Source organism: Parapedobacter flavus, assembly GCF_035818675.1.
Classification (GTDB): Bacteria; Bacteroidota; Bacteroidia; order Sphingobacteriales; family Sphingobacteriaceae; genus Parapedobacter; species Parapedobacter flavus.
The window spans coordinates 57,672-115,342 of record NZ_JAYKZZ010000016.1 but is presented as its reverse complement, the minus strand read 5'-3'; the positions used below and the strand labels follow the sequence as shown (position 1 = coordinate 115,342).

41 protein-coding genes, 1 tRNA gene and 1 riboswitch (2 of these 43 cut by a window edge) are annotated in these 57,671 nt (G+C 52.1%); of the genes, 28 read left to right on the top strand and 14 right to left on the bottom strand.

Features of this window, described 5'->3' with window-relative positions; translation table 11 throughout:
* A protein-coding gene (locus U9S71_RS13750) for a sensor histidine kinase (RefSeq protein ID WP_326328085.1) crosses the window boundary here: on the bottom strand, positions 1-729 show its 5' portion. Its footprint begins 672 nt before the window's first position; only the first 729 of its 1,401 coding nucleotides appear in the window; the start codon lies at positions 727-729; the stop codon falls past the left edge of the window.
* A gap of 133 nt (positions 730-862) precedes the next feature.
* On the opposite strand from U9S71_RS13750, the gene U9S71_RS13745 reads away from it, so the two are divergent.
* Complete coding sequence (locus tag U9S71_RS13745; RefSeq protein WP_326328084.1) at positions 863-1,105, top strand: DUF8507 family protein; 243 nt, start codon at positions 863-865, stop codon at positions 1,103-1,105.
* Positions 1,102-1,491 carry a putative toxin-antitoxin system toxin component, PIN family gene (locus U9S71_RS13740; RefSeq protein WP_326328083.1) on the top strand — a complete coding sequence of 130 codons (390 nt, stop codon included), beginning with the start codon at positions 1,102-1,104 and terminating at the stop codon, positions 1,489-1,491. The genes U9S71_RS13745 and U9S71_RS13740 overlap by 4 nt, the downstream gene beginning before the upstream one ends.
* 28 nt (positions 1,492-1,519) lie before the next feature.
* Here the strand turns inward: U9S71_RS13740 and U9S71_RS13735 are convergent, their stop codons facing one another.
* The gene (locus tag U9S71_RS13735; RefSeq protein ID WP_326328082.1) at positions 1,520-2,602 is read right to left on the bottom strand and encodes a DUF4407 domain-containing protein; all 1,083 of its coding nucleotides are present in this window, start codon (positions 2,600-2,602) and stop codon (positions 1,520-1,522) included.
* 182 nt (positions 2,603-2,784) lie between these two features.
* On the opposite strand from U9S71_RS13735, the gene U9S71_RS13730 reads away from it, so the two are divergent.
* The 6 genes from U9S71_RS13730 to U9S71_RS13705 all read left to right on the top strand — a co-directional run bounded on the left by U9S71_RS13730 (position 2,785) and on the right by U9S71_RS13705 (position 7,722).
* Positions 2,785-3,420: an O-methyltransferase gene (locus U9S71_RS13730; RefSeq protein WP_436410331.1), complete on the top strand. Its 636-nt coding sequence runs from the start codon at positions 2,785-2,787 to the stop codon at positions 3,418-3,420.
* Between the two features lie 19 nt (positions 3,421-3,439).
* Positions 3,440-4,126, top strand: a complete 687-nt coding sequence (locus U9S71_RS13725) for a glucosaminidase domain and LysM peptidoglycan-binding domain-containing protein (protein ID WP_326328080.1) — start codon at positions 3,440-3,442, stop codon at positions 4,124-4,126.
* Positions 4,126-4,983, top strand: coding sequence for a glucosaminidase domain-containing protein (locus tag U9S71_RS13720; protein WP_326328079.1), 858 nt, complete (start codon positions 4,126-4,128; stop codon positions 4,981-4,983). Before U9S71_RS13725 ends, U9S71_RS13720 begins: the two co-directional genes overlap by 1 nt.
* A 100-nt stretch (positions 4,984-5,083) precedes the next feature.
* Positions 5,084-5,797 (top strand): hypothetical protein, encoded by a 714-nt coding sequence (locus tag U9S71_RS13715; protein WP_326328078.1) that lies wholly within the window; start codon positions 5,084-5,086, stop codon positions 5,795-5,797.
* A 48-nt stretch (positions 5,798-5,845) separates the two neighbouring features.
* Positions 5,846-6,838, top strand: a complete 993-nt coding sequence (locus tag U9S71_RS13710; RefSeq protein ID WP_326328077.1) for a DUF3078 domain-containing protein — start codon at positions 5,846-5,848, stop codon at positions 6,836-6,838.
* Positions 6,838-7,722, top strand: a complete 885-nt coding sequence (locus tag U9S71_RS13705; protein WP_326328076.1) for an N-acetylmuramoyl-L-alanine amidase — start codon at positions 6,838-6,840, stop codon at positions 7,720-7,722. The genes U9S71_RS13710 and U9S71_RS13705 overlap by 1 nt, the downstream gene beginning before the upstream one ends.
* Here U9S71_RS13705 and U9S71_RS13700 read toward each other — a convergent pair.
* The 4 genes from U9S71_RS13700 to U9S71_RS13685 all read right to left on the bottom strand — a co-directional run bounded on the left by U9S71_RS13700 (position 7,716) and on the right by U9S71_RS13685 (position 13,506).
* Positions 7,716-8,792, bottom strand: coding sequence for a hypothetical protein (locus tag U9S71_RS13700; RefSeq protein ID WP_326328075.1), 1,077 nt, complete (start codon positions 8,790-8,792; stop codon positions 7,716-7,718). The two genes, U9S71_RS13705 and U9S71_RS13700, sit on opposite strands and share 7 nt — an antisense overlap.
* Before the next feature lie 52 nt (positions 8,793-8,844).
* The gene (locus U9S71_RS13695) at positions 8,845-11,025 is read right to left on the bottom strand and encodes a DUF4954 family protein (protein ID WP_326328074.1); all 2,181 of its coding nucleotides are present in this window, start codon (positions 11,023-11,025) and stop codon (positions 8,845-8,847) included.
* Positions 11,026-11,126: 101 nt separating this feature from the next.
* Complete coding sequence (locus U9S71_RS13690; RefSeq protein ID WP_326328073.1) at positions 11,127-13,013, bottom strand: ATP-binding protein; 1,887 nt, start codon at positions 13,011-13,013, stop codon at positions 11,127-11,129.
* Between the two features lie 418 nt (positions 13,014-13,431).
* Positions 13,432-13,506, bottom strand: a tRNA-Val gene (locus tag U9S71_RS13685).
* 113 nt (positions 13,507-13,619) lie between these two features.
* Here U9S71_RS13685 and U9S71_RS13680 point away from each other — a divergent pair.
* The 5 genes from U9S71_RS13680 (at position 13,620) to U9S71_RS13660 (ending at position 18,223) form a co-directional block, all read left to right on the top strand.
* Positions 13,620-14,972 carry a sigma-54-dependent transcriptional regulator gene (locus U9S71_RS13680; protein ID WP_326328072.1) on the top strand — a complete coding sequence of 451 codons (1,353 nt, stop codon included), beginning with the start codon at positions 13,620-13,622 and terminating at the stop codon, positions 14,970-14,972.
* A gap of 6 nt (positions 14,973-14,978) precedes the next feature.
* Positions 14,979-16,298, top strand: coding sequence for a sensor histidine kinase (locus U9S71_RS13675; protein WP_326328071.1), 1,320 nt, complete (start codon positions 14,979-14,981; stop codon positions 16,296-16,298).
* 9 nt (positions 16,299-16,307) lie between these two features.
* Positions 16,308-16,754 carry a low molecular weight protein-tyrosine-phosphatase gene (locus tag U9S71_RS13670; protein WP_326328070.1) on the top strand — a complete coding sequence of 149 codons (447 nt, stop codon included), beginning with the start codon at positions 16,308-16,310 and terminating at the stop codon, positions 16,752-16,754.
* A gap of 387 nt (positions 16,755-17,141) precedes the next feature.
* Positions 17,142-17,480: a hypothetical protein gene (locus U9S71_RS13665; protein WP_326328069.1), complete on the top strand. Its 339-nt coding sequence runs from the start codon at positions 17,142-17,144 to the stop codon at positions 17,478-17,480.
* A complete protein-coding gene (locus U9S71_RS13660) occupies positions 17,477-18,223 on the top strand; it encodes a peptidylprolyl isomerase (RefSeq protein WP_326328068.1) in 747 nt (248 codons plus the stop codon). Before U9S71_RS13665 ends, U9S71_RS13660 begins: the two co-directional genes overlap by 4 nt.
* Positions 18,224-18,228: 5 nt before the next feature.
* Here U9S71_RS13660 and U9S71_RS13655 read toward each other — a convergent pair whose 3' ends face one another.
* Positions 18,229-19,992, bottom strand: a complete 1,764-nt coding sequence (locus U9S71_RS13655; protein ID WP_326328067.1) for a hypothetical protein — start codon at positions 19,990-19,992, stop codon at positions 18,229-18,231.
* A 774-nt stretch (positions 19,993-20,766) separates the two neighbouring features.
* Between U9S71_RS13655 and U9S71_RS13650 the strand changes: the two genes are divergently transcribed.
* Entirely contained in the window at positions 20,767-22,095 is a 1,329-nt protein-coding gene (locus U9S71_RS13650; RefSeq protein WP_326328066.1) for a PhoH family protein, read from the top strand.
* Between the two features lie 6 nt (positions 22,096-22,101).
* Here U9S71_RS13650 and U9S71_RS13645 read toward each other — a convergent pair whose 3' ends face one another.
* A complete protein-coding gene (locus U9S71_RS13645; RefSeq protein ID WP_326328065.1) occupies positions 22,102-23,463 on the bottom strand; it encodes a methyltransferase RsmF C-terminal domain-like protein in 1,362 nt (453 codons plus the stop codon).
* 104 nt (positions 23,464-23,567) lie between these two features.
* Here U9S71_RS13645 and U9S71_RS13640 point away from each other — a divergent pair, with 104 nt between their 5' ends.
* From U9S71_RS13640 to U9S71_RS13585, 12 genes are all read left to right on the top strand, one after another.
* Positions 23,568-24,155 carry an RNA polymerase sigma factor gene (locus tag U9S71_RS13640; RefSeq protein WP_326328064.1) on the top strand — a complete coding sequence of 196 codons (588 nt, stop codon included), beginning with the start codon at positions 23,568-23,570 and terminating at the stop codon, positions 24,153-24,155.
* 118 nt (positions 24,156-24,273) lie between these two features.
* The gene (locus U9S71_RS13635) at positions 24,274-25,470 is read left to right on the top strand and encodes a FecR family protein (RefSeq protein ID WP_326328063.1); all 1,197 of its coding nucleotides are present in this window, start codon (positions 24,274-24,276) and stop codon (positions 25,468-25,470) included.
* 196 nt (positions 25,471-25,666) lie between these two features.
* Positions 25,667-28,984: a TonB-dependent receptor gene (locus tag U9S71_RS13630; protein WP_326328062.1), complete on the top strand. Its 3,318-nt coding sequence runs from the start codon at positions 25,667-25,669 to the stop codon at positions 28,982-28,984.
* 14 nt (positions 28,985-28,998) lie between these two features.
* On the top strand, positions 28,999-30,795 hold the full coding sequence (locus U9S71_RS13625; protein ID WP_326328061.1) for a RagB/SusD family nutrient uptake outer membrane protein: 1,797 nt from the start codon (positions 28,999-29,001) through the stop codon (positions 30,793-30,795).
* Between the two features lie 76 nt (positions 30,796-30,871).
* Positions 30,872-32,038 carry a purple acid phosphatase family protein gene (locus U9S71_RS13620; protein WP_326328060.1) on the top strand — a complete coding sequence of 389 codons (1,167 nt, stop codon included), beginning with the start codon at positions 30,872-30,874 and terminating at the stop codon, positions 32,036-32,038.
* Between the two features lie 348 nt (positions 32,039-32,386).
* Positions 32,387-32,929, top strand: a complete 543-nt coding sequence (locus tag U9S71_RS13615) for a phage tail protein (protein WP_326328059.1) — start codon at positions 32,387-32,389, stop codon at positions 32,927-32,929.
* A gap of 78 nt (positions 32,930-33,007) precedes the next feature.
* On the top strand, positions 33,008-39,475 hold the full coding sequence (locus U9S71_RS13610) for a beta strand repeat-containing protein (protein WP_326328058.1): 6,468 nt from the start codon (positions 33,008-33,010) through the stop codon (positions 39,473-39,475).
* Positions 39,476-39,559: 84 nt separating this feature from the next.
* Positions 39,560-39,688, top strand: coding sequence for a hypothetical protein (locus U9S71_RS13605; RefSeq protein ID WP_326328057.1), 129 nt, complete (start codon positions 39,560-39,562; stop codon positions 39,686-39,688).
* A 36-nt stretch (positions 39,689-39,724) separates the two neighbouring features.
* Positions 39,725-42,571 carry an MBG domain-containing protein gene (locus U9S71_RS13600; RefSeq protein WP_326328056.1) on the top strand — a complete coding sequence of 949 codons (2,847 nt, stop codon included), beginning with the start codon at positions 39,725-39,727 and terminating at the stop codon, positions 42,569-42,571.
* Positions 42,572-42,674: 103 nt separating this feature from the next.
* Complete coding sequence (locus tag U9S71_RS13595; protein WP_326328055.1) at positions 42,675-43,571, top strand: PorP/SprF family type IX secretion system membrane protein; 897 nt, start codon at positions 42,675-42,677, stop codon at positions 43,569-43,571.
* Between the two features lie 83 nt (positions 43,572-43,654).
* Positions 43,655-43,957 (top strand): acylphosphatase, encoded by a 303-nt coding sequence (locus U9S71_RS13590; RefSeq protein ID WP_326328054.1) that lies wholly within the window; start codon positions 43,655-43,657, stop codon positions 43,955-43,957.
* Between the two features lie 16 nt (positions 43,958-43,973).
* Positions 43,974-45,470 (top strand): oligosaccharide flippase family protein, encoded by a 1,497-nt coding sequence (locus U9S71_RS13585; RefSeq protein ID WP_326328053.1) that lies wholly within the window; start codon positions 43,974-43,976, stop codon positions 45,468-45,470.
* An 11-nt stretch (positions 45,471-45,481) separates the two neighbouring features.
* Here U9S71_RS13585 and dusB read toward each other — a convergent pair whose 3' ends face one another.
* The 6 genes from dusB to U9S71_RS13555 form a co-directional block, all read right to left on the bottom strand.
* Positions 45,482-46,474 (bottom strand): tRNA dihydrouridine synthase DusB, encoded by a 993-nt coding sequence (dusB, locus tag U9S71_RS13580; protein WP_326328052.1) that lies wholly within the window; start codon positions 46,472-46,474, stop codon positions 45,482-45,484.
* A 61-nt stretch (positions 46,475-46,535) separates the two neighbouring features.
* Positions 46,536-47,963, bottom strand: a complete 1,428-nt coding sequence (gene dnaA / locus U9S71_RS13575) for a chromosomal replication initiator protein DnaA (RefSeq protein ID WP_326328051.1) — start codon at positions 47,961-47,963, stop codon at positions 46,536-46,538.
* 286 nt (positions 47,964-48,249) lie between these two features.
* Positions 48,250-48,636, bottom strand: a complete 387-nt coding sequence (locus U9S71_RS13570) for a transmembrane 220 family protein (RefSeq protein ID WP_326328050.1) — start codon at positions 48,634-48,636, stop codon at positions 48,250-48,252.
* A gap of 84 nt (positions 48,637-48,720) precedes the next feature.
* Positions 48,721-48,817: riboswitch (TPP riboswitch) on the top strand.
* Between the two features lie 58 nt (positions 48,818-48,875).
* Positions 48,876-51,755: an aminomethyl-transferring glycine dehydrogenase gene (gene gcvP / locus U9S71_RS13565; protein ID WP_326328049.1), complete on the bottom strand. Its 2,880-nt coding sequence runs from the start codon at positions 51,753-51,755 to the stop codon at positions 48,876-48,878.
* 200 nt (positions 51,756-51,955) lie between these two features.
* A complete protein-coding gene (locus U9S71_RS13560; protein ID WP_326328048.1) occupies positions 51,956-52,297 on the bottom strand; it encodes a hypothetical protein in 342 nt (113 codons plus the stop codon).
* Positions 52,298-52,350: 53 nt separating this feature from the next.
* On the bottom strand, positions 52,351-55,533 hold the full coding sequence (locus U9S71_RS13555; protein ID WP_326328047.1) for a S41 family peptidase: 3,183 nt from the start codon (positions 55,531-55,533) through the stop codon (positions 52,351-52,353).
* Between the two features lie 124 nt (positions 55,534-55,657).
* Between U9S71_RS13555 and U9S71_RS13550 the strand changes: the two genes are divergently transcribed.
* Both U9S71_RS13550 and U9S71_RS13545 read left to right on the top strand, forming a co-directional pair.
* Positions 55,658-56,302, top strand: a complete 645-nt coding sequence (locus U9S71_RS13550) for a hypothetical protein (protein ID WP_326328046.1) — start codon at positions 55,658-55,660, stop codon at positions 56,300-56,302.
* Between the two features lie 82 nt (positions 56,303-56,384).
* Positions 56,385-57,671, top strand: the 5' portion of a protein-coding gene (locus U9S71_RS13545) for a DUF5686 and carboxypeptidase regulatory-like domain-containing protein (protein ID WP_326328045.1). It continues 1,179 nt past the right edge of the window; only the first 1,287 of its 2,466 coding nucleotides appear in the window; it begins with the start codon at positions 56,385-56,387; its stop codon lies off the right edge, out of view.

Sequence of the window (57,671 nt, the reverse complement as noted above, 5' to 3'; positions counted from 1 at the left end):
GGTGAGGTTGGCACAAATCCAAAACACGAAATACATAGGTCCCGCCGAACCCGTGGCAAACACAAAGAACGACCCAAATGGTACAAAAACAACAAACGACAACCCTAAGGTGAAAAGCAGGTATAATGCGAAGGAATATCCCTTTTTATCTTTCAACGGCAATAACCAGTATATATTCAACACAAAAATAAGATAGTTATAAGGCACTGCGCTTAGCCAAATCACCGCGAGTTTCTCATCATTCGCCAATAAAACGAAAAAGATCACCGCACCGACACCCAGTACAAATAAGCTCTGCTTGGCAATATTCAATACAAGCATATTGCGGGTCTGCTGTAAGTAACGGACCAGCCGTTTAATGCCTTCATAAGCAAAAAGAAGCAACAGGACAAGCAATGCGCCGCCCAACGACTCGCCGCGTTTGAGATGAACAACAAACTGTCCGTTGTTCCAGTGATAGTCGCGCATCCAGATGCACACCGTAAGCCCCAGCCAAACCAGAAAAAAGAGCAACAACGTAGATGCAATACCCGGCTCAATTTTACGAGGCCTGAAAAATACGGGCGAAATCCATTGTGTAAACGCTAAAAATGCCCCGTAAACAACAGTCGTGTAGCCCACGGGCGATGCGGTGTTACGTGTGCCCCAATCCTGGTTACTAAAAATAAGCACGAGTATAAACAAGTAAATCCCCGTGGCTAAGATGGTTTCAATACGATTCAGCTTCATACTTTACTGCTTTGCCAACAAAGAACGGCAAAAGGCCGAAAACAGGCCAATAACTGGGATGAAAGTGGGGAATACCGGGATGAACAGGGTTTTGAAACTTGCATATAAACAACATCTTGCGTAAGTTTGTGTTATGGCAGAAGAAATCGTTGATGAAAAATCACCGGCTTTAAATGAGCAACAACTCCAAATGCTCAAACTATTTAGGAAGCCCATGGCTAATGAAGACTATCATCAAATTAGGCGCTTCATTGTAGGGATTCTTGCTAAAAATATCGATGACGAAATGGCTGATTTGGAAGCTAAGAATAATTGGACTTCCGAGACCTACGAAAGCTGGGGCCAAGAGCGCCTACGCACTACAGGCCGTAAATGAAAGTAGTCATTGATGTCAATATTCTTTTGCAGTCGCTCGGCAAATCAAGTCGATTCCGACCTATTTGGGCAGCTTATATCGCGGAAAGATTCAATCTCCTCGTTTCTAATTCTATTTTAATGGAATACGAGGAAATGCTTGCGCAAAAAACCTCTGAAACGGTGGCGTTAAATGTTATATCATTAATAGGGGAGGCCGTTAACACAAGGAAGACCAATATATTTTATGAGTGGAATGTGATTCAGAAAGACCCTGACGACAATAAATACTTCGATACCGCCGTCTCTGGCGATGCGGATTACCTCGTTACAAACGATAAGCACTTCAATGAAGTGAAAGCATTGGAATTCCCAGTATCAAAATCATCAGCGGAGAAGACTTTTTAGAAGTCCTGTCAAAGCTGTCGTAATTTTACTACTCCCAAAGCTGCGCCTTCTGCCGTTCGATACCCTCCTGCACCTTGGTATCGTATACACCATCCACGATGGCTATTTCCGCGTCGCGGTCTTTCCCCGAACGGTGGGTATCCACGGCCTGTTGGTCTTTCAAAGCAATATCATAAGCATCGCGGGCGCTCATCAACTTCACAAATACGGGTAAGCATTCGAAGAAAATGAAAAGCAGCATAATGAAGGTGATGGACCAATAGTTGGAACTGTTCACACTGCCATCGAGGTGGTATTTCAGGTCGCCCAATGCCGCGTTGCGGTCGGCAAACCCTGCCCTGTTCACGGCACTATCCATCTGTGCGCCGATCAATAACCGCGCATCCATCAACCCGTCGAATCGCTTACGTTGCTGGATGAATGCTTCCTGCGCCGCAATAGCAGAACGCAATGTATCGAGGTACTGTTCCTGCTTTTCCAAGTCGGCCTGCCGCTGCTTGGCGTAAGGCCCATACCCCAGGATACCCGACGTTTCGACGCTCTTTTCGCCGAAGGTCTCCATCTTAAGCTTAACCTGATCGGCTTTGAGGTTTGCCTCTACCGAATCGCGTTCCACTTTCAGTTCGGCGATTTTTGCCAGCTCGATGCCGTACTTGCTTTCGAACGCGCGGTTTAGGGTATCGATGCTTGCCCGCTGCCGGTCGAGGTAGGTGACCCGTAACTGGTCACGGATTTCCTTGTCGAACACCTTAATCTCCAACGGCCGGGCAATGACAATGCCGATGAGCACCGCCAATAGGATACGCGGGATGGCCTGGAGGAATTGCTTGAGACCCGATGCGTTCTTATTGATGCTGGATACGATATAGCGATCCATATTGAAGATCGCCAGCCCCCATAGCAGTCCGAAAAGCAGCGCATATCCGATGGCACCACCATCGCCGCTGAAAACAAAATACAAGGCATACCCACCCGATAGGGCGGCGAAAAGACCCGTGAAAAAAATCGTTGCCCCGATGCCTACATATTTGTTTTGTTCGGCAGGGTATTTGGTCAATTCCGACTGGTGAGCGCCGCTGCACCACCAGAAAAATCGTGTCAGTTTATCCATTTGTCCCCAAATTACGTATGCGTAAGACGGCCTGAAATCCAAATTGTTACGCCTCCCTATGCTACTATCGCAAAAATAAAGGTTGTGGGATGAAGCCACGACGACTAGGGACGAAAGCCACGCATCGTGGGACGAAACGAGAGGTTTTGCACTTTGGTGCATGTTCCGTACTTTTGTCGGCGATGGATATGTTCGATGACATATTAACGGACTACCTGGAGAAGACATGCGACACGGAGCCAGCCCTCCTACAACGCATCAACAGGGAAACCTATTTAAAGGAAACCTCCCCACATATGCTCTCGGGCCGCTATCAGGGCCGGTTGCTGGCTTTCCTAAGCAAGCTCGTATCGCCAATGAAGGTCCTCGAAGTGGGCACCTTCACCGGGTACGCCACGTTGTGCTTGGCAGAAGGCCTTGCCCGTGGGGGCGAAATCCATACCATCGACCACAACGCGGAACTGGAAGACCGCGTGCGCGAGTACTTTGGCCAGTCCGGCTTCAACGATAGCATCCATTACCACATTGGCGACGCGGCCGCAATCATTCCCACAATTGCGGGTCCGCTTGATCTGGTTTTTATCGATGCTGACAAGAAAAACAACGGCACCTACTACGAGCTTGCCCTGGAGAAAAGCCGGAGCGGGGGATTAATTCTGATCGACAATGTGCTCTGGAAGGGGAAAGTAGTTAACGGAGCCAACGACAACCAAACCCAACAGATTACCGCACTAAACGATCAACTTGCCAACGATGAACGCATAGACAAACTCATTCTCCCGGTTCGCGATGGGCTTTTCCTGTTGCGGAAACGATGAGAGACAAAAAACATGAGGAATGAGCACACCGAACAACACCACCGTAATCGCCTTATGCCTAGCCTCTTTGATAATCGCCCTTTCGACAGCGAAAGCCGTTGCCCAACGCATTACGCCCCAAGCGTATATCGAACAACATCAGGCTGCAGCCATCCAGTATATGGAAGAATATGGATGCCCCGCCAGCATCATACTTGCTGTCGCCATGCACGAAAGCGCCCATGGAAACAGTAAAATAGCTCGGTATCTTAATAATCATTTCGGCATCAAGGGCTCCAACAACAGCACGGAAATCCGCTCGGCATACAAAGGATACGAGTCGGTCGAAGAGTCATACCAGGATTTTATCGGTCTCCTCCAGCGCCGAAAGAGCACCAAAAAACTATTCGATCTATATGAGCCGCATGAGTATCGGAAGTGGGCACAAGGCATCGCGCGGTCGGGTTACGCCCAAAGCGCTACGTGGTCGTCCAAGGTCATCGGTATGATCCGTAGGTACCACTTAGACGAACTGGATAAAAAGCCTGAAGGAGGCGTGTTGGTAGCTGCCGCCGAGTCAGCGGATATCGTTACCTGGTACACGGTAAAAAAAGGGGACACCTTGTACGATCTTGCACGTAAGCATGGCACCACTGTGCGTACTATCCAACGGGAAAACGGACTTGCCGGATCGCAGCTAAGCATCGGCCAACAATTGATGCTGTAATGAGGAGATACGTATACGCGTTAATGGCCATATTATCACTTGCATCATGTTTGTCTAAGCAGGATGTACTCCAAAACCCGCGGGTAGCCAAACGGGGACAGCCGGTTCACCGTCCGCATAAACCGCAACAGGACGCGAAACCGTCCTCCCGGGATAGTAAACCGGCCACCAGCTTATCGGGCCTGTCTTATATCGAGCAGTACAAAGATATCGCCATTGCCGAGATGGAAGAATATGGTATTCCAGCCAGTATCAAACTTGCCCAAGCCCTGCTCGAATCGGGCAATGGTAACAGTACACTTGCCCGCGAAGCCAACAACCACTTCGGCATTAAATGCACGCCCGAGTGGAAAGGCGGGACAACCTATCACGACGATGACCGACGCAACGATTGCTTCCGTGTGTACCAACGGGTGGAAGATTCCTTCCATGACCATTCACAGTTCCTCCTTCGAAAACGATACGCTGCGTTGTTTGAGCTTGATAAGGATGACTACAGAGGGTGGGCCCGTGGACTAAAAAAGGCTGGCTATGCCACCAACCCCAAATATGCCGACCTGTTGATTAGCCTCATCGAGCGGTACGAGCTGTATCAGTATGACCGCCCCGAAACACGGCACCAAAAAACCCACAGGGAGGCCATCGTACAAACGGAAATCGTAGAAAACAAGGCTGAGGAGACAGCGGTCGCGGAAACCAAGGCCCCGGTACGCATCGATATCCATGAGGTTAAAAATGGGGATACCCTCGCGGCAATTGCCCGCAAATACGGGATGGAAACTGCCGAGTTGATGGACCTCAATGGACTCAAGACCGAATCAGTCTTCATCGGCCAGCTTATCTTGGTGTCACAATAACATTTCGGGTTTGCTAAATGATGTTAATTTTTTCGTCGAGTGCAAACTTAGCCGTAGTTTTACGACAGTGAAACGTATAGGTGTTTATTTTAGCGGACTAATGCTATGTACTTTGGCCCATTTTGCAACCGCGCAAACAACCATTGAAGGAATTGTATTTGACACCCGTACCCAGCAGCGCATTTCGCAGGTATACATTTACAATACGGCAAACGACCACGGTGGCTATAACAATACGCGGGGCGAATTCCGGATTGACGCATCGCCCGGCGATATCCTGATAGCCGCAGCCAAAGGGTATTATCCAGACACGCTGGTCGTAGCCGACAAACGGGTTGTGCTCTTCCATATGGCGCGTTCAACGATATGGCTTGATGAGGTGTCGGTGATTGCCCGGCGTAGCCCTGAGGAGCGCCTCGAAGCGAATAAGCGCGATTACAGTACCGCGTACTCCAAAGGCAACGCGGGCTCCATCTTCTCTACGGGGCCTACAGGCGCAGGTTTGAGCATCGACGCGTTGTATAAATTAATCAGCCGGGAGGGAAAAAACTCACGCAGGCTACAGGAAATCATCGAGCGCGACTACCGGGAGTCTGTGATCGACTATCGGTTTACCCCCGAATTTGTGAGTAGCGTAACCGGCCTGCGCGGAGAAACGCTCGTCGATTTCATGCGGCAGTACCGCCCCTCATATTTCTTTATACTTAGCGCAAACGATTATAACTTGGCTTTTTACATCCGCTCTTCGTTGGTACGCTACCGGCAAAATCCGGCCGCCCATAGGCTTCCGCCGTTGCCAACTGTCGAGAAATAAGCACACTTAAGTAAAAACAGCACGATATTTGTTAATTTAGCGCCAGATATGAGACCACAGTTTTACTTTTTAGTGTTTACCCTATTGGGGTGGGCATCGTGGGCCGATGCGCAGACCTACGATATCGATGAATTGCGGTATAAACCCGACTCGAACAGCTTGACAGTGGAAATACCCGAGCTTGAGATCCAACCAGTCACGTTACCCATGTCTGCGCTGGATCTACGCGTCATCTATTGGCGGCACTGGTCGTCATTCGGCATCAACGCCAACCAGGCGTCCTTCAGTGAAAACTGGAACGGCGGTGGTGTAAACTCTATTTCCGTTGGTCTTCTGCTCAACCACAAATCCGACTATACGCGCAATAACACCAACTTCGTCACCGAGGTAATTCTGCAATACGGGAAGCAAAAAAACAGGGACCAGCTCCCGCGTAAAAACAATGACCGGATATATTGGGACAACAAACTGTCCCTGAAAATGTCGAAAAGTTGGTCCATATTTACGTCGCTTACGTTCGACAGCCAGTTTGATGTGGGTAATAGCTTTGGAAAAGACGTCAATGGGCGGGATAGTATCACAGGAGTCATCTCCAACTTCCTGGCACCGGGTCGCCTCACCGAGTCGTTAGGTATCGAGTATAGGCCGGATAAGACGTTTTCGTTGCGCTTCGGTACGGGAACTGCCCGGCAGACCTTTGTCTTTGATAAGCGAATCGATCCCACGCGCTATGGGGTTGAAGAAGGAAAACGGGTGAAGAATGACCTCGCATTCCAGTTGACGGCAGACTTGAATAAAAATCTCACACCCACGCTCAACCTCACGAGCAAATATAATATGTTTGCCGACTATGAGAAGTTAAACGACCCATCCCACCGTTTGGATGCGCGGCTCACTACGCGGGTCACGCGATTGGTGAATGTATCTTTGAGCGGAACCATATTGTACGATAGCGACTATATAGAAGAGGGGAAAACCAAGTCGGAAGTCCAATATAGCCAAGCATTAAGCCTGGGGCTTACGTTTAAACTCCCAAGATAATGCGCGCGAGGTACACGCATATACGAAGGGTGGCTATGCTGCTTGCCGGAGCAGCACTCATGCTATCCGCATGCGGCACCAACCGGTACGCGAAGACCAACCGCACGTATAAAAAGCAACTGAAAGCACTCACCGACCAGATGCGGCAACCCCTGCCTTATGCTACACCGCGCCTGGTCACCACATACGATAGCTTGGGGATGCCCGTGGTATCGGAAGACCCGCGGGCACCGGAACGTGCGCACTGGGTAGGGGCCATCCATTTCAATCTGCGAAAGCCCAATTATGTAATTATCCACCACACCGCCCAAGATAGTTTACACCAAACCTTACGCACATTTACGGTGCCGCACGCCCCGGTAAGCTCCCATTATGTCATCGGCGATGACGGCGAAGTGTACCAGATGCTCAACGATTACGTAAGAGGTTGGCATGCAGGGAGGGGTAAATGGGGCAGTGTGACCGACTTGAATTCGGTGTCGCTGGGCATCGAGCTCGACAACAACGGAAGTGAGCCCTTTTCCGAAGCACAGATCCACAGCCTGCTCAACGTGCTCGATACGCTAAAAAAGAAATACAATATCCCCACCGCCAACTTCATCGGCCACTCGGATATTGCACCAACGCGGAAGGTCGACCCCAGCGCACTTTTCCCCTGGAAGCGGTTGGCAGACAACGGTTTCGGATACTGGCCAGGAGATTCATTGGCCGTGCCGCCCGAACACTTCAACACCGTGGATGCGTTGCGGATTATCGGCTATGACACCAGCAACCTCGAAGCGGCAATACGGGCGTTTAAGTTACACTTCATCCAACACGACGTGGATGCCGTGCTGACCGAAGACGATATCTGTGTGCTGTATAACCTTTACCTCAATTATTGATATTGGATATATATCGGCTTTGGCGTGAGCGCTAACACCTCCGCCAATGTCATCATGCGGTGGGGCGCAGGCTTCAGGTCGTTTTTGTAGAAAAACTTAAACCCGGTAAATTGGACCGGTTCGTTGGCTACATAGCGGCGGTATGTGTCCTTTTTCAGTGCTGGTGCTCCCCACCCATCCATATGGATCAGTAGCTGTACCTCGGGGCGCAGTTTAATCTGGTCGTAGTCTTTTACCATTCCCTGTGTGAACCGGTGTACCACTAGCACCTTGGGCGGCAGGTTATCGGTGCGTACCAATTCGGCCAAGTGTGTTGCCGCAAAATTGATATCTGCTGCCGTGAAGTGGCCAATGCGTTTGCCGGGTGGCAGGTCATCTTTCATGGAAAACTCGGGGTCGATACCCAGGTGCACATGCGGCATACGCAGGAAGGTATCTAGGCGCGGAAGCTCGGCCTCCAAGGTGCTGAATCCCACTTGGATATCGAGGAACACGAGCGCGTCGCGCCTTTCCGCAATCCGGAGGACGGAGTCGATCTGGCTGAACGGCATGCGTGAGCGGTACTTGCCATCGCGACCTGCGCTTCCCTGCGCAGTAACCGCAATGTAATGTAAGGCAGGGATAGCCGCTGTGGTTGTATCGGCCGCATTCCAGTTGGCCACCTCCTCGTCGAGCTTGGCCAGCATATCGCCCGGTGCCAACTCGCCCAAGATACCCATCCTCCTCGAATAAAGGTTACCATAGAAAGCGATGATCCGTTTGTACGGTAAAATGGCGCCCGGCAATGGCAGTGGTTGGTTGGCCACGGGCCAGTTTCCCGTTGTATCCCCATTAGCCAATGCGAGAAGCTTCGCTTCATAGGCTGCTTCGTCATCAACCGCTGGCTGGCGTTCGGACGGGGAGCCCTCGTCGTCTGCCGCTACCGAGTCATCCGCCATTTCTACGGACGGTGGCTGGGCCGACCCTCCGGTGATAGTGCCGCCGCCCGTAAATTGGCAGGCAGTGAAAAACAACGATAGGCTTAACGCAATAGGAAGTAAAACCAAGTAACGTAGGATTGCAGTATTCATCTCAACAAATAAACACAAAAAAAACAACACTCCGCCGTTGGAATGATCGCGTTTACCTTATTTTGGGGACGGATGCGGCATATTGCTCGTATTCAGCCTGCTGTTGACGGATGAAGTTGTTCGCTGGTAACGAACCCACCACCGCGTCGCGCTCCGCTTCATTTTCATAGACCATTTGGCGGAACCGATTCTGGTAGTCTTTTGCCCGCGTTTTATGGATTTCCTCACAAATCCAGCGTTTGGTCACGACACTTTCGTCGATCACCTGTTGGATAAATGCGGGCGTCAGCTCGCTTCGTTGGGTGCCGGTTATCTCAAGCAATGATGCCAGCGCATGCCCGAGCTTACGTGACGGGTAATCGCTGCTTAGCCGATGGTAGCATTGGTGCACCGCATCCCAATCGTTCAGCGTACCGCTGCGGATGTCGTCGAGCAGCGCACGCAGGTCGTGCGTTCGGAAAAGCTGCCCCCCCACATCTTCAAACAGCTCTCGCTGGCCGCGGGCTTGGTTTCCGAGGTATTCCTCCTTGAATTGTGCGAATGTGTGTGTGTCGAAATAGCTTTTCAGTTGCGTAGCTCCGTAGTAGGCAATCATCCGTCGGTAGACATGATAACCTTCGCGCACCTTGATGAGTACCACCCGGCGTTTAGAATTTTCCACTGCCGCCAGGGTGATTTCGCGGGTGTGCAGATCGACGCCCTCATCGGCGAGGATTTCACGGCCGCGCTGGGCACACGCATTCGTATCTGCAATCTCCGGACAGAACACGTTGCCAACGGCAATCTCTATTTCACGCAGTGCAACAAACATCTCATTAACGGTGTCGGGCGCCAATACCGCATATTCGAAATATTGGTTTTTCAGCGATCGACGGTCGCGGTTGAGGAACTTCGTGTTATTGCGCATCAGCGCATACATATTGTATAAAAACCAGTAGGCGGGCAAAACGACTAACCGATCGTTCGTTACATCGTTACTTACCATGGCGAAGGGCAGCCGGATATCCAGTTCGTGCATGAAATCGCCCTTGGCAATGAGCGTGTAAGAAGCGAAGCGCGAATTATGCTTGAGGCTTACACAGAGACCGGGCCAAAAGCCCCGGCCGGCTACGATCTCACCATCTGCGGCCCGCGAGTTATGGTTCGACCCCACGGTAGCCCCCGCCGCCATGTTACTCTGCCCCATTACCAATGCCGCACATAGAAAAGAGTTGTTGTGATGCTGCTCATGCGCCGGGAAAATGAGCGAATTGAGCACCTCACAACACGAGATGGTACTGTTGTCGCCCAAGAAAGAATTGATAAGACGCGCCCCGTACTTCAACTGCGAAAAGGCAGAGAGAATAAACCGCACCGCTTTCACCCCATAGAAGATTCGGCATCCATGGCCCACGATACCGTTCACCAACTCACAGCCCTCGCCGATCTGGGTATATGCACCCGCGATAGAGTTGACCGTTACATTCTTCAGCTTATTGACCCCCTTGATGTAAGCATCGGTACCGATCCTGACATCCTTAAGGGTATCCGAATTTTTGACCACCGTACGATGCCCAATGGTACTATAATAACCCCTGCGGGTATCAAACCGGGCGAGCGTCATTTCACGGAACCGCTTTTGAAGTTGTCCATCATGTCGGTTTCGCGTCCATAGGTACACATCCGATGCCTGCATCCCATCAAATGGAAGCACAGCGCGGCCGCCATTTTCGTTGCAGAGTTCCAACGCAATGAGGCTGCTTTCGGGGTCACCTTCCTTGAGGATACCGTTACCGAATTTCGCGTTGCTGCTGGTCTCCATCTCATTGATATTGAACAACACCACCTCATCGCCAAGGATAAAGTGGGCCATATAGTGCACGTTGTGGATGGCGCTATATCCGCCGATATCGCTGCTTACTACCACACTATTGTAGATGCCCGTGGGTAAGTGCAGATCGCGGTAATCCAGAAAGCTGGTTTCCATATCGCCGATACGCACCCGCCCATAAAACTTGGTCTGTTGTATTTGCTCGGGGATAAACCGGTCGGTTACCCATACATCCATCCAATTGGGCGAATAATTTCCGTTATGGATAAGTAACTCGATCTCGGCGGCACCAAGCTGCCGATAGGTGTAGCGGGTCAACTGCTGCCGATCGCGTAAGTCATACTCATCTTTTCCTTCTGGGAGATATTCGGAAGGAATAAAATGATACCCGAGGGTATCCAGTGGTTTTCGTGTCGGTGTCATTTTTGGCAACTTGCTTTTCTTCTATGCTTCCACATCGGTATAGCACATAAGATGTACAACCGGTGATCAATTATTCGGACGCAAAAATAGCATTTTTGCCGTTAATCAATCGATTGCGTATGAGTTTCTGCAGGTGAAGGTAGATTTCGAGGCACGTCCTCACCCACGGGGGGCGCCAACGGCAAAGTATAGCAAAACGAAGCGCCTCCGTCGGGGTTGTTATTTGCCCAGATCCGGCCATTCATCCGTTCGATCATCTCGTGACAAATGATCAGCGCCAGACCGGAGCCACCGCTTGCCCGATCGGACTGTTCTTTATCAAACAAGTGGGGTAATAAATTCGGTGAGATTCCACTACCGGAGTCTGCGACACGCACCATCGCATCGTTGCTCCCCTCCTCTTTGACAACTGAAATCACGATTCGCCCGCCATTGGGTGTATGGCGCAGCGCATTGCTAAGGATATTGCGGTTGACGAATAAAAGCATTTCACTTTGCGCAAGTACACCTATTGTACCGGGGATGAAGTCCATTATCGCGATACCTTTCTGGTCGGCCACCACTTGGTTATATGCAAGGGCAGCCAGAATAACCTCTTTTAGATTTACTGTTGAAGGTGTATAGGCGAGCCCCACGGTGTTCAATTTCATCCAGTGTACCAAGCCGTCCATCGCCTGTAAACTTGTACGCGCATTCTGGCTGACCTGATCGAAGACGTATTGCCGCTGTGAATCGCTCATTTGATCAATCATACCACCCTCGCCAAGCATCAGCATGGACGATAGCGGCTGCCGTAGGTCGTGTGAAATGATCGAAATAAGCTTTTGATGAAACGAATTATTATCTTCGAGCTGCCTATATTGTTCCTCAAGCCGAGAGTTGACCTCCCTTTGGCGCTTAGCCAATCGGCGCTTATTGCGGTACAAGTAGCATACGAGCAGTGAGAATCCAATGGCCAGCAGACAAATCACACCCAATGATATACCCAACATCCGACGTGATTGCAGTCGCGCTTCGTCTGCGGCTACCTGCTGCTCCTTCAGCGCCAACTGAAGAAAATCCATTCCTGTCTTCTGGTTTTCGAGCTCCTTATTACGACTAAGCTCCAGCAGCTTCCGGCTATACATGTTGGCTTGGGGCGGCAGCGGTTGCACTTGAGACAACGCCCGGTAGGCTTGAGTCATCGTTTGGAAATGCAAACCCTGGTAGCCCGTCCTGTCGGCTAGTTCACTAGCCTGACCGAAATAATGGATGGCGCTGTCGAGCGCTATGGGTAAGAACATATTGGCAAGCTCCATATATGCCAGCGCCGTGAAATACTCATAGCCCGCTTCTTTCGTTTTAGCGATAACGGCATATTGCTGCGGGATGACCTCATCGGGAGATGCTCCGCTTCGGAAGCGCGTGGTGGTACGCGTTAGCTCCGCAATGACCATAAACCGTTGGTTTCCCTGCTTTCCAGCCAGCCGCTCCGCTTCATCGATTAATTGGAATGGGGTCACGTCCGGTGACTGTGGCATGAATGACTGTGCCATGGCGAGGTTCAGTAGCACCAGTGGCCTGATCGAATCTTGCTCGAGGTGGTTACTCAGTTCATACGCCTTTTGGTATTGGGCGAGCGACTGGTCCAACTTACCTTCGTAACTCAACAGTACGCCAATATTCATGGTTACCTCGCAGATTTTCGGTTTATTTTTCAACCTTTCGAAAATCGCCAGGGACTCGTTGATGTATCTATACGCGAGGTAGGGATTGGCTTTTTCCTGATAGTAAAATGCGAGCACATTGAGCGCTTCCGCTTCGCCCGCTTTATCATTGATGCGTTTGGCAAGGTCGAGTGCGCGGGAACTGAAATAATAGCACGAATCCAGCGACCGGTTGGTGTAAAGCATTCCCAGTCGCGCATATATCGCTACTTGCTCCATGCTGTCACGTAGAGCGGGTATGCGCGCCTTCAGTGCTGTGATGTCTTTGATTTGAGCAGCCAACGGACAACTCAATATAACCATCATTGGCACAACACACGCCAGTTTTAGCACTAAGCGTTTCATTTACAGTGTCAAATATAAAAAATAGTTTAAAAAAAGCAATCATGACTCGTATTTAAAGCATTTGTTTGTAGGAATGGGCAAAAACCATATTTTGACAGTGCGTTTTTCAAATGGTTTTTTACTCGAACTGCGAACAAGACACGAATATCTAGCGGGTAGTAACCACTGAGAAGTGGAATGTTTCCATAAGTAAATGGTTATCCACCTGTCGTCGTCGCCTCGAATCTCCTGCAGGATGCTTCCAGCTTGTCCTGGCAAATCTTACAAGTTTATCTATTTGTTGTTAACTATGATTTTGGCAGCAATAATGCGTGATCTATAAATGAAAACACCCGCCGTGTAGCGGGTGTCCTTGTGGGAGATACTGGGTTCGAACCAGTGACCCCCTGCTTGTAAGGCAGGTGCTCTGAACCAGCTGAGCTAATCTCCCTTATTTGGGTCTGCAAATATAGCGCAGTTTAACGACATACAAAATTATTTTTCATTTTTTTGCCAGCCCATACATATAGTTGTAGTTTTACGGTATAAATTCAGACAACCAACATGAAGCATGCGCGCATATTAGTCGTAGACGATGATCACGATGTGTTAACCGCTGTACGTCTATTACTCAAACAGCACGTTGCAACGGTCATTACCGAACATAATCCCGAACAAATCCCCGCTATACTCTCCAAAGAAAAGCCGGATTTGGTACTGCTCGACATGAACTTCAAAAGCACCATCAACACGGGCAACGAAGGACTCTATTGGTTGAATAGGATCAAATCCATCAAACCCGATCTCCCCGTTGTGATGATTACGGCGTATGGTGCTATTGACCTGGCCGTCACCTCACTCAAGCAAGGCGCAGCAGACTTTGTGGTGAAACCATGGCAAAATGAACAGCTGATTGGTGCCATTACCGACCTGTTATCAACAAAAGAACGCAAAAAGGCGGTCGAAAATAGCACAGGTGCCGACTTGGAGTTCATCGGCGAATCGCCGGTTATGCAAGACCTGCGTTATAAAATCAGCAAAATTGCACCTACCGATGCGAATATCCTTATACTCGGCGAAAACGGAACGGGCAAAGACCTCATCGCCACGGCCATCCACAAGCAGTCGAACCGCGCAGACAAGCCCTTCATCAAAGTGGATGTGGGGGCGCTGACGGAAAGTTTATTTGAAAGCGAATTATTCGGGCACAAGAAGGGAGCTTTCACCGATGCCCGTGAAGATCGCGCAGGACGGTTTGAAGCGGCCAACGGGGGTACGCTTTTCCTCGATGAAATCGGCAATATTTCCCTCCAACAGCAGGCCAAACTGTTAAGCGTGCTCCAAAACAGGCAAGTTATCCCGTTGGGCAGCAACACCCCCATCCCGGTGGATATCCGCCTGGTTTGCGCCACCAACGTGCCGCTGGCCGATCTTGCCAACGAGAGCCGCTTTCGCAAAGACCTCATTTATCGTATCAACACGGTGGACTTACAAGTACCCCCCCTTCGGAGCCGTGGGGACGATACGCTACGCATTGCCAGGCACTACCTCAACAAATATGCGCAGAAATACATGAAGTCGGCCTCGGATTTCGATAAGCGAGCAGAGCAGAAGCTGCTCGATTACCATTACCCAGGCAACGTGCGCGAATTGCAATACAGCATCGAGCGCGCCGTTATCATGGCCGACGATGAGACATTGGGGGTGGATGACCTTATTTTTTCACCGATTGAGCAAGCACCGGCTGCTATTCCGGGCAATTCATTGGGCACAGACAACCACAACCTGGTGGAGCTCGAACGGGTCACCATTGCCAATGTTGTCGAAAAACATGGGGGCAACATCAGTAAGGCGGCCAAGGAATTAGGCATTACGCGCACCGCGCTGTACCGACGGCTCAGCAAATACGACATCTAGGCAGGTATGCGGCGGTTCAGGCGGTTGATTTTTTTCCGGGCAATTTTGCTCCTCATCGCGTTGACCGGACTTGCCTATCTGTTATTCGGTGGCTGGTACGGTTATGCCGCGCTACTAGCCCCGTTTTGCATCTGGCTACTGGCCCTTAATTTCCGCTCGCAGCTGCGTGCGTACCGCGAGTTGGAAGAGTTTGCTGAGGCAGCACGGTACCGGGATTTTACGCGTCATTTTCCCCTCACCCATGCCCGGGCCGAGCTACTTCCCTTGCGGAGTGCCTTTAATGATATTAATGGCGTTTTCAAGAAAATAAGCGGCGAGCGCGAAACGCAATACCAGTACCTCCATCAGATACTGGAGATCGTTGACACGGCCATCCTCTCCTACAATATCGATACACATGAAGTAATGTGGATGAACGATGCGTTCAAAAAGCTATTCGGTATTCCCTATCTGCACAGGTTTGAGAGCCTCCAAAAGAAAAACGAGGACCTCTACCAAAAAACCAAGCAATTGGTTCCGGGCGAACAGACCTTGCTCAGCGTAAACTCGGCGAAAGGCAACATTAAGCTGCTGCTTACGGCGAGTCACTTTCAGACACCCCAAGGCAAGTTTCAACTGATTGTATACCAAAATGTCAACGAAGCGATTGATGAGACGGAAGCCAAAGCTTGGCAAAAACTGCTCAGCGTGCTCACCCATGAAATCATGAATTCCATCGCGCCGATATCGTCGCTCGCCGACACACTGAAACGCCGATTGGACATGTTGCCCAACCATGAAGAGCTGGAAGATGTCCGACTAGGTACCGAAACGATTAAACGGCGTAGTGAAGGGCTGCTCAAATTTGCCGGCACTTACCGGTCGCTGAATAAAATCGAGCGACCGAATTTGAGCACGGTACGGGCGAGCGATCTATTCGAAAACCTGTATCAGCTCATGGAGCCATCTATACTCCAGAAAAACATCGAACTGGACATCATCCTCAAAGATACGCAGCTGACGTTGGAACTGGACATCGACCTCATCGAGCAAGTATTAATCAACCTACTACTCAATGCCATGGAAGCCGTAAAGAAGGTACCCGAACCCCAGATTGCCCTCTCCGCATCGGCGACCGACGGCAAGCCGAGGGTACAGATAAGCGACAACGGCAGGGGCATCCCCGCTGATTTGCTCGACAACATTTTTATCCCGTTCTTTACCACCCGCAAATCGGGCAGTGGCGTGGGGCTCACTTTAAGCAAGCAAATCATGTTGCTGCACGGCGGAAACATCCTTGTCCACAGCGAGGAAGGCAAAGGAAGTACATTTACACTGCAATTTTAACGATTGATTATGAAGATACTGATGGTATGTTTGGGTAATATTTGCCGGTCGCCGCTGGCACACGGTGTGTTGCAACATATGGTGGATAGCAAAGGGCTGGGATGGACCATCGATTCGGCAGGCACCGGCAACTGGCATGTGGGCAATCCGCCCGACCGCCGATCTATCGCCATCGCGAAACGGTACGGGGTAGATATCAGTGGGCAACGGGCACAACAGTTCGGCCCGCATCATTTTGATGTGTACGACCATATTTTGGTGATGGACCGCGACAACCTACGCAACGTACTGGCTAAGGCCGAGACCGATGAACAACGCGCACTGGTGCAGTTGTTCCTGCCCGACGACGAGGTGCCGGATCCGTATTTCGACGATGGCTTATTCGACCCCGTTTATCAAATGGTGGCCATACGGTGTGGGGAATTGATAAAAGAATGGAGCAAAGACAGGCAATAAAAAAAGCGCCACCGAAGCGACGCCTTTCCAGATACTAAAACAAACAGTTCATACTTACTAAGTAATTTACCGTTCTCTTCATGCCACTATACTGTCGGTGCGGCTATATTGTTAATTGCTTTTGGCCAAACCCATCCCATAACGGTTGCCTGATAAGCAACAATATTGTGCCAAGTCGCGCACCAGACCGCATAGTTATTTCAAAAACTCGCTATCAACCTGATTTTCAACATCTTTCAACAAGACGACTAAAATCACGACCCCTAGCGTCACCTAATTCCTGCCGCAACGCTACCCACAGCTTCCCCACTTTGGGGAATAATCACACAGCTTGCCCGCTGTATCTTGCTGCTTGCATTTAACCGTCAAGTTAACTAAGTTTGCCGGGTGAATGCGGCATTGATAAATAAGAAGTGGAACGAACTGCAGGTGAGCACGGCAACGCAGTTCGAGATGGAAAAGCCCGATATAAAAGTCATGCTTTTCCTTATTGGTGTGCAGGAGCTTGGAAAGGGCCCCCTAAAATTCAACAAGAGGCAAAAAGAAGAATTGATGCATATTGCTACCTGTCGCCTTTTCAGTGCTATGGGGTTTTATGAACTGGAGGGCCTCGACCAAGACGGCTGGCCCCATTGGCGACTGGTCAAACCTATTCCCAATTACACACTTCTCGAACAAGAGGTGGTCATTAAATCGTTGATCATTGATTATTTTGACGAAACATGAAAAAAATCCTCCTCATCGCCGCACTGGTGGCTTTTCACACCCTCCTCCATGCGGCACCGCCTCACAAATACGTACGCATCATCACCTCCAAAGGGGAGTGCCTATTAAAACTATACGATGAGACACCGTTGCACCGAGACAATTTCGTGAAGCTGGTGCGCGAGGGATATTACAAAGACCTGATGTTCCACCGGGTCATCAATCATTTCATGATCCAAGGTGGCGACCCCAATTCGCGGTATGCTGCAGAAAGACAGGAGCTGGGTGAGGGCGGGCCGGATTACACCATCCCGGCAGAGTTCAACGACAGCCTGTTCCATAAGAAAGGGGCCATTGGCGCAGCCCGCGATGATAATCCGGAGAAAGCATCCAGCGGCTCCCAGTTTTACCTGGTACAGGGGCGTACATTCAGTGACCGCAGGCTCGACAGTCTTGAACAGGTTGGGCCCGGCAGGCAGAAAATCCCGCCATATCAGCGCCAAGTCTACAAAACACTGGGCGGCACGCCCCATCTCGATCAGAACTACACGGTTTTCGGAGAGCTCATTTCCGGGATCACCGTTGTCGATAGCATCGCCGCCGTACCGACAGACGGGAACGACCGCCCACTGGAAGACCAACGTATGGAAATGGTGCTCCTCACCCGCCGGGAGGCTATTAACCTGGAACGCGAACAAGCCGGACTTGAACCTCGCAATAGCATTTTTACGAAATTTCTGGATTTATTCAGACCCAAGTACTAACGGCGTCATCGTTCCTTCTTTCCAAATATACGCTTGAAGAAACCGCCTGTTTTTTCGGATGCTTTTTTGGCCTCTTCAGCCGCATTCATTAGCCGGCGTTCGCGCTCCGGACTGATACCCGCACATTCCTTTATCCCTTGCAGAAGACTTTGCCAGACCGTCTTGAAAAACGAAAAGGTTGGCGGGCGAACATAGCTGATGCGCCCCGTATGGTATTTGCCGTTCGCATCGGGATTGCTGTCATTGATGATGAAGCTGTTGGCAAGGAAGGAAATGACTTTTTTCGACGACTTCTCCCCATCCTGTTCATTAGCCAGCAAGTTGAGTCGCATGTTGTTATAATCGAAATGTAGCGTTCCGCGCGCTCGGCGGTCGTCTGCCGTCACGTCAAAACGTATACCTTTAATGTTGGCACTCGCCACCTCCGCATTCAATAGTGGTGTGAGGATGCGGTTAAGCGGCCGCCCGTCCATTTGGCCGAGCGTCCCTTTATAGGTATGGGCGCCGCGCTTGTCGAGCATATCGAAGGTAAACTCCACATCCAATTTGCCCATGCCCATCATATACGACGTCACATTCGCCACCATCGTTTGGTCCTCCAGCAGGGCCACAGAATCGTTAGTAACGTTCCGAAATAAGCCGCTCGTACGTTCAAAGGTGATTTCTCCTTCTTTTTTATACTTACGGCTCACCTCCGCGTAACTGATATCGACGTTGTTCATCAACACCGAGTCCATTTTTATCGGCTGCTTCAGCTGGAGGAGGAGCTGGTGCGGCGACTTACCGATCTTGTTGCTTGGCTTCTTGGGGTAACGCAAGTCGTTAGCTATCGCTACAGCGCCGCTGTCGATATGCAGACTTCCGGCATAGAGCTTCTGGTTATGCACAAACCGCTGCAGGTCGATGTTTTCAAGCCTGATGGTCGGAAAATCGAGTATGACCATATCTGATGCCTGCTGCTTCCGTTTAAAATATTCCGCCTTGCTCATCCGCGGCGCATATTTGAGGCCCGAAAGTGTTACCTGTTTGTAAAGCGTTGCTATTTGCAGCCGATCGAAACTTACATAATAAAAACTGTCGGGCGTTTCATACCGAAGTCCCGGCATGTCGATATCGATTGCACGGGTATGGTAGAACCGTGTCGTATCGAATTGCGACAGCGAGTCGATCAGGATATCACTTACCTGCACGTTCAAGTCGTGCAATATGGTTTCGCTACGCGTGGAATCCGTCTTTTTCGAAAATTTAAATTGGATACCATTCAACGTCATCCTCGACACGCTCACTTCGCGCAGGATATCAGATATCCGTTGGTAGAGGCTCCGTTCATCCCGTTTGGTGGTAACGGTATCGTTATATACATGGTATTTGTTAACCACATGTATACTTGGCGTATCGATGATGATGTCGTCGATATGCAGCTTGCGCTCCGTAAGGATTCGGCGAGGGTAGAACTGCTTAATCCGCAGGTTTGCAACACGGATGTGGTAAATATTATCTGGCGCCTGCTGTCGGCGTTCCATCTGGGCATACCGGTTGGTATCGGCGGTGAGCTGCAGGTTTTTGATCGAGGCGTTGCCGGTAATCAGGTTAAAATCCAGCCGATCATAAGCAATGAGGTACAAGCTATCGGTGGAGCTAATAATGGCTTCCTTAAGCTGCGCATCCAATATCGGTTTCCAATGGCGGCTCAAGTACCATGCACCAATCGTTATGACAATCAACAGGGCAACAGCGATGCCGATTATCCATTTCCAAACGGGCCTCATAAAAAGTAAACGTTAATTCTTATAATTTCTTCAGTTTATTGCCTTCATCGTATTGACCAAAGAACACCAATTGGTTATGAATGTTTTCGTGCAGCAACGGAGTTGTGGCCGATATATTATAAAAAAACGGAGAACCGCCTCTTTCGATTTGAATTCTCCGTTTTTAACCTTAAATACAACCGTAGTTGCAAATCAGGCACCAAGTTGAGTATCTTCACTGGCATTTGTCTCATGCTATTGCTAATGAAAGCGATTGCAATTCGTCGTTGCAGCTTGTCATATACGCTTCTCTCCGTAGAGTTCCACGTGATGAACAAACCCCCGATGCATATGGTGATCGTGTCGCATACCGTTGGTAGTTGACTACGTTCCGTTTGGCATAAAACCTCCTGGAACCAATCCCTTGCAAAAGTCATCCGATGGTATCGGCCTTTCGGCTCTCCGCCATCTTTGCGATGCTTCATTCGGGCTATGTTAAAGAACTCCGTTCTTGATAGTACCAAGGTAACAATAAAAGGCTTTCGATGCAAGAAAAAAGTGATTTATTTTATTAACACGTTTTCCACGCTGATCGAATGGCTTATCAACAACCGAGGGTCGCCCATAATACCCCTATGGAGCGCATAGGGCTATATGAAGTGAAGCTATCCACAATCACGTGTTGCTGGGTTATCCACAAGAGAAGCTAGGGGCACAGGACAAAAAGCCTAGCGTTTCTTCGTAAAAACGTCTGGTCGGCTGCTCCACTGCACAAAAAAACAGTATTTTTATCCCATGGCGACAACCCGGAAGATTTTCGTTTTAGACACCTCAGTGATTCTCTATGACCACAATGCGCTCAATAATTTCCAGGAGCACGATGTAGCCATCCCCATCCAGGTGCTCGAGGAGCTCGACAACATGAAGGGCGGCAACGAGACCCGCAATTTCGAAGCACGGGGATTCATCCGCCTCATCGACGAACTATCAGGCAAGAAGCTGATTAACCAGTGGGTGCACCTCAATGGCAAAACCAACGGGCGGTTCCGGGTTATACTGCCCAGCCACCCATTGCCCGTAGATGCAGTGGATGTGTTCGGCAACGATAAATACGATCACCAAATCATCAATGCTGCATTCATCCTGATGGGCGAGCATCCCGATAAAAAAGTAGTGTTGGTATCCAAAGACATCTGCCTGCGGCTTAAAGCCAAGGCACTCAACTTGCACGCGGAGGACTACGAGACCGGCAAAATCAAAAATGTGGAAGCGCTCTACACCGGCAAGACCATACGCCGTGATGTACCCGCGGCGCTAATGGATGCCCTGCGGCAAAAAACGCCGGCCGCGGCCGAGGGAGTCACCGTCGACCATATTGGTGCCAACCAGTTTTATGTGCTTAAACAGCAGCGAAAAACTATTTCTGCATTCTACCACAAAGGCTCCCACGCCTTCATACCTGTATCGGGGGCTCCGGTATTCCGTATCAAGCCGCGTAATCAGGAGCAGGCTTTCGCGCTCCATGCCCTCCTAGACCCCTCCATCCGGCTGGTCAGCATCCAAGGCAATGCCGGTACGGGAAAAACGTTACTGGCCCTCGCCAGTGCATTGGAACAGCGTAAACAGTATCGGCAGATTTACATTACCCGCCCCGTCATCCCGTTGAGCAATCGGGAGATTGGCTTCCTCCCGGGCGACGCTAAGTCGAAAACAGACCCGTTTTTAGCCCCGATCTGGGATAACCTCCGGTTTATTAAAGAGCAGTTTGCCGATGACCCCAAAATGAATGACAAAATCGACGAGCTCATTGCCAATGAAAAGGTTGCCATCGCGCCGCTGGCATTTATCCGCGGCCGCACACTCACCAAGATTTTCTTCATCGTCGATGAGGCGCAAAACCTCACGCCCCACGAAATCAAAACCATCATCTCGCGGGCAGGCGAGCACACCAAGGTTGTTTTCACCGGCGATATCTATCAAATAGACACCCCCTATCTCGACGCCGAGAGCAACGGGCTTTCCTATCTTATCGAACATGTGAAAGATCATCCCCTCTATGCTCATATCACCCTGCAGAAGGGCGAACGCAGCGAGTTGGCCAACCTCGCCAATGATCTGCTTTAACTTCTGTTACATCGTCGCAATCCGCCACACTTTCGGGTAGTAATTGTTGATGCGGTTGGGGAGCACTTTCATCCACCCCAACGCCACGCCTTCATAAGCGGCAAGCGCCCACCCCCGTATCCCATGCTTATTGATGGTGGGCGGCAGGCTTCCCTTGCGCAGGTAGTGCAGCGCCTCGTCCTCCGCCAGTGCCACGGTGGGTATATCCGGTCGACGCACGAGGCTCAACGCCAGGTCGTGCGCCGGGATAAGGTCGCCGTTGGCCAACCATCCTACGTACGTACCGGCATTGCGGAGATACAGCATATTGCGAAGTATATGCAGGTCGGTCTCCCATCTTTTGGGTAGGATATGGATGTCTTCGCCTATGGTAAACGTGCAATAGTCATCAATGCCGCTAACCCACTTCTTCAATGCCGGAACCGTTGTCCGCTCCACCTTCGGTTTGCGATGGTCAAACGTAGGTTGTTTGCTTACCTTTCGAAATGCCGCCAGGAAAAAGCCCTCCCCGCGCAGCTTATGCGGGTAGAACCGATAGCCGGGGCACGCGTGCTTGTCAGACAGCGTTTGCTCGATTCCCCATTCTGCGGCAATGGGGATGCTCAGCGGCTCCAGCCCCTGTGTATCGCATAGCCAATCAGCTATCTTTTCATCCTCTTCCCGGGAATACGAGCAGGTCGAATACAATAACACGCCCCCTTCTTTGAGCGCCGGCAAACTCGTAGCGAGGATACGCTGTTGTCGTTCACAGCAAAGCTGTACGGCCGATTCAGACCACGCATTAATCGCTTCGTGATCCTTGTGAAACATGCCGGACCCGGAGCATGGCGCGTCCACCAACAGCAGGTCCACATACCCCGGCAGGTGGCCGAATGCAGAAGGGTCATTATTGGATACCACCGTGTTGGGTCGCCCCCAACGCACAAGATTATCTACCAGCGCGGTTGCCCGTGCTTTGATGAGTTCATTGGCAATAAGCAGACTATCCGCATGGAGGTAGCTGTTCAGCAACGTACTCTTCCCGCCGGGGGCTGCGCATAGGTCCAGCGCCACCAGTGGCTCCTTATCCAGCCCGAGCGTTCGTATGGCGTGGGCCACAAACATCGATGATGCCTCCTGCACATAATAACACCCGGCATGGAAAAGCGGGTCGAGCGTAAATACAGGCCTTTCCGCGAGGTAATAGCCCGTATCGCACCAAGGCACCGGGTCGGCGGTTATCTCGCCAGGCAATTTCCGCTTGGCGGGATTGACCCGGATGGCCGTGAATCCCCCTTCTTTCTCGTGTACGGCCTCGAAAGCCGCCGTATCAAACCCTGCCGAGTTGCCCAATCGGCGTACCAGGGCGGGTGGAAGAATGTTGCTCATGGCCGGTAAAGTTATGAATTCGAAAAAAAAAGCTTACGTTTGTTTTTGCAATTATGACCAAGCATATCGTTACATATTAATATTCGTCTTTTACCCATACGAATATGCCGACGCATTTAGAAGTGGCCGATGAACTGGTGGCTCGCCTTAAAAAAGGCGAGGAGGCCGCTTTTAAGATAATTTACGACCTGTTGCACGCACGGATCTACCGAATGGTTCTTTCATTGGTTAAAGATGCCGCCAAAACCGACGAAGTGCTTCAGGAGACCTTTGTAAAGCTTTGGCTGAATCGCGAGAAACTAACTATCGACCAACCTTTATATCCTTTCGTGTACCTAACCGCCAAGCGATTGGCTATCGACCATTTCCGAAAAGCGCTGCAGGAAAGCGACATGCTGGCGTACTTGACCAACCAAAGCAAACGGTACACAAACGACACCGAAGAGGCCGTTTTCCTTGCTGACCTTACCCGCTTGACCGACGAAAGCATCAAAGCCTTGCCGGTGCAACAACAGGCTGTGTTCATACTCAGTCGACACGAGGGCCTCTCATATGACGAGATTGCCCAACGTTTACATATTTCACCAAATACGGTACGAAACCATATGGTATGTGCCTTGCGGACGTTGAGGCACCATTTTACCAAACATGGTGTGATTTACGGCTTGCTTTTAGCTTGGCCGTTCATTTGAATGCGTCTACTACAAATAAATTACCACGTCACTAGTCCTTCTTGTCCATTCGTCCGTTATCTATTATAAATAAGGGTCAATGTCGAGCGTACACTGCCTTTAAAAAAACGAAGGGATCATGCCAATTGATAAAATAAAGCTACGTTTGCTACTCAAGAAATACCTCAATGACAACATCGGGTCTAATGAGCTGCAAATGTTGCGGCAATACGTCTTGCATACAGACGACCCTACACTACTAGAGCAGGTTTTGGACGAACTTTGGCGTGAGCAAACGGACGAGACGGATCAGCCAATTCCCAGTGCTCGTTTGTATCAGTCAATCCTCCATCAGGCAGAAATACAAGGCAACCTACCCATTAGGAACAGCGTTCCGATGGCTGCTCGGTGGCGCTTTGCAGCAGCTATTGCAGCATTACTTTGTATATGTGCCGGGCTTTTTTGGTTTATACAGTTGGTTCCAACAAGTCGTCCGCACCCGGGCAATACCGAACAGGCCATCGTCCCTGGAGGGAATAAAGCAACCTTAACCCTGGCAGATGGACGAACCGTGTTCCTTAGCGAGGCGCAAAGTAATGTTGTCGTCAATGGCGATGACATGCGATATGGCGATGGGTCGATGGTCTTGAAGCATCAGCAGGCACCTCCCGACGCCCTCCCGACACTCATGACCATCACTACCCCGCGGGGTGGTACCTATCAGATCACGCTGTCTGACGGGACGAAAGTGTGGCTCAATTCGGCCAGTATGCTGACATACCCACAACATTTCGATGTTCAAGAGCGCATTGTTCAGCTTGAGGGTGAGGCCTATTTTGAAGTGACGTCTCAACCCCAAGAAAAGGAATCGCCACCCGTTCCCTTTTTGGTAAAAACAAGCAACCAGACGGTTCGGGTGTTGGGTACGCGTTTCAATATTACGGCCTATCCTGACGAGGCAAACACAAAAACAACGCTGGTAGAGGGGTCGGTCCAAGTCACCAACCTGTCTTCACGAGTAATTAAAAAGCTTATTCCCGGCAACCAGAGCATTACACGGGGACGGTATATGGAAGTCAAGGAGGTGGACGCCGATCCGGAAATAGCTTGGAAAGACGGCTATTTTGCTTTTGCCGACGAGCACATCAGTAACGTCATGAGCACCATTGCACGATGGTATAACATCGAGGTGGAATACCAAGGCGATATGACCAATAAATACTTCGGTGGCACGCTCTCACGGTTCGAAGATTTCGAGACGTTGTTGAAGACCATCGAACTCACAGGATCTGTACGATTCAAAATAATGGGGAGGAGGGTAATCGTGATGACTTAGCTTAAGACAAAAAACCAGCTAAAGCTATAAAAATGCAATCAGGAGCGTTGCGACCGCCCCTGATGCCTATGGCTTTAGGCCATGTGGATTTAAAAACAAGTAGGACTCATTTATAAACCTTATTCAAATGTACGAAAATATTATTACGCGTATCTATCACCTGTTATATCGGGTGAAACCTAAATATCTATTGGTTATGAAGTTGTGCGTTATCTTGTCCCTAATCAGTTGCCTGCAAGTCAGTGCATTCACCTATGCACAGCACATTACGCTGCAAAAAGAACGGGCAACATTAGCAGAAGTCTTTAAAGAGATTAAAAAGCAAACGGGTTATCACGTGTTCTACGACACGTGGACCATACGTAACACCAAACCGATTTCGCTGAGTTTGCAGGAGGCAACGATCGAAGAAGCCCTTATCGCGAGCCTTAAAGGGCAGGGACTGGGATACGAACTGGTGTCGAAAAACATCATCATTACCCCCGGAGAACTCAAGCTCCCGGCAAAACGACGCGTGGAAGCGCAGGAAGTCATCACAGGGCGAGTTACCGATGAGGAAGGCACTCCCCTTGAGGGTGTGACGGTTGCCGTGAAAAACAGCACACTCTTAGTTACAACCGATGCGGATGGCGACTACCGCATCGAGCTTCCCAGTCGAAACCACACGTTGATTTTTTCCATTATCGGTTTCGCCACGCAAGAAATACGGGTTGCGGCCCCAGGCACCGTCAATGTGGCCCTCAAAACGGAGGTGAGTGGCCTTGACGAAGTTGTCGTGGTAGGCTACGGAACACAACGCGTGGGCACCATCACAGGGTCCGTTGCAACGGTAAAAGGCGAAACCCTTACCAAAGCACCCGCCATAAACCTTTCGAACGCCATGGTAGGCAGGTTGCCGGGCTTGGTGGCTGTCACACGCTCGGGTGAGCCGGGAAGCGACAACTCCACCTTCCGCATTCGGGGTGCAAATACCCTGGGAGATAATTCGCCCCTAATTGTGGTTGACGGGATTGCCAACCGGTCGCTTGAGCGCCTAAGTGCCGCCGATATCGAAAGCGTAACCGTACTAAAGGATGCCTCCGCGGCCATTTACGGTGCGCAAGCCGCCAACGGGGTCATTTTGGTGACTACAAAGCGCGGCAGCACGGGCAAGCCACAACTCACCTTTACCTATAATGAAGGATTGAGTATGCCAACGGTCATTCCAGATGTCGCGGACGCTGCAACCTACGCGCAGATGCTCAATGAAATCAGTCAGTACGCGGGCCAACAACCCGTATTCACCGATGAGGAGATCCAAAAATACCGCGATGGCAGCGACCCGTGGGGGTATCCGAATACCAACTGGTATGACGCTACGTTCCAGTCGGCCTCCGCACAACGCACCGCCCAAGTAAGCATATCGGGCGGACAGGAGGCCCTCCAATACTTTATATCCGGGGGATACAATTACCAGGATGGTATTTATAAAAAAAGCGCCACGCACTACAAGCAATTCAATTTTCGTACAAACCTCGATGGTCAATTGTCGGAATACGTGAAGTACGGTATCAGTTTGGCGGGGCGTGAGGAAAACCGGAATTACCCCACCCGATCGGCATCGGATATTTTCCAGATGCTAAGACGGGGAAAGCCGAACATGCCGGCTTACTGGCCTAATGGGATGAATGGCCCCGATATCGAATATGGGAATAACCCCGTGGTGGTAACCACCAACCAAACGGGATATGACCGCAATAAGTCGACCATACTCGAGACCAAGGCGAACATCGACATCTCCGTGCCGTGGGTAGAGGGGCTGTCCGTATCGGCAAATGTTGCTTTTGACCGCCGGATATATAACAATAAGCTCTGGCAGTTGCCTTGGTACCTGTACGCATGGGACGGCGCGAGCAGGGATGACAACGGCGACCCGATTTTGGTCGAGGGGCAAAAAGGATTTACCAATCCGCAGCTCACCCAAGACATGCAGAACGCCGACCTCCTGACTATGAACACCCTCTTCAACTACGACCGTACATTCGGCGATAGACACCACGTCAAAGGTCTATTTGGCGTGGAACGTATTACGGGCGAAACAATGCGTTTCGAAGCCTTCCGTAGATACTTCGTGTCGACCGCCTTGGATCAGCTTTTTGCTGGGGGCGACGCCGAGAAAAACAGCACCGGTACCGCTAGCGAACAGGCTAGGCTCAACTATTTCGGCCGGTTGAATTACGATTTCGATAACAAATACCTGTTTGAGTTCGTCTGGCGATACGATGGCTCTTACATCTTTCCTGCCGCCAAGCGATTCGGATTCTTTCCTGGGGTATCTTTGGGATGGCGTGTGTCTGACGAACCCTTCTGGGAAGATATACGACCCGTTGTGAGCGACTTCAAGTTAAGGGGTTCATGGGGACAGACCGGCAACGACCGTATCACCGCCTATCAGTACTTGGCAAGCTATGGCTTCCCATCGGCCGCAAATGGCATCTATGTGTTTAATGGCGACGTGGAAAACAAGATACTGGAAGAGTTGCGCATTCCAAACCCGAACGTTACCTGGGAGGTTGCGAACCAGTCCAACATTGGCTTTGACGCCGGATTCCTCCATGGTAAAATGACATTTTCTGCCGAATATTTCTATAATTTACGGACCAATATCCTGTGGTCAAGAAACGCTTCGGTACCCGAATCGACCGGGCTAACGCTACCTCGCGAAAACATCGGCGAAGTCGAAAACCAGGGTGCCGAATTCCAAGTCGGTTATAACAACCGTGCCGGCGAATTCCAATATGGGATATCAGCAAATATCAATTTCAATAAAAACCGGATCCGGTTCTGGGACGAAATACCCGGTGTGCCGGACTACCAACGATCTACAGGCTACCCCATGGACACCGAGCTGTATTACAAGGCAATAGGTGTATTCCGCGATCAACCAGCGGTGGACGCCTACCCCCATTGGGCCGGTGCCCGCCCCGGCGACATCATCTACGAAGATGTAAATGATGATGGCGAAATCAATGGCCTCGACCGTATCCGGGTATATAAAACCGAGCTGCCCACGCATACCGGCGGGTTGAACCTCGACCTTTCTTTCAAGGGCTTCTACACCTCCTTGTTCTTCCAGTGGGCCACCGGTGCCATCCGAAACAACTATTACCAGATGCAGGGAGAAGCAGGCAATTTCCTCAAACAAGATGTGGAAGGCCGTTGGACTCCGGATAATCCCGATGCGTCGAAACCGCGTATATGGAACCGGTACAACGAATACTGGCGTCAGAACCCGGGCACCAATACCTATTGGCTCCAAAATTCCGACTATGTCCGCCTCAAGAACTTCGAGCTCGGCTACAGTATACCTTCCGCGTTCTGCGAAAAGTTATGGTTAAGCGGCGCACAGGTCTATTTTACGGGCATGAACCTCCTCACATTTACCGCCGTGAAGGATTTTGATCCCGAAACCACCTCAGCTACAGCCTATCCGCTTAACAAAGTGTATAACCTGGGTGTATCATTAACGTTTTAATAGCTGAAGAAATCATGAAGAAAAGAACCTATATAATAGCAGCATTTACCGGAATTTCCTTATTTGCCACCTCGTGCAATCAAGATTTTCTAGAAACGCTCCCCAAAACAGAGTTTTCGGAAACCGCTGTCTGGAGTGATCCCGCCTTGGTAGAAACCTTTATCAACCAGATCTATTTCCGGCTTGATGAACCGTTAACCGATGGCCGGATGAAAGCCAACATCGTCGATGAAGCCCACTACCGGGGAAACGCGCCATCGCTCAACTTCAAGAATGGCATTATTACGGCAGACAATATCCCCGCATACGGATTTTCACGGATGCGTAGTTGGGCAGACCTATACAAGACCATCCGATTTTGCAACCTCTTTTTCAGCAAGGTAGAAGAAGTTCCTTTCAGTGATGCGCTGGTGGACGGCAAAACAGAAAAAGAACGGATGACCGGCGAAGCCCATTTCCTGCGCGCGTACCTCTACCATTTCCTCACCAGCACATACGGCGGCGTACCGCTCATCACGGACGCCTATGAATTGGGTGACGAATTCAAGGCCGCGCGGAACACCTATGCCGAATGTGTGGGTTTCATTGCGGCCGAATGTGATAAAGCGGCGGCGTTGCTCCCCGAAGCGCATTCCGGTGACAACCTGGGCCGGGCAACCAAAGGAGCCGCTTTGGCGCTGAAGGCACGCGTATTGCTCTATGCGGCGAGCGATCTGTATAACACCGATGTGTTTCCATCTTATGAGCATCCCGAACTCATCGGCTACACCGACGGCAACCGCGCCGCGCGCTGGCAGGCCGCCAAAAATGCAGCAAAAGACGTAATCGATCTCAACCAGTATTCACTTTTCCGAGCTAACCCAAGTCCCGCGGATTCCGTTGCCCAGAACTATGTTGATCTTTTCATGTCCAGACACAACGAAGAAGACATCTTTGTGAAGTTCTTTACCGTGCCCATGGGGCAGCGTTTCGGATTGTATACCTCACCCAACGGTTACCATGGATGGGGCGCCAATGCACCGATCGGTAACGTCGTAGATGACTTCGAGATGGCCGATGGCACCAAATTCGACTGGACAAACCCCGACCATGCGGCCCAACCGTACAAAAACCGGGAGCCCCGGTTTTATGCGACCATCCTATACAACGAGGCCCCATGGCGCGAACGCCCGGATGACGTAAAAGGGATGGATCCGTTGAACAAGATACAGACCGGCCGCTGGCAACGCTGGGACAATGCCACCAACAGCATGGTGGAAGAGTTTGGCGTCGATACCCGTAAAAGTCCGATTGAAGATTGGAATGGATCTTATACCGGTTATTATCTTCGCAAGTACCTCGACCCCAATAATGACGCACAATATGTGCGGCAAACGGTTACATGGCGGTTTATCCGCTACACCGAGGTTCTCCTCAACTATGCCGAAGCCTGCATCGAATTGGGAGAAGACGCCGAAGCCAGGGCAACCATCAATAGCGTACGGAAACGGGCCGGTTTACCCGGGTTGACCGAGTCGGGCGAAGCACTCAAAGAAAGATACCGCAACGAGCGGCGAATCGAGCTTGCCTTCGAAGACCATCGTTTCTATGATATACGTCGGTGGGCCATTGGTCCGGAGGCCCTCGATGTCACTACCGTTGCCGACATCGTCTATGAGCTGAACCCCGACCATACCACGGCCACGGTGCCAACCATTACGCACAAAGTGTTTGAGACGCATACGTGGCAGGACAAAGCGTATTTTCTTCCTATATTGCGCGACGAGATGAACAAGAACGATCTGCTGATACAAAACCCAGATTATAATTAGGTAGTGGAAATCGGGCACCCGTTGACTGATCTACAGCCGGGTGCCCTCTTTATACAATGACAACGAGATACAAAACATGAATAAATTCACGCTTACGTTACTGCTGCTGGTAGCTGCCATCCCAGCCGGCTGGTGCCAAATCCAAATCACCCACAGCCCTTACTTGCAGGCCCTACACGATACCGGTGTCACCATCGTATGGACAACCGACAAAGACGCGGTGGGGTGGGTGGAACTCGCGCCCGACGATGATTCTCATTTCTACAAACAGGAACGACCCAAATATTTCGCCAGCAGCCACGGCTTCAAAAACGTTTCCACCCTGCATAAAGTTACCCTGCAAGGTCTCACCCCCGGTACCACCTACCGGTATCGGGTATATTCCCAAGAGGTAACCAGCCATGTAGGCACCAAGGTAACGTACGGCGAAATCGCCGCCACCCGCGTGTACAAACAGGAGCCCCTCACCTTTACGACCAGCACCCCTGGACAGCAGCAGGTTTCCTTCGCGGTAATCAACGATATCCACGGTCGCAACGAGGTGATGAAAAACCTTCTTGGACAGCTTGATTGGCAGAAAACAGACTTGGTGTTTTTCAATGGCGATATGGCCAATAACTTATTGGATGAAACGCAGCTTTTCGCCCATTATATGGACACCGCTACCGCGCTTTTTGCCTCCGAGACTCCCATGTACTATGCCCGTGGCAACCACGAGACGCGCGGTACTTTCGCGAATGCGTTCGCCGATTATTTTCCAACCACCTCGGGCCACCTGTATTATCTGTTCCGGCGAGGGCCAGTCTGCTTCGTCGTACTCGATTGCGGCGAAGACAAGCCGGACAGCGACATCGAGTATAGCGGCATCGTGAACATGGATGCCTACCGTTCACAACAAGCCGAATGGTTGGAAGCCGCGTTACAGCGACCCGAGTACGTGGGTGCGCCCTATAAGGTGGTTATCTGCCATATGCCGCCCTTCGGCGGATGGCACGGCGAAGGAGAGATCGCGGCGAAATTTGTGCCTTTACTGAACGCGGCGGGTGCTCAGGTGATGCTGAGCGGTCACCTGCACCGGCACATCAAGCGCGATGCGGAACCTGGGACGCACAACTTCCCGATTCTCGTCAACTCCAACAACAACATGTTGCGCGTTACCGCTGATAGTGAGCGGCTTCATATCAATGTGGTAGATCAGGCAGGCAAGGTGGTAGATACGCTGACGTTGCAGCCCAGTCGATGATTTTGGCTCCATTCCGCCGCCGTTACCGGCGGCCGGAATTGGTTTTTTGTCGGACAGAAAAATTAGCTTAATAGATAATCGATGTCCTACGCGATTAACTAACTCGCAATAAAAATAACCTTTTTTTAACACCCTCCCCTAAAGGGTAGGTTATTTGTCACACAGTTATCCTATCTTTGACAAATAATTGCGTCTACTAATCGTTGTAATAATTTACCAAATACCCTGTGAGCAACCGTCGTAAATAAGTGAAGGATTACCACTGGCTATGTGATGTTGTTCACATGCGCAGTGGCCACTACCAAATAATAGTCAAATTTTACGTATATAAACTAATAAGCTAATCGTATGGAACCATTTCTTGGACAAATTATGATGGTCGGATTTAATTTCGCGCCACGTGGCTGGGCATTGTGCCAAGGCCAGTTACTTCCAATTTCACAAAACCAAGCACTATTTTCACTCTTGGGTACCACTTATGGTGGGGATGGCCGAACCACATTTGCCCTCCCCGATCTGCGAGGTAGGTGCGCCGTTGGCATGGGCCAAGGGCCAGGGCTGTCTAATTATAGCCAGGGTGAAATGGCTGGACAAGAGCATGTAACGCTTATGTCGACCCAAATGCCATCGCATACGCATCAATTAGTGGTAAGCAAAGAGAGCGGTACGCAAAGTGACCCCACCAATACCATCATCGCCAATAATCAGGTGACAATCGAGCGGGGAAATACCGTTCCCGCTAATGCCTTCAGCACCGGTCCGGGCAATGCTACCATGAGCCCACAAGCCATCCAACCGGTTGGGGGAAACCAGCCACATGAAAACAGGCAACCATACATCGCAATGAATTACATCATCGCGTTGCAAGGGATATTCCCGTCAAGAGACTAATTTTTTGAGCTGTCTGAAAATATTTTCAGACGGCTTTTTTTAACTTTCTACCTGTTGATGCACCGTTATTAAATTGCCATGAAAAACTTCTACTCTTCTGCTCTATGTATCGGATTATTGGTATTGTTCGCGTCCCAGGGGGTTCGGGGACAGACGACCATTGATTTTAATCGGGTGGCTGGAAGATATGGGTACGGCCCGACATTTGGAGACGCTCTTCCTGCTGCAGAACCGGGCGAAGTACACGAAAGCATAATAGCGGAAGGTTTTCTGTTTTCCGTCAGTGGCGGACTAACGACCGCCCAAGTTGAAGGTCGCGGTAATGAAGATGGGGTAGGACCTGGGTATAACGGGAGTAGCTGCCTATATGATAATGGTGGGACAACAGGGGATATCACCAAATGGACGATCAAAAAAGGAACAAATGGCGATTCTTTTCGATTCGTGAGCATTTACCTAGAAGATGGGGGGAATAATGGGAGCATCCAGGCAACGATCACTGGCTATAAAGGCGGTGTAGCGAAGAGCGGGGCCACTGTTAGCTTGATTCCGTCGAATAATACGGAATTGTTAGATTTTTCTGCAAATCCTGATTTTTTTGATGTCGATTTGATTGAAATCACAGCTGACGACATTAACTTCTATCTGGACGAGTTTACTTATGGTCCACCAACGTCAGTGGGCGATACCGATCCGGCGGAGGTATTGGGCATTAGCCTGGTGGGCAATCCCGCCAGTACGGCAACGACAGTTTCCTATACGGTTACGTTCTCCAAGGCGGCATCCAATGTGGATATTACTGACTTTGAGCTCACGAAGGTAGGTAGCGCTACGGGCACGATTGCCAGTATTACGGGCAGTGGCACTACCTATACGGCTGTGATCAATGGTATTTCGGGTGAGGGGAATATCCGACTGGATTTAAAAGCGGGCACGGATATTGAAAATGGTGATGGCCTAGGTGGCACTGCTGCATTCACCGGTGGGCAGGAACATTATGTGACTTCCTGTTTTATCGAGACCTTCGACCAAGGAGAGGCAGACAATGCGACAACCTTTTCGGGTAATGGGAAGAATTTTACATTGACCGGTAACTGGACCGTAAACACGGAAACGCCTAACACCGGATTGGGTGGATCCGCGTTTAATTTAAAGCGGACTTCAGGAACAGGCCCTTTTACCATTGCACCAGATGATGGGGAGATTACCGTAAATGGGCTTTACCTGTACCTGTCGTCGATAGCCGACGGTGCAGATCCGACAGCCGATGGAGCTGTAACCATCCGGGGTCTCCGATCGGGTAGTCAGGAGTATACTTTTACAAAAACTTCCGGGTTTGCAACTGATTTTAGTGCCAACTCGGGGTACACCTATATCGATTTCTCAGCCGAGAATGGAGATCCCTCCATAAAAGTGATCGATCAATTGGAGATTTCGATTGGCGGCGCATTTACTTACCTAAACTTGGATAATTTCAGCTGGTGCGCGGATGAATTCCCGCCCGCAGGGTATACCGTCAACATCGATCAGAACCCGATTACACAAGACAATCAAACTGCGGTCAGCTTTACCTTTGCGGATGCTGAAGTGGGAACAACCTACAATTATACATTCACCGGTACCGGCGGAACACCCGTGACCGGTACGGGTACGGTCACCGCGGCAACTCAACAAGTGACCGGCATTAACCTCACCGACCTAGACCCCGGTACAGTGACGCTAAGTGTAACACTTACGGATGCCTCCAGCAACGTGGGCTTACCAGTCACAAGCACCTCAACAAAGATCATCAACAACGATCCCACTGATATCATCTTAGATCCCGCTTCCATAAACCAAAGCGCGGGTGCTAACGCAGAAGTCGGCACCCTCAGCTCCACCGATCCCGATGTAGGCGATACGTATACCTATACATTGGTAGATGGAAGCGGGGGTGATAACAACGATGCATTCAATATCAGTGGTAACTCGCTATGGGCAACCGATCCATCGATATTGTCTACGGGATCGAACAACGTACGCATCCGGACCACCGATAATAAGGGCGGCTTCTATGAAAAAGCCTTTACCATTACGGTAGTCGATGATGTTGCACCGACAATTAGTAGCGTAAGTGTGCCGGCAGATGCTATTTACATTACAGGGCAGAACTTGGATTTCACGGTAAATGTATCGGAAAATGTAACGGTTATCGATACGCCACAGCTGCCGCTGACCATCGGAACTACTTCGGTCAATGCCGCCTATATGAGTGGGTCCGCTACCAGTGCCCTACTCTTCCGCTATACCGTCCAAACGGGTGATATTGACACCGATGGCATTGAAGTGGGTGCTGCTATTGTCTTGAATGGAGGTACGATTAATGACGGCGCAAGCCATCCGCTCGCGCTTACGCTCAACAGTGTAGGCGGTACAACCGGTGTATTGGTAGACGGGGTAAATGACGCCCCTACGGTCAGCGGATTGCCGGCGGGCATCACGATCATTGAAGATACGCGGGGCGAACTCAATATCGCATCGAGCAGCTTTGCTGACGAAGATAGTGATGACATTACGGTTAGGTTGTCGGTCTCAGACGGCAGAATAGCATTGGCAGCCACGGGAATTCCGGTGACACTCAACGGAAACGCTACCTCCGCAGTGACCATTGCCGGTGCCGCCAGTGCCATAAACAGCTATATAGCTATTCCTTCAAACATTATTTATATACCTTCTGCAAACCACAGTGGAACCGCTGCCGCTACCCTTACCGTCAGTGCCGATGATGGCGACGGGTCCGGAGACGTTGAACTCGGCACTGAGCCGATCAACATTACGGCAGTGAATGATGCGCCGGTCACTGTGATATCCCCAATCCCCGAGGTGACAGAAGACACGCCAGCCGCACTTACAGGAATGGGTGTGACTGACGTGGACGGAGATGACCAGACCCTTACCTTTACCGTGACTGGCGGAACTGTTACACTGGGTACGGCCGGGATTTCGTTTGGGGGATCAGGGAACGGTACCGCAGCTTTCACGGCATCCGGAACCCTCGCAAACATCAATGCTGCGTTGGCTGCCGCCACATTTACGCCAACTCCTAATCTTTCCGGAACTGATGCCGGCTCAATATCCTTCGTCTCCAATGATGGAACGGCAGGTTCCAATCAGGCCACGGTAACCTTCAATATCATCGCAGCCAATGGTGGGCCGGTCTTTGACGGTAATAAGGTTATTTTCTACACTGAAAATGGAACTCCAGCCAGGTTCAATAGCGGTGGATCAATTGAATTGACCGAAAGTGAAGGGGAGGCGATTATAGAAGCGGTAATTACTTTCAACGATCAGAGAGATGGAGATATCCTTTCAGTTGAAGCGCCGAGCCCTTATGCTGTTTCTCAAGCTGGCAATGTCATTACCCTTACCGGCACGGGTACAGCTGCCCAAATGACCAGCGTTTTGGAATCCATTGAATATAGTAACAGCGGAAATGACCCCACTATAGGAGGAACTGACAATACCAGAAATATCACCAGTATAGTGAAGGACGCTTCGGGTATTTCTTCCAATATTTTGACCGTCCAGATCGGATTAACCGCTGTCAATGATGATCTTACGATGGTTTCCTTGCCATCTGATGTTATTGCTTTTAAAAATACAGCCAGTGATTTAGATCTTTCTCCTGTTACTTTCAGCGACGTGGATGCGGGATCAAATTCTGTGACGCTTACCCTGGAGGTCAGCGATGGCATCCTTGCCGCTACCACGGGCAGTGGGGTCACTGTGGGCGGTTCAGGGACAGGTATTCTTACGCTATCAGGTACTCCGTCAGCCATTGATGGCTATTTGAACTCCCCATCCAACATTCAATACACAGGCGCTGTATTGGGAGATAATGCAGCGGTGCTCACACTTTCTGCAAATGATGGAGGAAATACCGGGACAGGAGGAGGGGCAACTGTGGAGTTGGGACAGATCCAAATAGATATCACACCGGTTAACGATGCCCCAACAGTAGCTAATCCTATCCCTGACCAGAACGCAACCCAAGGGGTGGCCTTCAGCTTCCAATTTGCGGCCAATACGTTTGCAGATGTGGATGCAGGTGATGTCCTGACCTATGCTGCCCAACTGAACGGGGGCGGCAACTTGCCGGCCTGGCTAAGCTTTGATGGGGACACGCGTACCTTTAGTGGCACGCCAGCTAACAGTGATGTGGGTTCATTGGAGATTGATGTCATTGCAGATGACGGCAACGGCGGTACGGTGACGGATACCTTTACCCTTACCGTTAACGCTCCTCCTACGGTCAGCGGATTGCCGGCGGGCATCACGATCATTGAAGATACGCCGGGTCAACTCAATATCGCATCAAGCACCTTTGCTGACAGCGATAGCGATGAGATTACGGTTACATTGTCGGTCTCAGACGGTAGAATAGCATTGGCAGCCACGGGAATTCCGGTGACACTCAACGGAAACGGTACCTCAGCAGTAACACTTGGCGGTGCCGCGGGTGCCATAAACAGCTATATAGATATTCCTTCAAACATCATTTATATACCTTCTGCAAACCACAGTGGAACCGCAGCCGCTACCCTTACCGTCAGTGCCGATGATGGCGACGGGTCCGGAGACGTTGAACTCGGCACTGTGCCGATCAATATTACGGCAGTGAATGATGCACCCGTTGTCACCACCAGCGGCGGAACCACCCCATTCATTGAGCGGGTTATCGGTGGTCCGGTTCCAATCGCCATCGACGATGCCTTAACGATAAGCGACCCGGACAATACCTCCTTGGCTTCGGCGAACGTGGCGGTTACCGGCAATTTCCAGGCAGATGAAGATTTGCTTGCGTTTGTAAACGACGGCAGTACGATGGGGAATATCGACGGTAGCTACGATGAAACGACAGGTACGCTTATGCTTACCTCTGTGGGCGCCACCGCTACGTTGGCGGAATGGCAAGCGGCCCTGCGTGCAGTAACCTACAGCAATAACTCACAGCATCCAAATACCACCACGCGTACGGTCAGTTTTGAAGTCAATGATGGGACAGCTGATAGCGCGCCTGCTACAAAAGATGTCAATGTGGTGGCGGTAAATACGGCGCCGGTTGCTGTGGATGACCCGGTGACGGTAAACGAAGATATACCGGCAACCGGAAATGCATTAACGAACGACTCGGATGTGGAGGGCAACGCACTGACGGCGTCCTTGGTTACCGCGCCCGTTAACGGAACGGTGGTATTGAATGCGGACGGCAGCTTTACATACACGCCGAATAGCAACTATAATGGACTGGATAGCCTGGAATACCAAGTGTGTGACAACGGAACGCCTTCCCTATGTGACACGGCCTGGGTACGCTTTACCATCAGCGCCGTGAACGATGCACCGATAATCACCGGAACACCGGCAACAACGGTAAACCAAGATGCGGCATACAGCTTCACGCCGATTGCTAACGATATCGATGCGGGTGATGTATTGACATTCAGCATTGCCAACAAACCCGACTGGGCCACCTTCAACGCCAACACCGGTGAGCTCTCCGGCACTCCGGGCAACAGTGACGTGGGCACCACCACAGATATCATCATCACGGTGAGCGATGGTGTGCTCGATGCCAGCCTTGCGGCATTCGATCTGGAAGTAGCCAGTGCGATCATCTCGGGTTTAACCTTACCGAATAGTAATTTTGTGTATGACGGTACTGCCAAGTCACTGGAAATCGATGGCACCCTCCCGCAGGGCACATCGGTGAGTTACGCAGATAACAGCCGAACGGATGTCGGCACGCAGAAAGTAACGGCAACCGTTGAAGGCGCCGGTTATACACCATTGGTGCTCACGGCCGACTTAACCGTTACCCGGGCAACCATCACCGGCATCACGCTTGACGACGGTAGCTTCACCTACGACGGTACAGCCAAGTCGCTGACCATCGCTGGAACCCTGCCAGAAGGCACATCGGTGAGTTATGCTGATAACAGCCGAACGGATGTCGGCGCGCAGGAAGTGACCGCAACCATAACCGGCAGCAATTACGAAGATCTTGTGCTTATGGCCGACCTGACCGTCACGCCGGCAATAATCACCGGCATCACACTGGCGGACGCAAGCTTTGTATATGATGGCACGGCACAATCACTGGAAATTACAGGAACATTGCCCGACGGCACCACGGTTGCCTACACGGGCAACAGCCTGACGGATGTGGGTACGCAACAAGTAACCGCTACCATAACCGGCAGCAACTACGATGACCTGGTGCTCACGGCAGACCTAACCGTCACGCCGGCAACCATCACCGGCATCACACTGACGGACGCAAGCTTCGTATATGATGGCACGGCACAATCACTGGAAATTACAGGAGCATTGCCCGATGGCACCTCAGTGAGCTACGCGGATAACAGCCGCACCGACATCGGCACGCAGGAAGTGACCGCAACCGTCAGCGGCGGTAATTACGATGACCTGGTGCTCACGGCTGACCTCACCGTCGCGCCGGCAACCATCACCGGCATCACACTGACGGACGCAAGCTTCGTATAGGATGGCACGGCACAATCACTGGAAATTACAGGAACATTGCCCGACGGCACCACTGTTTCCTACCCGGGCAACAGCCTGACGGAGTTGGGTACGCACCAAGTTACCGCTACCTTAAGCGGCAGCAAGTACGATGACCTGGTGCTCACGGCGGACCTCACCGTCGCGCCGGCAACCCTCACCGGCATCACACTGACGGACGCAAGCTTCGTATAGGATGGCACGGCACAATCACTGGAAATTACAGGAACAGTGCCCGATGGCACCTCAGTGAGCTACGCGGATAACAGCCGCACCGACGTGGGCACGCAGGAAGTGACCGCAACCGTCAGCGGCGGTAATTACGATGACCTGGTGCTCACGGCTGACCTCACCGTCGCGCCGGCAACCATCACCGGCATCACACTGACGGACGCAAGCTTCGTATATGATGGCACGGCACAATCACTGGAAATTACAGGAGCATTGCCCGATGGCACCTCAGTGAGCTACGCGGATAACAGCCGCACCGACGTGGGCACGCAGGAAGTGACCGCAACCGTCAGCGGCGGTAATTACGATGACCTGGTGCTCACGGCCGACCTCACCGTCACGCCGGCAACCATCACCGGCATCATGCTGGCCGATGGCAGCTTTGTGTACGACGGCACGGCGAAGTCACTAGCCATCACTGGTACACCGCCGCAAGGCACGGAGGTAATCTACACCAGCAACAGCCGCACCGACGCGGGTACACAAGAAGTGACCGCAACCGTCAGCGGCGGTAATTACGATGACCTGGTGCTCACGGCCGACCTCACTGTCACGCCGGCAACCATCACTGGCATCATGCTGGCCGATGGCAGTTTCGTGTACGACGGTACGGCACAATCACTGGAAATTACAGGAACATTGCCCGATGGCACCTCAGTGAGCTACGCGGATAACAGCCGCACCGACGTCGGCACGCAGGAAGTGACCGCAACCGTCAGCGGCGGTAATTACGATGACCTGGTACTCACGGCCGACCTCACCGTCACGCCGGCAACCATCACCGGCATCATGCTGGCCGATGGCAGCTTTGTGTACGACGGCACGGCGAAGTCACTAGCCATCACTGGTACACCGCCGCAAGGCACGGAGGTAATCTACACCAGCAACAGCCGCACCGACGCGGGTACACAAGAAGTGACCGCAACCGTCAGCGGCGGTAATTACGATGACCTGGTGCTCACGGCCGACCTCACTGTCACGCCGGCAACCATCACTGGCATCATGCTGGCCGATGGCAGTTTCGTGTACGACGGTACGGCACAATCACTGGAAATTACAGGAACATTGCCCGATGGCACCTCAGTGAGCTACGCGGATAACAGCCGCACCGACGTCGGCACGCAGGAAGTGACCGCAACCATTACGGGCGGTAATTACGATGACCTGGTACTCACGGCCGACCTCACCGTCACGCCGGCAACCATCACCGGCATCATGCTGGCCGATGGCAGCTTTGTGTACGACGGCACAGCGAAATCACTGGTCATCACTGGTACACCGCCGCAAGGCACGGAGGTAATCTACACCAGCAACAGCCGCACCGACGCGGGTACACAAGAAGTGACCGCAACCGTCAGCGGCGGTAATTACGATGACCTGGTGCTCACGGCCGACCTCACTGTCACGCCGGCAACCATCACTGGCATCATGCTGGCCGATGGCAGTTTCGTGTACGACGGTACGGCACAATCACTGGAAATTACAGGAACATTGCCCGATGGCACCTCAGTGAGCTACGCGGATAACAGCCGCACCGACGTCGGCACGCAGGAAGTGACCGCAACCATTACGGGCGGTAATTACGATGACCTGGTACTCACGGCCGACCTCACCGTCACGCCGGCAACCCTCACCGGCATCATGCTGGCCGATGGCAGCTTCGTGTACGACGGTACGGCACAATCACTGGAAATTACAGGAACATGGCCCGATGGCACCTCAGTGAGCTACGCGGATAACAGCCGCACCGACGTCGGCACGCAGGAAGTGACCGCAACCATGACGGGCGGTAATTACGTTGACGTGGTTCTCACGTGCGACCTCACCGTCACGCCGGCAACCCTCACCGGCATCATGCTGGCCGATGGCAGCTTTGTGTACGACGGCACAGCGAAATCACTGGTCATCACCGGTACACCGCCGCAAGGCACGGAGGTAATCTACACCAGCAACAGCCGCACCGACGCGGGTACACAAGAAGTGACCGCAACCGTCAGTGGTGATAATTATGAAGACCTTGTGCTCACGGCGAACCTCACCGTCACGCCGGCCACACGCAGCATCGCCTTTCCCACCATCCCGGCCAAGACCTACGGCGATGCAGATTTCGATGCGGGAGCGACGGCCAGCAGCGGGGAGCCAATCACCTACACGAGTAGCGACCCGTCCGTGGTGGAAGTGACTGCGAGCGGGCAGCTCCGCATCACGGGGGCGGGTGAAGCCATCATCACAGCCACCGCACCCGAAAACGGAAACTACAGCAACCGCCCTGAAGCCACACAGGTGCTGACGGTAGGCAAGGCCAGCCAATCCATCACCTTCAACGCCCCGGCACAGGTGAACAGAGATGCAGGTACCGTCCCGCTGGACGTATCGGCCTCCAGCGGACTGCCCGTATTGCTCAGCATTGACGATGAAGAGGTGGCCACCCTGGAGGGCACGTCGCTCAACATCCTGCGCCTGGGCACGGTGCGCATCACCGCCACACAGGCCGGCGATGTCAACCACGGGGCCGCGGAACCGGTGACAGTGACCCTGCGAGTGGTAGACCCCACATCGGACATACCCATCCGGATACACCAAGCCGTGTCGCCCAACGGCGATGGCATCAATGAGTACCTCATCATCGAGGCCATCAAGGACTACCCAAACAACCGCGTGCGCATTTTCAACCGCAACGGAACGGTGGTGTGGGAAGCCTCGGGTTACAACAACGGTACGGTAGCCTTCCGCGGAATCGGCACGGGACAGAACAGGGTACAGGCGGGCACTTACTTCTACGTGGCCGAAATCAGGGTAGACGGCGAGTGGAAATACGAGAAGGGATGGTTTGTGTTGAGATATTGATCGGTGAGTTTGTGAACAAGTGAGTTGTGAACAAGTGAGAGGGGCAGACTCCCAGGCTCACAAGTTAACAGGTTCACAAGCTCACAAAAAAACATAAAAAGTGATGAAAAAGAAACTATTGATTATAGGGGCGATGTTGGGGTTGGTAACATACCTACACGCCCAGCAACCGCTCACCCACACCCAACACGGCCAACTACGCACGGTAACCAACCCCGCGGCCAGCCTGATGCACATGGGTGGGGAGGTGTCGGTGATCGGCCGGCGGCAGTGGGTGGGCCTGGATGGTGCCCCCACGGTGTTCTGGGGCAGCGGCCACATCGGCCTGCAGCGGGCGGGCGCCACCGCGGGCATCACCATCCGCCACGAGAGCATGGCTGTGGAGAAGCTCACCGAGGCCTCGGCCTTTTTCGCCAAGAGCGTGCGCATCTCGGAGACCGAATACCTCGGGCTTTCGCTCAATGCTGGCTTCAGCTATATGGATGGCCGCTTCTCGCAGCTGGACCCGATGGACCCGGCCTTCCGCGAAGATGTGAAAGAGACCGACGCACTGGTAGGCTTCGGGGTGATGCTGTACCGCCCGGAGCGGTACTATGTGGGGCTGTCTTTGCCGCGGCTCATGCTGGGCAACCTAGGTGTGGGCGGCGGCGAGAGCCGCTACAACTTCCGCAACCTCTACCACCTCACGGCAGGGGCACTGTTCGATCTCGGGGACGACTTCCAGTTCCGCCCGAGCGTGCTGGTGACCTATTCGGAAAGCCTGCGGCCGCAGGCGGAGGCTTCGGCCCTGTTCTTCGTGAAAAGGGTGTTCGGCATCGGCCTCAATGCTCGCAGCTACGGCGAGCTGGCCGGCATGGCGCAGTTCAACTTCAGCGGCATCGGACTGGGCTATAGCTACCAATTCAATCCGGGTAACCAGCCGCTCAACCGGCGCATCAATAATACCACCCACGAGATTGGGCTCAGCTACCGATTCGATAGGGCCGTAGGTCTGCTTTAAACGATGTAACGATTCACTGACCCCTTCCTGGGGTTTGTTGATGTGCCGATTTGCACGTATTTTTGTGCCATTAGAAAGAAACCATGGGCACGAAAACCGACAAACACAAGCACCTTGACATCGTCGTATCGGGGAAAGTACAGGGCGTATATTTCCGGCTCACCACGAAAGCCGTGGCCGACCAACTGGGGGTAAAAGGCACCGCGCAGAACATGCCCGACGGTACGGTGGCCATCGAAGCCGAAGGCGACGCCTTTGCCCTTGACACTTTTCTGGAATGGTGCCACGAGGGCCCCGAAAGGGCCCTGGTGGAAAAAGTAGCGACCAACGAAGGTGAAATGAAAAACTATCGTAACTTTGAGGTCATCAGGAAATCGCGTGGCTGATCTTAAGTGTTAAACGTTGTCGGTACTTAGAAAATTTGCTGGACAAACCGCTATCTATGGGCTGAGCACCATTGTGGCCCGGCTGATTAATTTCCTGCTCACGCCGCTTTTCGTTCGCAAATTCTCCCCTTCCGTATACGGCATCTTTACCAACATGTACAGTTGGGCCGCCATGCTCAATGCCGTACTTGCTTTCGGGATGGAGACAACCTATTTCCGGTACCTGCAAAAGCATGATAATAACCGGGCTAACGTATACAACAATAGCTTCACCATCATCCTGTTTACCGCCACGCTTTTCATCATCACCACCCACCTTTTTTCGACAAATATCGCCACGTGGCTGAACAACGGCACCACTAGTGCCGACTACAACCGCTATGTGCGCTATTTCGCCTGGATTTTGGTAACCGATGCACTGGCCGTCATCCCGTTCGCCCGCCTACGCGCCGAAGGGCGACCCATACGGTTTGCGGTACTCAAACTCATCAATATCCTCGCGTTCATCGGCGCTACCCTGTTTTTCATCGTGGTCATCCCCTGGCTTATCGAGCAAGGCGGTGCTTATCCAGATTACTTCAGTTCGTGGTACCGGGAGAAGTGGGTGGGTTACGTCTTCCTCTCCAACCTCATCGCCAGCGGACTTACCCTGCTATTGTTATTACCCGAAATCGCCAAGCTGCGCCCGCGGCTTGACCGCAAATTGGCATTAGATATGCTTTCCTATAGCCTGCCGGTGTTGATTGCCAACATCTCCTTCATCATCAATGAGCATATCGATAAAATTATGATCCCTAAGTTGCTCCCGGGGGAGGTGGGCGACCGCGATTTGGGTATCTATGGTGCTGTATCCAAGATCGCTGTGTTCTTAAGCATCGCCGTGCAGGCCTTCCGTCTAGGTGCCGAGCCCTTTTTCTTCAGTTATGCTAAAAACGAAAATGCCCGGCGTGTTTATGCCCTCATCATGGACTACTTCGTTATCGCCATGGTGTTGGTAATGGTAGGTATTACAGTAAACATCGAATGGTTGAAGTATTTCATCGAGGGTGGCAGCCCCGAAGAACAGGCCCAATATTGGTCGGGCCTACATATCATCCCCATTCTCCTCCTCAACTATGTGTTACTGGGTATTTATATGAACCTGTCGATCTGGTATAAGCTGACCGACCAAACCCGTTTCGGCCTCTATATTTCCGGTATCGGTGCCATCATCACCATTGTGCTCAACATCATCCTCATACCGCGCTACAGTTACGTGGGTGCGGTTTGGGTAACCGCAATTGCCTACGTCGCTATGGTGGTTACTTCCTACCTGTGGGGGCAGCAGCGGTACCCCATCCCTTACCGCGTGGGTAAAAATGGAGCCTATATCGTTGCGGGCATCATCATTTGCTGGCTGGCATTCGATGCGTTCGATCGGCACGTCGTCATTGGAAACGTGCTTTTTGTTGGCTTCGCGCTTACCACCGCGCTCATCGAGCGGAAGACGCTCATGGCCATCCTGAAAAAATAATACGGATTGGTTTAGGCCACCTCCAGCTCGAACTGGTCGCTGATTTCGTCGAGCACCGCCTCGATATCTGCTACCTCCATCAACGAGACCAGCTTCATGCGATATTCCTTAAAGTGGGGTATCCCCTTGAAGTAATTGGCATAATGCCGGCGCATCTCGAAGATACCGGTTTTCTCGCCTTTCCATTCGAGCGATTTCCGGAGATGCGTACGGCACACATCCACCCGTTCGGCGATGGTTGGGCCAGGCAGGTACTCACCGGTTTGAAAAAAATGCTTGATTTCGCGGAATATCCACGGGTAGCCGATGGACGCGCGGCCGATCATGATGCCGTCCACCTCGTATTCCATGCGCCAAGCGGCGGCCTTTTCCACGCTATCCACGTCGCCATTACCAAAAATGGGGATGCGAACGCGCGGGTTACGTTTAATTTCGCGGATAAGGTGCCAATCGGCCTGCCCTTTGTACATCTGCGAGCGGGTGCGGCCATGGATGCTCAACGCCTGGATACCCACATCCTGCAAGCGCTCGGCAACCTCATATACGTTCTTGGTGTTGTCGTCCCACCCCAAGCGGGTCTTCACCGTCACAGGCAAATGGGTGGCTTCCACCACGGCCTTGGTCATCGCCGTCATTTTATCGATATCTTGCAGGAGACTGGCTCCGGCACCGCGGCAAGCTACATTTTTTACGGGACAGCCGTAGTTGATGTCGATCAGGTCGGGCCCCGCCAGCGAAGCAATCTCGGTAGCTTCGCGCATGGTGTCGATGTCGCTGCCGAAAATCTGGATGCCGATGGGGCGTTCGTATTCGAAAATATCCAGCTTCTGGCGGCTTTTGGCAGCATCACGGATAAGTCCTTCAGACGAGATAAACTCGGTGTACATCATGTCCACCCCATTTTGCTTGCACACAAAACGGAATGGTGGGTCACTCACGTCTTCCATGGGTGCCAACAGCAGGGGGAATGTCCCCAAATCGATATTTCCAATGCTCACAGACATGTACTGTACCAAGTAATCAGCCCGCAAAGATAAGGAAAATCGACGGATTGCCCTACGCCGGCTAGCTGGTCTTCAGCTTCTTCTGGATGTCTTGTACGTAGGCCTTGAACTTTTTGTCGGTTTCAATCAAATCTTCTACCGTTTGGCACGCGTAAATTACCGTTGAATGATCCCTGCCACCGAAGAATGCGCCGATGGATTTCAAGGACGTTTTGGTATGGTTCTTCGCGAGGTACATCGATATTTGCCGGGCCTGTACGATTTCGCGCTTGCGCAACTTCGATTTGACCATCTCTACGGGCACCTCGAAGTAATCGCACACCAACTTCTGGATGTAATCCATCGATATCTCCTTGTGCGAATTCTTGATAAAATTCTTCAACATCGATTTAGCGAGGTTGAGGTCGATCTCTTTCTTGTTGAGCGTAGCCTGTGCCAGCAACGACACCATGGCCCCCTCCAGTTCGCGCACGCTATTGTCTATCTGATTGGCGACATACTCAATTACATTCTCCGGCAATTCGATGCCATCGGAATACATTTTCTTCTTGAGGATGGCCATGCGCGTTTCCAGATCAGGCACCTGCATATCGGCCGAAAGGCCCCACTTGAACCGGCTTAATAACCGCTCTTCCAGTCCGGCGAGGTCCTTAGGTGGCTTATCCGATGTGAGGATAATCTGTTTGCTCGACTGATGGAGGTGGTTAAAAATATGGAAAAATATATCCTGCGTCCGTTCCTTACCCGCGAAGTTATGCACATCATCCATGATGATGACGTCCATCGCTTGGTAAAAATTGACAAAGTCGTTAATGGTATTGTTTTTTAAGGAATCGACAAATTGTTGGCAGAATTTCTCGCACGACACATAGATAACCAGCTTGTCGGGTAGACTGTGTTTGATTTCATTCCCGATGGCCTGTGCCAAATGCGTTTTGCCAAGCCCCACCCCGCCATAGATCATCAACGGGTTGAACGAGGTACCGCCCGGCTTGCTCGCCACGGCGAAACCCGCCGACCGCGCCAATCGGTTACACTCGCCCTCGATGAAATTGTCGAACGTATAATGTTGGTTCAACTGCGGATCGACCTGCAATTTCTTGAGGCCCGGAATGACGAACGGATTCTTGATATCTTTATTAAGTGCTACAGGAATGGGAATCGATTGCCTTTTTGCTTCCGCACCATTCCCACTTGAGGGAATATTGGTGGTATATGGGTTACTTGTGGATGATTTCTCGACAACGATGTTGTATTCCAACCGGCCATTTTCACCGAGATGCTTCTTTATCGTTTTGCGAAGCAAGCCGACATAATGTTCTTCCAGCCACTCATAAAAAAATAAACTAGGCACTTGAATAGTCAAAACGTTGCCTTCCAACCGTACAGCCTTAACGGGCTCAAACCAGGTCTTATAACTTTGTGCCGGAATATTATCTTTGATGATTTGCAGACAGCTATCCCATACACTCACGCTCGTTTTTTCCATTCGTTAAATCTTAAAAAGTTGATACCCAATAAATGACCGAAAAAATGTTGATAACTTCTCCGTGAAACGAAGGTGGCAAAAAAAAGCCACCTAAAAAATTAAAAAATGAAATATCAATTACTTGTCTTTATATCAATAACTTAGGTGTGTTTTAACACAAATTCAATCGGTCAATACCAAGCGCTTAAATTTTCTCAACATCGGCCGTTAGCCTTGGTTCTGAGTGTTAAAGTTAAGTAAACTTTAAGCAAAATTATAGGAAAAAAGCAATTAAAAAGCAGCGCGGTTACGCTGTGGTGACCTGCTTACGCTTGGCAGCCGCAATCCAGTCTATCGCCAATACCGCAATCAGTATCGACAGGCCCAACACTTCGCGGGTTTCCTCTATCCATGGCTTGTCGGCTTTCATCGATTGCACCAAATCTTTCGCTTCATGGTGCAGCGCCCAATCGAGTACGTTATGCTTAAAAATAAGGAAGTACACTACGAAGCCGAGGTAAACCACGATTCCCGATGCATACGCCCAGATGAAATATCGGCCACGGGCCACCATGAAACATGCCCAGGCACCGAACCCATACAAGACCATCCACAGCAACGGGTCCACGTCGTTGTATTGCAACCCAGCACTGATTAAAAACAGGATACAAAAGATGATATTAAATGCTTTCATGGAATATGGGGTTTGAAACCATCAAATGTATAAAAAATTCACTTTTTTTAAAACCCTTTGCGGGCGCCGTTGTTTTCTTACCAAACGATGTGCCGGGAGTGCTTGAGTCTATCAGGCTGAGATTACATCCCCGAACCTGATCTGGATAATTCCAGCGCAGGAAAAGCACACCAGTATGACGAAAAGTCGTACAATCCCATTCCGGCTATGGTCGGAATGGGTTTTTTGTATAGGCACGTTTACGCCTCGACCGTTTCGTAGTCGCTCACAGGTGGGCACGCACAGATCAGCATGCGGTCGCCTTGCGAGTCGTTTACACGCCCTATGGTAGGCCAGAATTTGTGGCTCCGCACGAATGGCAGCGGAAACGCAGCCTGCGACCGGGCATATGGCTTATCCCACGTGTCGGCACTTACCATGGCGATGGTGTGCGGTGCACCTTTCAATACGTTATCCGCCCGATCGGCCTCGCCCTGTTCAACTGCTGCTATCTCGGCACGGATGGCAATCATCGCGTCGCAGAACCGGTCGAGCTCCGCCTGCGATTCCGACTCGGTGGGTTCCACCATCAAGGTCCCTGCAACAGGGAACGACACGGTAGGCGCATGGAAACCATAGTCCATCAATCGTTTGGCAATATCGCCCACTTCAACACCTACCGCTTTGAACCCCCGGCAATCCAATATCAACTCGTGAGCGCAGCGGCCGTTGGCACCTGCGTAGAGCACGGGGTAATGGCCTTCCAGTCGTGTTTTGATGTAGTTGGCGTTGAGGATGGCATATTGTGTGGCGTTGGTAAGCCCCTCGGCACCCATCATGGCCACATAGGCGTGCGAAATCAGCAGGATGGATGCCGATCCCCACGGCGCTGCCGATACCGCACTGATGCCCTCGGCACCACTTACGGGCACCACCTCATGGTTAGGTAAAAATGGCACCAGGTGGTCAGCCACACCAATGGGGCCCATACCCGGACCACCGCCACCGTGCGGTATACAGAATGTTTTATGCAGGTTGAGGTGGCACACATCGGCGCCAATACGACCCGGACTGGTGAAGCCCACCTGTGCGTTCATGTTGGCGCCGTCCATATACACCTGTCCGCCGTTCTGGTGGATGATTTCGCATATCTCAATAATGGGCTCTTCAAAAACCCCATGCGTAGACGGATAGGTAACCATCAATGCGGAAAGATCCGCCGCGTGCGCTTCGGCTTTGGTGCGCAGGTCGGCCACATCGATGTTGCCGCGCTCATCACACTTCACCACCACCACGTTCATGCCCGCCATACTTGCAGATGCCGGATTGGTGCCGTGGGCCGATGCGGGGATAAGCACCACATTGCGGTGCGTATCGCCACGGCTTTCGTGGTATGCACGGATGACCATCAGTCCCGCGTATTCCCCCTGGGCCCCCGAATTGGGCTGGAAGCTTACTTTGGTAAAACCGGTGATCTCGCTCAGCCATGCATCCAGCTCACTGATGAGTTGCATGTAGCCGCCCACCTGGTCGGTAGGGGCAAACGGATGGATGCTACTGAACTCCGGCCACGTTACCGGCACCATTTCCGTTGTAGCGTTGAGCTTCATCGTACATGATCCTAGCGGGATCATCGAATGGCACAGTGAAAGATCCTTGGCTTCCAATGATTTGATATACCGTAGCATTTCGTGCTCGGAGTGGTGGCTGTTGAATACCGGATGCGTCAGGTATGCCGACGTACGCTGCAATGCCCGCGGGATAGCCGGAGCGATGCGTTCCGACTGTGCTTGTAAATCCGCATCGTCGAGCGTTTTGCCTTTCAGCTTGGCGAAGATCCGTACCAGGGTTTCGATATCTTGGTATGTGGTCGTCTCGTCTACGGAAATACCGGCGATGGTCCCTTCATAGTGGAGGTTCACGTCGTTGTTGAGCGCCTCGGCATGCAGTGGCCCGGCAAGTTCGCCCAGTTCCACGCGCAAGGTATCGAAATAGGTGTCGTTATATTGGGTATAGCCCAACCGCTGCAACGCCTTGTCAAGCAGGTTGGCCAGTCCATGGATGCGGTCTGCGATCTTCTGCAATCCCTCCGGTCCATGATAAGCGGCGTAGAACCCGGCCATGATGGCCAGCAGGGCTTGCGCGGTGCAGATATTGGACGATGCCTTATCGCGCCGGATATGCTGCTCGCGCGTTTGCAGCGCCATGCGCAGGGCATATTCCCCCTGTGCGTCTACGGTAACGCCGATGATGCGGCCGGGGATATTGCGCTTATACGCTTCTTTGGTGGCGAAATAAGCCGCATGCGGTCCACCGAAACCCATGGGGATACCGAAGCGCTGCGTACTGCCCACCACCACATCGGCCCCCCACTCGCCGGGGGCGGCAAGTAGCACCAGGCTAAGCAGGTCGGCCACCGCACAAACGGAAATGTGGCGGCTATGCAGTTGCTCCACCAAGACGCTGTAATCAGTTACCGAGCCATCGCCTGCGGGGTACTGCAACAATGCACCGAAAATACCGTCGTCTTCGGGAACCGCCTGGAGGTCTCCGACCACCAACTCAATACCGTACGACTGTGCTCGGGTACGAAGCACGTCGAGCGTCTGCGGGAATACATTATCGGAGACGAAGTACGTATCGGCCGCCTTGTTCTTACGAAGGCCATATTGCATAAACATGGCTTCAGCGGCGGCTGTCGCTTCATCAAGCAGCGAGGCATTAGCAATCTCCATCCCGGTGAGGTCGATGACCGCGGTCTGGAAGTTGAGCAACGCCTGCAGGCGGCCCTGGGCGATCTCCGCTTGGTAGGGCGTATACTGGGTGTACCAGCCTGGGTTTTCAAACACATTCCGCTGGATGACGCCGGGGAGTGTAACGCCGTAGTACCCCTGGCCGATATAGGATTTAAACACCCTGTTTTTATCGGCCACAGCCCGCATCCGTTGCAGGTACGCCGTTTCGCTCCACGCCTCCGGCAAGCCCAGGGGCACCGTATTGCGGATCTGCGCGGGAACCGTTTCATCCATCAGCTGGCCCAGGCTTTCTAGCCCCAAGGCATGCAGCATTTCAGCGGTTTCATCGGCACTGGGGCCGATATGCCGCTCCTCGAACTTCTCTTGGAAATGTATTTTATTCATTCGGATATGTTACTACCGGTGTGCAGCCATGCCGCTTTAAAAGCAGCTGGTGATTTTCGCGGGCAAAGGTACGGATTTTAATGCGCGAAATAAAGGGGACTAAACAATCGGCGCTTGGTGAAAGCCCTTCGCAGGGATGACAATACGCCGGCGCGGGGGGACGGCGAGCGGTAGCAACGGCGCAGCGTTTCACTTTCGGGTTACTGAAAAGCCCTTCGGGGGCAAGATGGATCATTGTACCGTCGCTTTGCAGCTATGTTCCCCTGCAGTGGGTCGCCGTGGCCCGACAGCAGTTCATTGCGGCCCTGAAGCAGTCCGCCGTTCCCTGGCCATGCGGCGCTGTGCCCCCGCGACGTTCGCCGGTGCCCCGGTCGGGCAACGCTGTGCCGGCGCGGCGGCGCACTGTACCCCCACCCTGCTTCACCGTACCCCTGCGGTGCGTCCCTGCGTCCCCTCCGGGTAACGCTGCGTCCCCGGCGTGTTCCTTTGCGGGGGCGCAATGCCGCATTGCGCCCCAACAGTGACTCACTGCGCCCCCGCAATGGCGCACTGCGCCAGTTGCGCGGTGCCTGGTTTCTCCGTTTAATTTTCTGTTTTACTCATCCAATTCACCCAACAACTCCCCCACGGCCCGCTCCAACTGCGGATCCTTGCCTTGCAACCGGTCCAGGAAGGTATTCTTGACATAGATATCGGGCGACACCCCGGTCAACTCCAGGTCGTCGCCCTCCAGCGTATAGCAGCCCCAGGCCGGCACCCGATACATCGAGCCGTCCACCAGGCCTTTGGCCGATGTGAATATGATCCATCGGTAGGTTTCCGTGCCGATGATCTTGCCCAGCTTCAATGCCTTGAACCCGGCGGCGGTCATCTCGGCATCACTAAGCGACTGCTCATTTACCAACAGCACGATGGGTTTGCCCGACGGGGCAAAGTTGCTCTGCGGCGAGCGCTTGCCGCCACGGTATTGCCATTGCAGGTACGGGCGCTGCGAGAGAAATTGCAACACCTCATCGTGCACATTCCCGCCGGTGTTGTATCGCAGATCTAGAATAATGGCATCTTTATGGGCCTCCTGCTCCACCATGTCCAGGAGAAATCGCTCCAGTTCGCCCCCACCCATGTTTTTCATGTAGGTGTAGGCGATGCGGTTTTGCCCCAGCGAATCCACCTTGTGTCGGTTGGCACGTATCCATTCATCGTAGCGTTGGTCGCGCAGGGCACTGCTTCGTTGGGGCCGTACCTTGGTGGTAACCGCCGCACCGTCGCGCCGGAAGGTAAGCACCATTTCCTCGGCCAACGACGGCCGCGTGAAATACGCGTCGCGGTCGGCCAGGGTATCCACCGGTTGTCCGTCAACGGCGACCAACACATCGCCGGGACGGATATCCACCTCCCTGCGGGCCGCATGGCTCCGGTCTACCACACGCTGTACACGGTAGGGGTGCTCGTTATCGAATACCAACCCCGTTTCATTGGTTACCACCGAAAAATCCTTACGCTCGTCGTTGCCATTAGAGCTGAAACCAAGGTGCGACGAGTTGAGCTCGCCCAACATGTCGTTGAGCAGCACCCGCAGGTCGGCTCGGTTGTTCAGGTAGGGCAGGTAAGCCGCATAGCGGGTTTTTATAGCGGCCCAGTCTACCCCATGAAAGTCACCATCGTAAAAGTTCTCTTCGATACCTGCCCATGTTTCGTAGAACATCTGGTTGAACTCGTTTTCCAGGTTCCGGCGGAATTTGAAGGCGATATTCACTTTTTCGAGTTTGTTGCCGTCGATGTTGTATTTCTGCACGGTACCGCGCGAAAGGGCATAGAATTTCCCCTTCACCTCCACCAAGTTGCCCACACCACCATCGGCCACCTTCTCGGTCTTGTCATCTTCAAAAGCCTCGTGTACCGTCCGGTACAACGCCCGGCGCCCGCCATCGTGGTTGGAGGAATAGAAGATGTAGGTTTTCTCGCCTTTCTTGAAGGTTTTGGGGTTGCTTTGTGTGCCGAAAGCGGGACCTACGCGGGTAATGCGGTCGAGCAGCCCCTGGGTATTGATAACAATCGGCGTACTGGCCGTCTTCGTGCTATCGGCTTTGTCGTCCTTTTCGTCTTTATCCTTTCCTTTCTTTTTGTGGCTACTGTCCTTCTCCTTTTCATCTTTCTTTTTTTCCTCGAAAAGCTCGTCGAACTTGTCGATCCGGTAGGGTTCGTCAAAATCATCCAGCGCCATGCGGTAGATGCTGGCATCGCGCATACCCGTGGGGTAGGCCGGTTTAGTACGGTTGCTGGCGAAGTAGATGGACTTGCCATCGGGCGACCAAGCCGGCGATGCTTCCGACACCCCAGTGTTGGTGAGGTTGATGGTCTGTTTCTTCGCAATGTGATGCACGAAGATGTCTTGCTCGAAGTTGCGGTACGCCGTAAACAGAATGTACTCGCCATTGGGCGAGAACGACGGCTCCGAGTTCTGGAAGGCCCAGATTTCGTCTTTCACCACGGTGGTGCTCTGCAACGTTTTCAAGTCGAGCAGCCGCACTTCATCACGGCCACTGAGGTACACGGCTTGGGTACGCTCCGAGTTGAACGCGATATCGCGGTTGCTGCGCAGATCGGCCGTGAGCTGCTTGGCTTCGCCACTTCCATCAGCCGGCCGGGTATACCAATTGGGGTAGCCCGCATGGGTTTGGTTAAACAGCAGTGTTTTATTGTCGGTCAGCCACTTCACTTCCGTGGCCCGCTCGCCCGAGCTGGGCATTTGCTTGATGAATTCACCCTCCACATCACTCACGAAGAGTTCTCCACGCGAAATGAAGGCCAGCTTTTTGCCATCCGGCGACACGTCGAAATAGGTGATGTTTTCTTTCACGTCAAACTCCTGCGGGACATCCAATAGGGCATTCCGGCTGATGGTAACATGGGGCTTCGACGTTTTCTGGGTCGCTACGTCATACACATACAACTGGTAGTCCTTCTCGAAGACCACTTTCGTGCCGTTGGCCGATACCGCAGGCCGCTTGATCGAGGTATCGAAGTGGGTGAGTGCCGTCTTTGCTCCGCTGTCAAATGTATAGAGGTTATACTCGCCATTGGCCTCATCGGAAGCGAAGAACACGTTGCCCTTCCGGTCTACCGAGGCCCAGAAATCCTTGCCATCGTAGTCAGTGTGCTGGGTAAACGCGTGGTTAGCCGGGTGGTAACCTAGGATATCGGGATTAAACGCTCCCTTATAGCGCTTACGGTCCGCATTAAAATAGCTTTCCCAAGTGTTATTGAAGAGGAGTTCACCGTCGGGCTTTTCGGCCACGCCGTGTATCGTGTTGAAATAGTGGGTGAAGAGCCGTTTAGCGGTTCCACCCTGGACTGGTACGGTATAGCTGGTAAATCGGTTATAGCGCCCCGAGGTGAAGTAGATGGTCTGGTTATCCCAGCTCCAGCTGTCTACCTCATCGGAAGCATCGTGGTGGGTAAGCTGCCGGATGTCGCCGCCAGCCAGTGGCATTACGTACACATCGTGGTTGCCAAACTGGTTGGCCGAGAACGCCAGCCATTGGCCGTCGGGCGAAACCCTCGGTGCAATTTCGTCGCCCCGCATCGCCGTGAGGCGAAGTGCCTGCCCACCATCGGCAGCCACTTTCCACAGGTCGCCCGCATAGCTGAAAACAATCGTCTGCCCATCGGGCGTCAGGGTAGGATACGAAATAAATGTTGGCGCAGCCTGCGCATGGGCGGCAATCGATGCAAGTACCAGGGTTGCCGTCAATAGGCAAGTGTTGATGGTATTCATGTTCTTAAGTTTATTGTGCTGGCTGCAATATTAACGAAAATTAATAGTATTTACCGCGGCGTATCCGGCAGCCCGACAATGGCGAAACGAAAAATTGCGTATCTTTCCGGCAAAACAGCATGATATGAAACCCGTATATTGTCTTTTGCTGATGGTAGCCCCGCTTGCTATGCCCGGCTACGCCCAAGACCCCCTATCGCCCTTTCTTTTTGAAGACTACAACGATGCGGTAGTACATTTTCACGGTGGCCAAACATCGACTGAAAAAGTGAATTATAACTTGGTGGAAAGCGCGCTTTATTTCATCGACCAGCGCGATGGACAGGTAAAGGTAGTGGCTAATTATCGGGGCATCGACTCGCTCGTTATCGCTGGGCGCACTTTTCTGCTCGACGGTGAAAATGCATTGGAAAAAGTGTCCGACGATCCCACTATATACATCCGATTCAATGCAAGCAGTACACAAAAACCACCACCCGTAGCCTATGGTGGCACCAGTAAATTGGCCTCGGTCGACGTTTATTCGACCGCCTTTTTCCAGGGCTTAGGGTCGGACCGCAAAACCCCGGAACAGGAGGTATCCGAGATTTACCACGATTACGTTATCGAGCTTGGCGGAAAACGGAAAAAGTTCTCCAACTTCAAGCAGTTCCACCGGATTTATCGCGACCATAAGAAGGCACTGGAGAAATATGTCACCGAACACGAGCTGGATTTCAATGATGTAAAGGGTATCATTGCACTGTGCCGCTATGCAGCGAGCCTGTGATGATGAAACCTTCTATCGGCTGAAACATTAACGAAAATTAACAACGACATCCGGTAACGTTTTGGTAGTTTTGAGGATGTTTATGCTGAAACCGCTACTCACGTTTGTATTTATCAGTATCACGATCCTTTCTGGTAGCGCTCAGACCTACCTACTCACGGGGCAGGTAACCGACGAACAGGGCAAGCCGGTACCCTTTGCCAGCATCTACCCCAAAGATGCCGCACGGGCAGGCACATCGGCCAATAGCGAGGGCATATTTAAATTGAGTCTGCCCGCCGGCACGCATGAGCTGGTGGTGCGCTCGGTGGGTTATAAGCAAGCTATTAAACCGGTTACCGTGGATGGGAATGAACACCTTCAGGTTACCCTCCTGGCCGAAGCGTACCTCCTGGATGAGGTGGTGATTGGCAATGGTGAAGACCCGGCATATGCCATCATCCGGCAGGCCATCCGCCAGCGCAAGAGACACCTCAACGAAGCCACCCCATACACCGCCAATGTGTACATCAAAGGCGTACAGCGCCTGCTGCAAGCACCAAAAAAGTTCCTCGGCGTGGATATCGACCAGATCGGCCGCGAAATCGGACTGGACTCCAACCGCACGGGTATCGTGTACCTATCCGAATCCGAATCGCACATCACGGTGGGGCCACCCGATGATTTCCGGGAGGAAATGATCAGCTCGAAGTTTTCGGGCAACAACCGGGCATTCAGCTTTAACCGGGCGGCCGACCTGAAACTCAATTTCTACGAAAACAACCAGCCGATCTTCGACGGGTTGAGCCCGCGGCCATTCGTGTCGCCCATTGCCGACAATGCCTTCAGCTATTATCGGTACCGCCTGCTGGGTACCACCGAAGAAAACGGGCTTACCATCCATAAAATCGAAGTAACGCCCCGCCGTAAGGGCGAACCGCTTTACCAGGGCAATATCTATATCATGGACGACCTATGGCGTATATACGGCGTAAACCTGCAACTCACCAAAGCATCCAGCATCAACATCCTCGATACGCTGGATATCCGGCAGGAATTTATCCCTATCGAAAGCGGCCAATGGCAACCATCGAGCATCCGGTTCGATTTTGTGGGCGGCTTGCTTGGCTTCCGCATAGGCGGCTATTTTGCGGCAGTATACAGCGATTACGAAACCAACCCCGCAATTGAGAAAGGGTCGTTCAACGAAGTGCTACGCATTACCGAAGGGGTCAACAAGCGCGATTCGGCCTACTGGGCCACACATCGCCCGTTGCTGCTCACCGAAGAGGAGCGGCTGGACTACATCCGCAAGGATAGCCTGCAACGCCGGCGCGAGTCTAAACCTTATCTCGATTCGCTCGACCGCGTTTCCAACCGGCTGAAGCCG

Bases quoted from the DNA above. Each gene is read 5' to 3' on its own strand.
- gcvP (WP_326328049.1), bottom strand. From the start codon at position 51,755: ATGAATAAAATACATTTCCAAGAGAAGTTCGAGGAGCGGCATATCGGC.
- U9S71_RS13595 (WP_326328055.1), top strand. From the start codon at position 42,675: ATGAAAAAGAAACTATTGATTATAGGGGCGATGTTGGGGTTGGTAACA.
- U9S71_RS13660 (WP_326328068.1), top strand. From the start codon at position 17,477: ATGAAAAAAATCCTCCTCATCGCCGCACTGGTGGCTTTTCACACCCTC.
- U9S71_RS13680 (WP_326328072.1), top strand. From the start codon at position 13,620: ATGAAGCATGCGCGCATATTAGTCGTAGACGATGATCACGATGTGTTA.
- U9S71_RS13715 (WP_326328078.1), top strand. From the start codon at position 5,084: ATGCTATGTACTTTGGCCCATTTTGCAACCGCGCAAACAACCATTGAA.
- U9S71_RS13725 (WP_326328080.1), top strand. From the start codon at position 3,440: ATGAGCACACCGAACAACACCACCGTAATCGCCTTATGCCTAGCCTCT.
- U9S71_RS13620 (WP_326328060.1), top strand. From the start codon at position 30,872: ATGAATAAATTCACGCTTACGTTACTGCTGCTGGTAGCTGCCATCCCA.
- U9S71_RS13675 (WP_326328071.1), top strand. From the start codon at position 14,979: ATGCGGCGGTTCAGGCGGTTGATTTTTTTCCGGGCAATTTTGCTCCTC.
- U9S71_RS13635 (WP_326328063.1), top strand. From the start codon at position 24,274: ATGCCAATTGATAAAATAAAGCTACGTTTGCTACTCAAGAAATACCTC.
- U9S71_RS13625 (WP_326328061.1), top strand. From the start codon at position 28,999: ATGAAGAAAAGAACCTATATAATAGCAGCATTTACCGGAATTTCCTTA.
- U9S71_RS13705 (WP_326328076.1), top strand. From the start codon at position 6,838: ATGCGCGCGAGGTACACGCATATACGAAGGGTGGCTATGCTGCTTGCC.
- U9S71_RS13710 (WP_326328077.1), top strand. From the start codon at position 5,846: ATGAGACCACAGTTTTACTTTTTAGTGTTTACCCTATTGGGGTGGGCA.
- U9S71_RS13735 (WP_326328082.1), bottom strand. From the start codon at position 2,602: ATGGATAAACTGACACGATTTTTCTGGTGGTGCAGCGGCGCTCACCAG.
- U9S71_RS13670 (WP_326328070.1), top strand. From the start codon at position 16,308: ATGAAGATACTGATGGTATGTTTGGGTAATATTTGCCGGTCGCCGCTG.
- U9S71_RS13610 (WP_326328058.1), top strand. From the start codon at position 33,008: ATGAAAAACTTCTACTCTTCTGCTCTATGTATCGGATTATTGGTATTG.
- U9S71_RS13655 (WP_326328067.1), bottom strand. From the start codon at position 19,992: ATGAGGCCCGTTTGGAAATGGATAATCGGCATCGCTGTTGCCCTGTTG.
- U9S71_RS13645 (WP_326328065.1), bottom strand. From the start codon at position 23,463: ATGAGCAACATTCTTCCACCCGCCCTGGTACGCCGATTGGGCAACTCG.
- U9S71_RS13740 (WP_326328083.1), top strand. From the start codon at position 1,102: ATGAAAGTAGTCATTGATGTCAATATTCTTTTGCAGTCGCTCGGCAAA.
- U9S71_RS13730 (WP_436410331.1), top strand. From the start codon at position 2,785: ATGGATATGTTCGATGACATATTAACGGACTACCTGGAGAAGACATGC.
- U9S71_RS13555 (WP_326328047.1), bottom strand. From the start codon at position 55,533: ATGAATACCATCAACACTTGCCTATTGACGGCAACCCTGGTACTTGCA.
- U9S71_RS13570 (WP_326328050.1), bottom strand. From the start codon at position 48,636: ATGAAAGCATTTAATATCATCTTTTGTATCCTGTTTTTAATCAGTGCT.
- U9S71_RS13615 (WP_326328059.1), top strand. From the start codon at position 32,387: ATGGAACCATTTCTTGGACAAATTATGATGGTCGGATTTAATTTCGCG.
- U9S71_RS13550 (WP_326328046.1), top strand. From the start codon at position 55,658: ATGAAACCCGTATATTGTCTTTTGCTGATGGTAGCCCCGCTTGCTATG.
- U9S71_RS13640 (WP_326328064.1), top strand. From the start codon at position 23,568: ATGCCGACGCATTTAGAAGTGGCCGATGAACTGGTGGCTCGCCTTAAA.
- dusB (WP_326328052.1), bottom strand. From the start codon at position 46,474: ATGTCTGTGAGCATTGGAAATATCGATTTGGGGACATTCCCCCTGCTG.
- U9S71_RS13650 (WP_326328066.1), top strand. From the start codon at position 20,767: ATGGCGACAACCCGGAAGATTTTCGTTTTAGACACCTCAGTGATTCTC.
- U9S71_RS13590 (WP_326328054.1), top strand. From the start codon at position 43,655: ATGGGCACGAAAACCGACAAACACAAGCACCTTGACATCGTCGTATCG.
- dnaA (WP_326328051.1), bottom strand. From the start codon at position 47,963: ATGGAAAAAACGAGCGTGAGTGTATGGGATAGCTGTCTGCAAATCATC.
- U9S71_RS13720 (WP_326328079.1), top strand. From the start codon at position 4,126: ATGAGGAGATACGTATACGCGTTAATGGCCATATTATCACTTGCATCA.
- U9S71_RS13700 (WP_326328075.1), bottom strand. From the start codon at position 8,792: ATGAATACTGCAATCCTACGTTACTTGGTTTTACTTCCTATTGCGTTA.
- U9S71_RS13745 (WP_326328084.1), top strand. From the start codon at position 863: ATGGCAGAAGAAATCGTTGATGAAAAATCACCGGCTTTAAATGAGCAA.
- U9S71_RS13695 (WP_326328074.1), bottom strand. From the start codon at position 11,025: ATGACACCGACACGAAAACCACTGGATACCCTCGGGTATCATTTTATT.
- U9S71_RS13630 (WP_326328062.1), top strand. From the start codon at position 25,667: ATGAAGTTGTGCGTTATCTTGTCCCTAATCAGTTGCCTGCAAGTCAGT.